A 50,972-nucleotide genomic window follows, 5' to 3' on the forward strand; every position below is an offset into this window, starting at 1 on the left:
GGGCAAACGTTGAAACTGTGAGGGCAAACGTTGAAACTGTCATGGCCCGGTCGAACTGTCATGGCAAATCGCGAAACTGTGAGGGCGAACGTTGAAACTGTCATGGCCCGGTCAAACTGTCATGGCAAATCGCGAAACTGTGAGGGCAATCGAGGAAACTGTCATTGCCCGGCTGAACTGTCATGGCAATCATTTACAATGAAAAAGTTGCCGTTATATATTGTATTTCTGTCAAGAACAGCGTACTATTATTGACACCGATATATTGCATATAGGGTATTACATCAGAGGGGGAACTACAACTATGCAAACTAAGCTACCGTTTTCATCATATCTTGTTATCGGCGTTATGTTATTCGCCTTATTTTTCGGTGCAGGTAACTTAATCTTCCCAGCACAACTTGGTCAATATGCGGGGACAAATCTATGGCCAGCTATTATCGGATTTTTAATTACCGGCGTTGGGCTTCCTTTCCTTGGAATTTTGGCTATGGGTTTCTCGGGAAGCCTTAACTTGCAAGATCTTGCGAGTCGGATTCATCCAGTCTACGCTATTATTTTCACTTCACTGCTGTATTTGACGATTGGACCGTTTTTTGCAGCACCTCGGACAGGGGCAGTTGCGTTTGATGTGGGTATTGCACCATTTGTTTCACAGGGTTTCACACAGGTTGCATTAATTATTTTTACATTGCTGTTCTTCGGGAGTACGTTGTGGCTGTCACTCAATCCAGCAAAAATAGTCGATCGCGTGGGCAAGATACTTTCACCCGTGATTATCGTTCTTCTCCTTGTGTTGCTCGCTATGGTCGTTGTGAAGCCGATAGGAGCGATTCAATCCCCACAAGATGCTTATGCTAGCGGGGCATTTATGAAAGGCTTCACGGAGGGATATAACACGATGGATGCCCTTGCTTCACTTGTGTTCGGTATCATCGTCATCAACGTAATTCGGTCGATGGGCATCACGGATAAGCGTGGGATTCTAGCTGCTTCTGCCAAATCGGGTGCCGTTGCAACTGCATTCCTTGCAGTAATCTATGTTGGTATTGCTTACTTAGGAGCGACGAGCACGCAAGTCTTTGGTTTGTTTGAAAATGGAGGACCCGTTTTAAGTAGTGCATCTGCTTATTATTTCGGAACGTTTGGAACGGTCATGCTTGCAATTATTATCATTCTTGCCTGTTTGACAACGAGTATAGGCCTGATGATTGCCTGTGGAGAGTACTTCCATACACTCCTGCCGAAAGTCAGCTATAAGTTATTCGTCACGATTTTCACGACATTCTGTTTTGTCGTTGCGAATTTCGGTTTGTCGAACATTATTATTTACTCAATCCCAGTCTTAATGTTCCTTTATCCATTAGCAGTCGTATTGATGCTTCTAACGTTTTTGTCACCACTTTTCAAACATGCACGTATTGTATATGTAGCAGCAACGGCTGTTACATTCATGATTAGCATGATTGACGGAGTGAAAATGTTATGTGAACTTCTCAAAATTGATTATTTTATTTGGTTATCGCCGATTGTTTCACTTTATGAACGTATGTTACCGCTTTATAGTGAGGGGCTCGGTTGGTTGTTACCAGTATTTGTAGTAATAGTTGAAATAAGTATTTTATCTCGAATGCAAAGAGGATCTAAAGAATATATATAATGAAATGAAAACCCGGTTCCCTCATGAAAAGGGGCCGGGTTTTGTTAGTTATTCCTCTGTAAGTGAATGGAATTCGTCAATCGCACGTAGCCAGTTTTCTCGCATCACTGCCGAAACTTTTTCCCTGTCCCGTTCTTTCAGCAACTGGATAACTTCGTTATGTTCATCAATCGATTTTTCGGTTAAGATAATCGAGTTATGGAAGAACAATCGTCGAACATGTGCTTGCAGTGAAGCGGTTATTGAAGAAATATGTGGATTATTTGCTATATCGACGATGATTTGATGGAATTCTTCATCGATTTTTAAAGCATAAAAATAGTCTTTACTAAGGACCGCTTTTGCAAATCGTTTATTTGTATTTTCGAGCAGGACAAACGTTTCTTTTGAAAGATGTGGAATTGCCAGCTCGGCGGATAATGCCTGTAAAGCTGCAAGTGGAGGGAGAAGTTCTGTAATCGATTCTTTATCGACTTCCGTCACTTGCGTCGCTTTTCCGGGATACATCTTCACGAATCCCTGTACTTCCAGCAATTGTAATGATTCCCGGACGGGTGTTCTACTGACGCCCAACGCTTCAGCAAGATCAGTATCGTTCAACTTTTCTCCGGGGTACAAAGTCCCGTCGATAATCCATTGTTGAAGTTGGTTAAAGGCGCTTTCTTTTGCAGTTTTACGAATTGGTTTTGAGTGATTGGTGGGAATTGGCATTTTAAATCACATCCTGAATAAGTCATTATTGGTTTAGTATACAGGAAAGGGATTACAGAAGATAGGTATACAATATATCGCTTGCGGAATTATCTTCTTTTGAAAATCAAAGCTAAGTGGGGAACGCACTTCTTTGAGATGAAATAGATATAATACCCAATCATGCTTCCCAATGTATTCAACCAAAGATCATCTATATCGCTACTTCTAGCCTGGGTTAATTGCGTTATTTCAATGAAAAGCGAAATGCTGAGTCCGATAAGGGAGACTTTCCAAAAACGGTTGAACTTGTTCCATAATAATGGAAGCATAAAGCCGATGGGGATGAAAATACAGATATTCCCCAAAAAATTGATGATGAACGGCTGCCAAAAATTGAGTTCCGTAATGGCGTAATAATTATCTTGAAAAACGCGGAACGGTACAATATTTACATTTGAAAATGAGCGTGTAACAACAGGGCCTGTGTATAGAAAGGTCAATATTGTTTGTGAAAATAATGCTGTCATGAATAAAAGGAAAATAACCACACCGATTTCATGATAGTGGTTCACCTTTTCGACGCCCTTGAATTTATTGTAAAAGAGACGAAAGATGAGTATTACTGGTAACGCAATGAGCAAGTATGGGAGCATTGCCCCTATGTAACTTAAGATAGCCGTCATATAATCCACCTATTTTTTTATATTTTTCGTCTATATTTCAATGATATGTCTTGATCATCTTTTGTCGTACCGTATGAAAGCTCTTCGTATTGGAAAACGAATCCTCGTGCTTCGTAGAACGGGATGCCAAAGTCATTCCCTTTAGCAACGGCAACCCATTGTTCACTAGCTCCATACGTATGTTTTTGTATTTTTGTGAAGAAGTTGAGGAGTCTTGTTCCGATACCATTTCCACGTATATTTGGATCTAAATAAAGAACATAAATCTCACCGCATGTTCCATCCGTCATTCCACCACCAATCACTCCGACGACAAGCCCATTCATTTCAGCAATGAAATAACCATGCCATTCCTCGGAGATAGAGACGATTTCCTTCTGGATACGTTCCACATTGTAATAGTTGTCAATCAGGTTTTGTATATAGTCCTTGACAAAGAGCTTTTCGTATGTAAACCATTGACTTCGTTCTAACACGTCAGCAATGGAACTTGCATCATTTTTGTGTGCTCTTCGAATAGATACTGTTTCCATTATAAACCACTCGCTTTCTGTAATATAACGGCTGATTTTGTAATGTGAAAGGAGGATTCTTGTAACATCCCTGTAATATATCATTGATAACCTTAGTATAGACTAAATCGCAAGGAGTAGTGTAGTTGAGGAAATTTTTGGGTACAATCATCATTATAATTGCCTTATTGGTCAGTGGTGGGCATGAAAGCTATGCTACATCTTCAACATATACAGGTAAGAAAGCGACTACATCGAAAGATACTATAAAATCTGTAGCGAAAGCACCTTCAAAACCGGATACTGATAATGTAGTGAAGGAATTTACTGTTTCGGCAAGTGCATATACCGCAAACTGTAATGGATGTTCTGGAATTACAAAAACAGGCATTAACCTGAAACGTAATCCAGATATGAAAGTGATTGCAGTCGATCCGAAAGTCATTAAACTTGGAACAAAGGTATGGGTAGAAGGTTATGGCTATGCGATTGCCGGAGATAAGGGAGGTTCGATTAAAGGAAATGAAATCGAAGTATTTTTCTCGACGAAAGCTGAAGCCTATAAATGGGGCCACAAAAGTGTGAAAATCAAAATACTTGAAGATTAACTCATTGCCAACTTTCCTTCGGGGGAGTTGGTTTTTTTTATGCAAAGATAATGATACACTTAAGGAAGTAGTTAGTAGTTAGTTATTTCAAAATACGGAAGGGGAATGAATGATGAAAATATTTATTGTAACAGGTGCTTCGAAAGGGATTGGCTTGGAATTGTCGAGCCAGCTAAATGCAAAAGGAAATCGAGTAATTGGGATTGCGAGGACAAATCCAAGAAACGAGAAGGACTTTGTCTTAGCTGATTTATCGGCAACCACTCAATTGGATGGGCTGATAACCAAGTTGATTGACGAAAATAGTGTAAATACAACCTCGTTTACCTTGATTAATAATGCAGGAATGGTTGACCCGATTGGATTGATTGGAACTGTAAAATCAGAAGAAATAGAAAGTGCGATGGCGGTCAATCTAACTGCACCTATGATTTTGTCGAATGAATTCATTGCCAGTTTGAAAAGTTTTAAAGGAACGAAGCGAATCATAAATATTTCGTCCGGAGCGGGTCGTAATGCATATGAAGGGTGGGGAGCGTATTGCGCGACAAAAGCGGGAATGGATCATTTTTCGCGAGTCGTTGCGCTCGAACAGGCGAATGCGGAACACCCAGTGTCTATCGTTTCAATTGCGCCGGGAATCATTGATACAGGGATGCAGGAAAAGATACGTGCCAGTGATGGGAATACGTTTCCTTTATTGGATCAATTCATAGATTACAAAGAAAAGGGATTACTTAGCAGCGCGCAGGAAACAGCAAGGAAATTGATTGCATTTATGGAATCAGAACAGTTTTCATCGGCAGGAACAGTAGTGGACATCCGTGATTACTAAAAGCCAAAGATGCTAATGAATGACTAGAGGTGATGTATGATGGATCAACATTTAGTGGTCTTTGTTACGGTAGTGGAAAGACAGAACTTCTCACGAGCTGCAGAAGAACTGCATATGACACAGCCGGCAGTTAGTCAGTACATCCAAACATTGGAGCGGGAAACTGGAACTCGGTTATTGGAGCGGAGCAATAAATATGTGCGTTTGACTAAAGCAGGGGAAATTGTCTACTACCATGCAAAAGAAATCACCGGTCTGTATGACAAGATGCAGATGTTAGTGGATGATTTAACAAATAATGCAAAAGGTGAGTTGGCCATCGGGGCGAGTTATACATTCGGTGAGTACGTTCTACCCCATGTCATTGCTAAAATGCAAGACAGATATCCGCTCATTGATCCCACGATTTCAATTGGGAATACAAAAGAAATTGAAGAGCTTGTGCGTAATCACCAATTAGATGTAGGGATTGTGGAGGGGAAATTCGAAAGCAAAAGTTTAGTAATGGAGCCGTTTGCAGAAGATGCAATGTTTATTGTCCTGTCTTCGAATCACCGCTTCGCAAATCAAGAGAATGAAATCGTCCTTTCTGATTTAGCAGAAGAAACATGGATTGTTCGGGAAAATGGTTCGGGTACAAGGGCAGCGGTGGATGAAATGTTCCGCCTTTTTGAATTTGCCCCGAAAAAAATGATGGAATTCGGTAGTACGCAATTGATCAAAGAATCTGTAGAAGCGGGCCTTGGGATAAGCCTACTTTCGCAGTTGACTATCCGGAAGGAACTAGCATTAGGGACTTTACAAAAAATATGGGTGAAAGGTCTCCCTTTCACCCGTGAATTTTCAATCGTGACACAAACGCCATTTCAAACAAAATCTGTACAAGTTTTCTTGGAGTTAGTGCGTGATAATAACATTTTTTTCAAATAATAAAATAAGTCAACACAGATAGCAGTATGGACGTGATCGTCATCGCAATCAATGGTTTCAGTGCTTTTGTGCGTAAATCACGAAGGCTTACATTCAAACCAAGTCCTACCATCGCGGCAGTTAAACACCAAGTTGTTAAGGTTGAAACCCCATTTAAAAAACCTTCGGAAACAGGAATCGAATGACCAAGGACGTAGCTACCGAATAGGCTTAACGCTAAGAATCCGATTAAAAACCAAGGGAATTCGATTTTTGCATCTCCCTGATCTTTCCCAGCACTTTTCCGTTTCATGAGATACATGAAAATGAAGCATAGCGGGACAAGTAGAAATACTCGGCCTAATTTTGCGAGCAATCCAATTGCTAAGGCATCTTGTCCTGCTGGCGCTGTGGCTAAGGCGACGTGAGCAATTTCATGTAAACTAATTCCGGACCATATCCCATACTCGACAGCTGACATCGGCAGTAAAGGCCTTAAAATCGTATAACCAATTGCGAAAATCGTTCCGACAAGTGCAATGATTCCAACGCTTATCGCGGTATCATCATCTTTGGATTTAACGATGGGTGCAATCGCCGCAATGGCAGCTGCACCACAGATACCCGTTCCAACTCCTAAAAGAAGTGAAATCATTGGGTCGGCTTTCAATAATTTTGCCAGCCAGATTGTCAATAAAATCGCAAATACAATCACGGCAGCATCTCGGACGAGTAATCCAAGTCCGTCACTTAGAACTGTGCCAATATTTAATTTTAGTCCATATAAAATAATAGCGAATCGTAATAAGCGCTTCGATGAAAATGCAATTCCTGACCGTATGATTTCCGGATAGCCTAAAAATTGTCGATAGACGACGGCAATGAGGATCGCACATGCCAATTGTCCGACTTGATCCAATCCAGGCGCTCTACTAAGGAAGTAACCTAGAAGAGCGATGAGAAACGTAAATGCGATGCCGCCTAACCAAACGCTATAAGAGAATGGTTTTTTCTTTTGTGTGGAAGGTTTATGATTCGTTGTTGGTAGTATAATTTCGCTCTCGTTGTTCATATCCACATCTCCATAATGTATCTTTATCTTCAGCATACTGGAACATCCATTATAATAAAAATAAATTATAGTGATGATGACCATAAGTAAAGTTATATAGATGAAATTCTAATCCATATGAAAAAGGTGTCCGCTACATATTTAGCAGACACCTTTTTCATCTAAAATTCACGATGTATTTTTACTTAATCTGCCCAGGAATCTTAAAGTCTTTCAGCTTTTCAAGCAAAATGAGAAACGGAGGGTTATTGCGCTGATTAAACAGTTCGTATCGGACAACATGCACATCAGCTTGATGGAGGGTTTTCACATAAGCAAGCAGTGCATCCCGTTCTTCGTGTCCGCCTTCATGCCCGTCGTAAACGGATACTGCAATGAGTCCACCTTTTTTCAGCAATCCAATCATCGATTGGATTGCTTTAAGAGTGGAGTCAGGGCGTGTGACGATGGATAAATCCTCGCTATGTGGCAAATAACCGAGGTTGAATACAGCACCGCCGATTTCCAACGCTACATATTTTTCTACGTTTTCATGACTATCCAAAATAAGGGTCACTCGCTTATTTAATTCACCAAGTCGAGTAAAAGTGGAATCGAGTGCCGCCTGTTGGATATCAAAGGCATAGACATGTCCATTTTCACCGACTTGTTCAGCTAAAAACTCTGTGTCATTGCCGTTACCCGTAGTCGCATCGATAACAATTTCACCTGGCTGAATTGTTTCACTAAGTAACTTTCTAGCGTAGGGAAGAATACGAAGTAGTTTCATATCGATTCTACGTTTCCGGTATAGTGTTTTCCTTGCCAACTACCACGACGTTCAAGTTCCTTATCTATTCCATTCAATACTTCCCATTTGGTAACACTCCACATCGGCCCAATCATTAGTTCAATCGGTCCGTCGCCCGTAATGCGATGGATGATCATCTCAGGAGGCAGAATTTCAAGCTGATCTGCAACGAGGTTGATGTATTCATCTTTTTCAAGGAATTCAAGCTGTCCTTTTTCATATTGCTTCACCATTGGTGTCCCTTTTAATAGATGAAGAAGATGGATCTTGATGCCTTGGACATCGAGTTTCGACACTTCACGAGCTGTTTCCATCATCATATCGTAATCTTCCATCGGCAATCCATTAATGATATGTGTACAGACGCGTATCCCACGCTTGCGAAGCTTGTTCACACCTTCTACATACATATTGAAATCATGTGCGCGGTTGACGAGGTTTGCTGTCTTCTCATGGACAGTCTGTAGTCCGAGTTCAACCCATAAATAGGTCCGTTCGTTGAGCTCGGCTAAATAATCGACGACGTCATCCGGTAAACAATCTGGGCGTGTCGCAATGGATAAGGCGACAACACCTTCTTGTGCAAGGGCCGCTTCGAATTTCTCTTTTAATTTTGGAAGTGGTGCGTGTGTATTCGTATATGCCTGGAAGTAGGCCATATACTTTCCATCTTTCCATTTGATATGCATCTTGTCGCGGATTTCTGCAAATTGGACATCAATCGGATCGACCCGGTCCCCGGCGAAATCGCCTGATCCTGCAACACTACAAAACGTACAGCCTCCGAATGCGACCGTACCATCACGGTTGGGACAATCAAACCCCGCATCAAGCGCAACTTTAAATACTTTAAATCCGAACTCATCTTTCAAGTGACGTGACCATGTATGATAGCGTTTCCCTTCGGAAGGGAAAGGTAATGTTATTTTTTCCACACTGTTCAACTCCTCTAACAGTAGATTGTATCATGTTTTTAGTTGTTGCATCATCTGAATTGCGGAACTTCTTTCATTCATCTTGTAGAAGTTTAATAAAAAGAATAGACTTTTACTTATGTAATGAATGATCGGAGTGTGTGCTAATGCCTAAAAAAGTATGGCTTCTCGTTATCGGGATGTTCATCAACGTCATGGGAAATTCATTTCTTTGGCCATTAAATACAATCTATATGCATGATTATTTAGGGAAATCTCTATCCGTTGCAGGTCTTGTACTTATGGCGAACGCGGGTGCAGGTGTTGTAGGAAATCTGCTCGGCGGGTATTTGTTTGATCGTATAGGTGGATTTAAGTCAATCATAGGTGGAATCATTATTTCGATTATTGGCCTCATAGGACTCGTGTTCTGGCATGATTGGCCACATTATGTCTGGTTTTTGACACTTCTAGGGTTTAGTGGTGGAATTGTATTCCCGAGTATGTACGCTATGGTTGGAACCCTTTGGCCAGAGGGTGGCAGAAAAGCGTTCAATTCACTCTACTTAGCACAAAATCTCGGCGTTGCGTTTGGTCCAGCTTTAGCTGGGGTCGTTGCTTCCGTTAGTATTGATTATATATTCCCGGCGAATCTTTTCTTTTATGTGGTGTTTTTCTTTATTGCCATTTTTGGGTATAGGAAACTTGAAATTGCGCCGGATCGACATACAAGCGTTCTTAAAGCACAAAAGAAAATCCGTCATAAAGCACCATTTCATGCACTACTTATCATCTCGGGCGGTTATCTCATTATGTGGCTGGTCTATTCGCAGTGGATGTCTACGATATCTACGCATGCCTTGTCACTTGGAATCACATTAAAACAATACAGCCTTTTATGGACGATAAATGGCTTGCTGATTGTTATTGGCCAACCGCTGATTAAACCAATCATTACTCGGTTAGAGAACAATATCAAAACACAAATGCTTATCGGTCTTATTATTTTTAGTGTATCTTATATCGTCGTCGGTTTCGCAAGTTCGTTTACAATGTTCATTGTCTCGATGGTTATCCTGACGTTTGGAGAAATATTTGTTTGGCCGGCAGTTCCGACCATTGCGAGTCAACTTGCGCCAAAAGGAAGAGAAGGATTTTATCAAGGGATTGTCAATTCATTCGCGACGACTGGTCGGATGTTTGGACCGTTTTTCGGTGGCGTACTTGCAGATCAATATGGCATGCAGATAATGATTTTTATACTCACTGCATTTATGATTATCCCGATTATTACAAGTTATTTATATGACCGACCGCTGAAAAAGGCAGGCTATGAACCGGAGGACCATTAACTTGGTTGTCTGGTTTTCTTTTGATTGGAAGTCAATATTGATTGTTTCACTCTTTGTAGAATTCTTCTATCATTGCAACATCCTATGTAGTCTGATTTAATTAAAGAGAAGGATTATTACATACGATTCAAAAGGGGGATGTAGGATGAAACCGATTTATTCATCTGCAAAGGAAGCGGTTGCAAACATTCAAGATGGTGCAACACTAATGGTTGGTGGGTTCGGCTTGGTCGGAATACCAGAGCAACTTATTTTGGCGCTTGTCGAAAAAGGTGTAAAAGAGTTGACGGTCATTTCGAATAACTGCGGAGTCGATGAGTGGGGACTTGGACTGCTGCTAAAAAACAGACAAATTAAGAAAATGATTGGCTCTTATGTGGGAGAAAATAAGGAATTCGAACGTCAAGTATTGTCAGGTGAAATTGAAGTTGAATTGACACCGCAAGGAACACTTGCCGAGAAGATTCGTGCAGGTGGTGCTGGTATCCCAGCGTTTTTCACTCCGGCTGGTGTTGGAACGCTCGTGGCGGAAGGGAAAGAAATTCGCGTATTTGATGGCAAGGAGTATGTACTTGAAGAATCACTACGAGCGGATTTCGCGCTTATACGAGCAGCAAAGGCTGATAAATTCGGCAACCTGGTTTACAACAAGACAGCTCAGAACTTCAATCCAATGATGGCGGCGGCAGGTAGATTCACGATTGCGGAAGTTGAGGAAATCGTTGAAACGGGCGATTTAGATCCCGCGACGGTTCATACACCGAGCATCTATGTGCAAGGTCTAGTACAAGCGGACCAGGAAAAACGGATTGAACGACTGACGGTACAATAAGGGAAGGGGAATGGGTGAAATGGGACAAGTGAATATACGAGAAAGAATCGCAAGACGGGCGGAAAAAGAAATCGAAGACGGTAATTATGTCAATCTTGGTATTGGCATGCCGACACTCGTTGCAAACTATATTTCGGCCGATAAAACAGTCGTCTTGCAATCAGAAAACGGGTTACTTGGAATTGGACCTTATCCGACGAAAGATAAGGTCGATCCAGATCTCATCAATGCTGGAAAAGAAACAGTTACTTCGATTCCAGGATCAGCCTATTTTACTAGCGCGGAGTCGTTTGCGATGATTCGCGGGGGACATGTCGATGTAGCGATACTTGGCGCGATGGAAGTTTCCGAAAAGGGCGATTTGGCCAATTGGATGATTCCAGGCAAGATGATTAAGGGAATGGGCGGTGCGATGGATCTTGTGCATGGAGCGAAGAAAATTATTGTCATCATGGATCATGTCGCAAAAGATGGTTCTGCCAAGATTAAGAAGGAATGCTCGCTTCCGCTTACAGGGAAAGCTGTCGTCCATATGATCATTACGGAACGGGCATTGATTGACGTGACGCCTGAAGGTTTGGAATTAAAAGAAGTGTTCGAAGGATTTACAATCCAAGAAGTCGTTGATTCAACAGAAGCGGTATTGATTGTGAAGGACGTCATCGAAGGTGTAAATTGAAGTTGTAAAACGGACATATTTCGGGTAGACTAGGGTGAATAGCTTTGGCATTGAAGAGGATTAGTAATCTGTACGTTCGTTTATAGAGAGCAGGTGGTTGGTGCAAACCTGTACGACGATGATGAACTCGCCTCCGAGCCTGCATGGGTGAATTCAACTTGATTCAGCAAGGAATTCAAACTCCTTGCTGAATCAAGTTGGCCTCCGGCGGATGTCACAGATTTTGAAGGGAGTCAAGAGGGCAGTCTAATCTCGCGACGTCCTGTCGCAACAAAGAGGGATGTAGCTCAATCCCTCTCCACTGCATGACCTACATCCTGTAGGCCTCAAGCTCGATTCAAAATCTAGACGCAATTACGCCGAGACGCAATTGATTTAGTAACCCGTGCCGTTTTCCGCGTTAAGGAATCAAGTTGGGCGGCTTAGCCGTCAATTTGGGTGGCACCGCGGGAGCATGTATATAACTCTCGTCCCTTAGTTTTTTAAGGGACGAGAGTTTTTTTATGTCTAGCTTAAGCCATCAGCGCTTTTCTACTTACAAGGAGGAATTTCAAATGAGTTATAATCACGGACAAATTGAAAAGAAATGGCGTCAATATTGGAAAGACAACCAAACGTATAAGATGACGGATGATCCATCAAAACCGAAATTTTACGCACTGGATATGTTCCCTTATCCGTCAGGTGTCGGGCTTCACGTAGGGCATCCGCTTGGCTATATCGCGACGGATATTTTGAGTTCATTCAAACGGAAGCAGGGCTATAACGTCCTTCATCCGATGGGCTGGGATGCATTTGGTCTACCTGCAGAGCAATATGCGCTGGATACGGGGAATGATCCCGCTGAATTTACCGCAAAAAATATTGCAACGTTCAAGCGCCAAATGACGGATCTTGGATTTTCATATGACTGGGATCGGGAAATTAACACAACAGATCCGAGTTATTATAAATGGACACAATGGATCTTCATCCAACTGTACAATAAAGGTTTGGCCTACGTTGACGAAGTGGCTGTCAACTGGTGCCCGGCTCTTGGGACAGTGCTTGCCAATGAAGAAGTGATTGATGGCAAGTCCGAACGTGGTGGGCACCCGGTTGAGCGTCGCCCAATGCGTCAATGGGTGCTGCGCATTACAGAGTACGCAGATCGTCTACTTGAAGACCTTGATGACCTTGATTGGCCGGAAAGTTTGAAAGACATGCAACGGAACTGGATTGGCCGTTCAGAAGGGGCGCAACTGTCGTTTGATATCGATGGAACTGATCTATCATTTGAAGCGTTTACGACGCGTCCGGATACAATTTTTGGTGCAACGTATGCAGTGCTTGCGCCGGAACATAAATTAGTTGAACAAATTACAACTGCCGAGCAACAAGAAGCAGTTGCGGACTATCAAGATAAAGTGAAAACGAAAAGTGATCTTGAGCGAACAGACCTTGCGAAAGAAAAGACAGGTGTATTCACTGGTGCTTACGCAATCAACCCAGCAAGTGGCGACAAGATGCCGATTTGGATTGCGGACTACGTTCTAGCAACATATGGAACGGGCGCAATTATGGCTGTTCCTGCGCATGATGCGCGTGACTTTGAATTTGCGACAGAATTTAAATTACCAATCATAGAAGTCCTATCAGGTGGAGATATCTCGAAAGAGGCATTCCTTGGTGACGGAAAACATATCAATTCCGGATTCCTGGATGGCCTTGGCAAAGACGAAGCAATCGATAAAGCAATTGCCTGGTTCGTTGAAAAAGGCAAAGGCGATAAGAAAATCACCTTCCGTCTGCGCGACTGGTTGTTCTCAAGACAACGGTACTGGGGCGAGCCGATTCCAATCATTCATTGGGAAGATGGCACGATGACACCAGTTGATGAAGCTGACCTTCCACTTACATTGCCAGTGACGGATAATATCAAACCGAGTGGAACAGGTGAATCACCGCTTGCGAATATCGCAGAGTGGGTCAATGTTACACATCCTGAAACGGGCATGAAAGGCCGCCGCGAGACGAATACAATGCCACAATGGGCGGGTAGTTGCTGGTATTATTTACGCTATATCGATCCGAATAACGATGACATGATTATCGACCCGGAACTTGCGAAACGTTGGTTGCCGGCAGACATCTATGTAGGTGGGGCAGAGCACGCGGTTCTTCACCTTCTTTACGCAAGGTTCTGGCATAAAGTGCTATATGATATCGGTGTTGTTCATACGAAAGAGCCATTCCAAAAATTGTTCAACCAAGGGATGATCCTTGGTGAAGGCAATGAGAAAATGTCGAAATCGAAGGGCAATGTCGTGAATCCAGATGATATCGTTCATTCGCACGGGGCAGACTCCCTTCGCCTTTATGAAATGTTTATGGGACCGCTTGACGCATCAAAGCCATGGTCGACAAATGGCCTTGATGGTTCACGTCGTTTCCTTGACAGGATTTGGCGTCTATTGGTTAATGAAGATGGGACGCTGAGTTCGAAAATCGGCGGAAAAGCAGGTGGGGAACTTGAAAAAGTCTACCATCAGACTGTTAAAAAGGTGACAGAGGATTATGAGGGAATGCGTAATAATACAGCCATTTCTCAGATGATGGTATTCATTAACGAAGGCTATAAAGTCGATTCAATTCCGAAAGAATATGTCGAAGGATTCGTTAAAATGATTTCACCAATCACGCCGCATCTTGCCGAGGAACTATGGGAGAAACTCGGACATTCGAATACGATTACGTACGAAGCGTGGCCGACTTTTGATGAAGCGAAACTCGTCGATGATACAGTCGAAATGGCTGTTCAAATCAACGGTAAAGTCCGCGCGAAAATCGTCGTTTCAAAAGACGTTACAAAAGACGAACTAGAACTACTAGCACTTGAAGATAGCCATGTAAAAGAGTTTTTAGAAGGAAAAGAAGTGAAGAAAGTCATCGCGATTCCAGGTAGACTTATCAATATCGTTGCTCAATAAGTAGAAACAAATAGGGCTGTTAACTAAGTAGGGGATTTCCCGACTTAGTTAGCAGCCCTTTCATATTTCAGTTATGAACGATATCCTTCCGCATATTCCCCACTATTCATCCCAGCAATTCTGCCAGTAACGAGGGCGGAAGTGATATTATACCCACCCGTGTAGCCATGGATATCCAAGATCTCTCCGCAGAAATAAAGCCCATCTTTCATCCGCGAGGCCATTGTCTTCGGAACAATCTCTTTTACAGAAACACCGCCGCCAGTGACAAACGCCTTTTCAATCGGTTGTGAGCCATTGACTTTCATCGAGAAAGCTTTTAATAGCTTCGCTAACGAACGGATTTTTTCAGCGGACATTGGAGCGCCCGTTTCCGCTGGATCAATTCCTGCTTTATCGAATAAAAACAGAAGCCAGCGTTCAGGAGCGATTCCTTTCAACACATTTTTCACCGCTTTTTTCGGATCGTCTTTTACTAAGTCGTTAAGCAGTTGGAAAGCTTTTTCTTCATTCATAGAAGGAAGGGAATCGATACGCATTTCAACGGGCTGGTTGCCGTTTTTCATACGTTCCTTCACGACGAATTGACTACACCGCAAAATGGCGGGACCACTCAACCCGAAGTGGGTGAAGAGCATGTCCATTTGGTGAGTAACCAGCGTTTTGCCTTTCGCATTCAACACAGATACAGCGACGTCACGTAGGGCAAGCCCTTGTAACTCTTTCGATGCGATAAATGGTTCATTTGACAACAAGGGTACTTCGGTCGGATAAAGCACCGTTACCGTATGTCCTGCTTTCTCTGCCCAAGGGTAACCGTCTCCAGTCGACCCAGTTTGTGGAACCGCCTTACCACCTACCGCAATTACGACGGCGTGCGAAAGGATTTCTTCACCTGAATCCAACCGGACGCCAAGAATTTTTTCATCATCCATCATTAATTTTTTTACACGCGTTTCCAACTTCACTTCAACTTGTAACCGATCCATTTCCGTAAGCAAAGCATTGACAACATCCTTTGCTTTATTTGAAACAGGAAACATTCTGCCATGATCCTCTTCTTTCAACGCTACACCGAGTCCTTCGAAAAATCCGATAATGTCCTCATTATTGAAGACAGAGAAGGGACCGTATAGAAATCGTCCGTTCCCAGGAATGTTTCTAACAATCTCTTCTTGCGGCAGGCGATTCGTGACGTTACACCGTCCACCCCCTGATATGGCTAACTTGGTACCAAGTTTTTTTCCTTTTTCAAGAAGGAGAACTTTCCTTCCATTTTCAGCAGCGGCGATTGAAGCCATCAATCCTGATGGACCCCCGCCGATAACAATGACGTCATACATATATAGAAACCACACTTTCGATTTTTCTCTATTATACACAAATCTTGGTTAAGCATTGTGAAATGGAGGGCTGGAGGGTAAAATGAATGAGTAGATTTATGGAGATTGGAAGGATTAACTTATGTCATCAAATCTGATAAAAGGAACAGCTATCTTAACAATTGGTCTGTTTCTTTCAAAAGCGCTCGGTCTGTTGTATGTCATTCCGTTATATGCCATTGTTGGGAAAGGAAGTATGGAGTTATATCAATACGCATATGTACCCTATAATATTGCGTTGGCAATTGCTATCTCAGGTGCACCACTTGCTATCTCGAAATACGTCTCGAAATATAATGCGCTTGGAGATTATGCGACCGGACGAAAACTACTAAAGTCCGGAATGGTCGTCATGGCTATCTCTGGGGTTGTATCGTTCCTCGCCCTTTATTTTTTAGCTGAGCCGATTGCAAACCTTGTACGTAAAAGTGATGAACAAATTTTTACAGTGGCTCAGATTACAAGTGTAATCCGCTGGGTAAGTTTTTCGTTACTTGTTGTTCCATTAATGAGTATTGTTCGCGGATTTCTTCAAGGGTATAAGAAAATGGAACCGACCGCCGTTTCGCAACTGGTTGAACAGATTGTTCGAATCATCGCGGTTCTAGCAGGCGCTTTCATCGTCGTCAATTATATGAATGAAACCACTGAAAAGGCCGTTAATTTTGCGGTGTTTGCAGCTTTCATTGGCTCGATTGCAGGCCTTGCCGTTCTTTATTGGTATTGGAAGAAGTATAAGCCGGAGTTTGACCATCTTCTTTCCACAAGTACAGCGTCTACGGGTGATGTCTCATTTGGCACAATGTATAAAGAATTATTCTCTTTTCTGTTACCCTTCATTCTCGTAGGTGTTATTAATCCACTTTATCAATTTGTTGATATGATCACGTTTAACGGTGCGATGGAATCGATTGGCTTGGCAAGTGTTACGGATAACTATTTAGGTATGCTGAATTTGTTTACACATAAGGTCGTCATGATTCCTGTTATGGTTGCAACTGGATTTTCAATGGCACTTATCCCAGTCATCACCGCTTACAATGCAAAAAATGACCAAAAAGGAATAACCCATTCATTGGATCAAACCTATCAGATCATGCTATACCTAACGATTCCTATGGTAATTGGAATCATGGTGCTGTCAAAAGAACTCTATCACATGCTTTTTGAAAAAGATTTTATGGGCGCTGAGATACTCGCTAACTATGCACCAGTAGCGATTCTATTTGGATTGTATTCGGTGACAGCGGCGATTTTACAAGGTATTGACCGTCATAAGTGGATTATTTTCACATCATTGCTTGGACTGCTTCTTAAACTAGCACTGAACATTCCACTCATTAAATTATTTGAAACGGATGGAGCGATTCTAGCAACGTCGATTGGGTATATGACCGCAGTTGGCATTAATATTGCAATCATAACGAAGACGCTTAATTATAGATCTCAAATGGTGTTCAGAAGAATTGTTCTTATCGTATTTTTAAATTTGATCATGTTCGTTGTAGTATTCTTTACATTGAAAGGTCTAAATACGGTTAGTCCGGTCGCTGGTAAGATGCATGCATTGCTGTATGTTTTTATCTGTGGAGTAGTTGGCGTAATCGTATATGGCTATCTGTCTCTCAAGACAGGGCTCGCAGAAAAATTGTTTGGCGATCGTTTGACGAGACTGACAAACAAGTTGAAGTTATAGGAGGTTATCACTATGCGGTTAGATAAATTATTATCGAATATGGGATTCGGATCTCGAAAAGAAGTTCGGATTTTATTGAAAAAAGGAACAGTCCGGTTGAATGCAGAACCTATTAAAGATGCCACAGCACATATTAATCTCGAGTATGATGAAGTAACTGTTCTCGGGGAACGCGTTGTCTATAAGGAATTTATCTACCTGATGATGAATAAACCACAAGGCGTACTATCAGCGACGGAAGATAGGAAAGACCGGACTGTCATTGATCTATTGGATGCGGAAAATCGTCGTTTCGAACCGTTTCCTGTGGGTAGGTTGGATAAAGATACTGAGGGTTTCTTATTGCTAACGAATGACGGCAAGCTTACGCATAATCTGTTATCCCCGAAAAAAGGGGTTTCGAAAACGTATTTTGCCCATATTGATGGGATTGTCACAAATGACGATATTGAAAGATTTGCTGAAGGAGTCACGCTGGAAGACGGCTATTTGACGAAACCAGGCAAGTTAGTCATTTTGAAATCGGCGGATGTGTCCGAAATCGAATTGACGATTACAGAAGGAAAGTTCCATCAGGTGAAACGAATGTTTGAAGCAGTTAACAAAAAAGTGATCTATTTGAAGCGCTTGTCGATGGGGCCACTTGCATTGGATGAAAATCTAATCCTTGGCTCTTATCGGGAACTGACCAAAGAGGAACTGAAACTGCTAACAGAAGCTTCTTCACAATAACAAAAGTGCAAGCGCCCGTATAGAGGCGGCAGGCATAAGACGGGCTGGCAAAGCGTCGTTCTTAGCCGAATTAGCCGGATTAGCTTGTGACCTGAGCCTAGGACGTGGAATAACTCCTTTAGCGGGTGATCAATTAGCCTAGAGCTCTATAGTATCCTACACAAAAAAGGGCTGAGCCGTTACGATACGGTTCAGCTCTTTATCGTTTGGGCAAAGCCCCAGCACGGACGAGGCGCTGGGGCTTTGGATGTTACATCTAGCTTTAACGCTTGGATGCTTGCAGGTCAAGAAGATAATTTCACTTTTTTTGCTGTCGTCGTCCATTTGCCGCGAACGGGACTCGTGATAAGCTCGTTGTACTCTAGGACGTTTAGATCCCGTTGGACGGTGCGGTGAGTGATGCCAAATTCTTCGACCAGATTGTCTGTTGTAACGGTACCGTTATCTAGAATGTAAAGATAGACATCCTTGATGCGGGTAAGCATACGATCAGTAGCAGGTTTCAATTGTGGAATCACTCCTTCATCTTCATTTTCCAGAATAGTAATGGTCATGAGACTTATGAATGTTGCCTATAGCTTTTGAAATTATTCCTGACACTGCACATCCTTTCCACTAAAGAAAGTTGTCAGAACAAATCTTCTGACAATACTAGTATAACGTATTTTGAAGTTGTTTGCATAAATTTATTGTAAAGAATCAGGTAAATTATAATCTCCTTTATTTTATTAGCGTAACGTGTGAGAATAGAAGATGTGTTAGAAAAGGTGTTCTAAACGATAGGTTGGAAAAGTGTGGCGTTAGTAATCGGAAATTTAGAAGGAGACGGGGAAGGCATATGACGATTTATTTTATCGACGGACAGTTCACGGAACGTGATGGATTAAAGATTTCGATTGATGACCGAGGTTATTATTTTGGTGATGGTGTGTATGAAGTGATTAAAGTATATGGTGGAAAATTATACACTGCGAAAGAACATATCAATCGATTATTTCAGAGTGCTTCAAAGATAAAAATAGCAATACCTTATGAGGAAACGCAGTTCATGGAAATTGCCAATGAATTGATTAGTACGAATAAAATTTTAGATGGTCATATATATATTCAAGTGACACGCGGGTCATCCCCGAGAACTCATCATTTCCCACAACCGGCTGTTACGCCTGTCGTTTCTGCTTATGCGGTAAGCAATCCACGACCTGTAGCTGCAATAGAAAACGGCGTGTCGGTCAAAACAGTTGAGGACGTCCGCTGGTTACGCTGTGATATCAAGAGTCTAAACTTGCTGGGGAACGTCCTTGCGAAACAAGAGGCACATGAAGCAGGCTGTACCGAGGCACTCCTTCATCGGAATGGACTGGTTATGGAAGGGTCGTCATCGAATATGTTTGGCGTAAAGAATGGCAAAGTCTATACACATCCTGTGACAAATCTAATATTGAATGGGATTACGCGTCAAGTTGTGCTAGCTTTATGTAAAGACCTTGGGATTTCAGTGGATGAAAAACCATTTACACTTGATGAGGCATTTGAAATGGATGAATTTTTCTTGACGTCTACAACTTCAGAAATAACACCGATTACATCAATTGACGGTAGTAAAGTTGGTTCAGGACAGCCGGGGCCACTTACAGTAAAGTTACAAAAGGCATTTGCTTTACAAATTCCATCGTTTATTATGGGTGAATAAATAGTATAAACTGCGTGATTGGAGTGATTTGAGATGGCACAACTTATAAAACTGCTTGATTATATATCCCGTTATGAAAATGACTTGTCCCGCTATCCAACTCAGTATATCCGATTGAAGAGATATCAATGGGAACGTATGAAAACCCAATGGGAAAATGGAATAGATTTATCTGAATGGCAACAGAAGTCTGATGAAGAAGTAGAAGAACCAGAAGAGGGAAATTGGTTTTCCCCTCTTTTTCGGTTGTTCGGTAAACGTAAAATCGATTCGGAATATGAGAATTTTGATGTTGGAAAAGATACAGAAGAACCGCAGGAGGATATTTTTGATTTCAATCCGGATCTCGTCTATACACCTTCGAGTCTCGAACAATTAAGGAAACTTTATCTGGATCAGCTTTTTCATTTTCAAATCAAGTGGGCAAGTTCGACGTTAATGGATAAGTCCAGAGTGGATCCGCGCTATATGCGTGATTCATTGCTGCGTGATTTTGCGCAATTGCTACCGGATAGTTATTTGTTGTTCTACTATCCGATTTTAATGTTGAAGAAAGCGCCAGTTGAGCTTGAAATTGTTATTGTCACTCCAGTAGAGTGCATGTGCATCACAGTACTTGAACGTGAGAATCATGCGGCGTTTATAGGCAGTAGCGATCGATTCTGGGTGAAAAAGTTAGGAGACAACGAGTCGAAAGTGCTTAATCCTATCATTGGACTTAATAGGATGGGGAAAATCGTTTCTGGGATTTTAAAGAAAAATGACATTAACTTTCCTGTTAAAAAATATTTGCTATCCCGTAACGGCTATATCGATTCTCCTGGGACATCATTTGATATCGAAATTATCGATCGAAGAACCTATGATAAATGGTTTGCAATACTTCAGAAATCAGCAGTTCCGATGAAATCAACACAATTTAAAGTGGCACAGTCAATTCTTGATATCGGGCAAACAACGACAATTAGCAGATTGTTTGAACAGGATGAAGAAAATCTAGAAATAGAATAAATTGTAAAAGAAGAGAGTGTATATAATGCGGCTTCGCAATAAACCTTGGGCGAGGGACTTCATGGCAGAACATTCTGATGTCCTCCTTGCAGAACCTGAAAAAATGAATAATGGTTGGCATGGTCTTTTTGGAAATGGAAATCCAATCCATATTGAAGTTGGCACAGGGATGGGTCAATTCATAATCGGTATGGCACTTGCCAACCCGGACGTAAATTATATTGGCATTGAGCATTTTGATAATGTCATCGTATCCGCTCTTGAAAAAGTGATTGATGCGGGTAAACCATCGAATTTACGCCTTTTTAGGGCGAACGGCATGGATCTTGTCGATATTTTCTCAGAAGGGGAAATCGATCGTGTGTACTTGAATTTTTCTGATCCATGGCCGAAAACAAGACATGTTAAACGGAGATTAACGCATGAAACATTTTTAAAACTCTACGAGGCTGTGCTTATACCTGGAGGGGAAATCCACTTCAAGACGGATAACCGATTGTTGTTCGAGTATTCGCTTGTTTCCATATCGAGTTATGGTATGAAGTTACGTGATGTGTCACTCGATCTGCACGCGGCAATGCCCAAAGATAATATCATGACGGAATATGAAGAGAAATTTTCCGCCAAAGGGCAACCGATTTACCGATTGGAGTCACAATTCAATAATTTATAATTAAGAGCCAAAAGGGAAGGGGAGGATATGTAGATGGATACATACACATTTCACGATATGAAATTGACGTGGCTTGACGGGGGAGTCAACTATTTGGATGGCGGGACGATGTTCGGTGTCGTTCCAAAAGCACTTTGGTCACGCCGTTATGAAGTGGATGAAAATAACTTAATCGAGCTGCGTACCGACCCTATCTTCATTCAATACGAAGGTAAAAATATTTTGATAGACACAGGTATCGGAAAAGGGAAGCTCACTGAAAAGATGAGGCGTAACCTGGGGGTGCGAGAAGAAACCAAAGTCGAAGAGGAACTTGCGAAACTTGGCTTAAAACCTGGAGATATTGATATCATACTAATGACACATTTGCATAATGATCATGCGGCCGGTCTGACAGAATGGCAAGGGGACAAGCTCGTCTCGGTTTTCTCGAATGCCGATATCTACGTTTCCAAAATTGAATGGGATGAAATGCGTAATCCGAATATCAGATCCAGGAATACATACTGGAAAGAAAATTGGGAGTCTGTTCAACAACAAATAACAACATTTGATGGACAGCTGACCGTTCACTCTGGTATTGAAATGATTCATACAGGCGGTCACAGTGAAGGTCATAGCATTATCAAATTAACACAAAATGGTGAAACAATCCTCCACATGGGTGACATTATGCCTACACATGCCCATAGTAATCCATTATGGGTACTAGCATATGATGATTACCCAATGACTTCAATTTTTATGAAAGAAAAATTGATGAAAAAAGCTTTACCAGAAGGATATAAGTTCATCTTTTACCACGACGCATTCTACCGGTTGGTGCAATGGGATGAAAGCGGCAAGGAAATAGTGGATTCCGTTAAACGTTCACGTTGAAGTGAAAAACCGTCACACAACTGAAATAATTCGGTTGTGTGACGGTTTTTTCATTGTCCAGACTCTGGCACCAACCGCTCGGGTCGCTTCGGTCTTGCTGATAAAGGAAAAAATCGCCATTATCTTCAAGTCTTCCGGCAGGGAGGGATTTGACTTCATCCCTCTTAGCTATCGCGTCTAGATGGCGCCCTGTGCTTTTTTCTAAATTTTAACCAATTCAACGATGGTACCTGTTTTTGCATCCGCTGTAAATTCGAATTGCTCGAGCTCGCCGTCCTTAATGCGTGAAATACCGCCACGGTAAACGTTCATGGTAATAACATTGTTTTTGTATGGCTCAGTTTTCATGACAATCCATGATCCATCTATCGGACCTTCACTTTTGAAAGCAACTTTAATTGTGTTTAAGACAGAGTCCGCTGCAACATTTGGGTTCACTCGGTCAATAGCTTCATTGACAATGAATCCAGCTGCGACACCTGTTAATACACCTGCTAGGAAATCTTTCAACTTCATAATTGTACAACCCCCTAAATTATTCTTTCAAACAGTGTACCACATTTCGACCAATAGGTCAGATTCAGTAGTCAATGTCATTAATAATTCGGGTTCCTAAATAAAATAATGGAAACAGTTAGAATAACCATCTATAATAGGCAATGTACAAACAATTATAGGAGGCTATATTTGATGAATAAAGAAACTCTTGAAATGTTCAGAACGTTAACCGAGCTACCTGGTGCTCCAGGTAATGAGCGTGAAGTCCGAAAATATATGCGAAGCGAACTTGAAAAGTATTCCGATGAATTGATCCAAGATAATCTCGGAGGCGTGTTCGGCATCAGAAAAGGACCTGAAGACGGTCCAAGGATAATGGTTGCTGGCCATATGGACGAAGTCGGCTTCATGGTAAGTGGAATTACGGATAACGGAATGATTCGATTCCAACCGCTTGGTGGATGGTGGAGCCAAGTACTACTTGCACAGCGTGTCGAAATCATTACAGCTAATGGCCCGGTTATCGGTGTTATCGGTTCAATTCCACCTCATCTACTTAGTGATGAAATGCGGAACAAACCGATGGATATCAAAAATATGCTAATTGACATCGGAGCAGATGATAAGGAAGACGCGAAAAAAATCGGTATTCGCCCTGGTCAACAAATTGTCCCTGTTTGTCCTTTTACACCGATGGCCAATAACAAAAAAATCCTCGCGAAAGCATGGGATAATCGATACGGTTGCGGACTTGCGATTGATCTATTGAAAGAAGTACATGGTGAAAAGCTACCGAATAATTTATATTCCGGTGCAACCGTTATGGAAGAAGTCGGACTTCGTGGAGCGCAGGCCGCTGCAAGGATGATTGATCCAGATCTATTCTTTGCGCTTGATGCCAGTCCTGCAAATGACGCTTCGGGCAATAAAAACGAGTTCGGTCAACTAGGCGAGGGAATATTGCTTCGTATTCTAGACCGTACAATGGTGACACACCGCGGTGTACGTGAGTTTATTTTAGATATGGCTGAAACACATAAAATACCTTATCAGTATTTCATTTCACCAGGCGGTACGGATGCAGGAGCGGTTCATGTATCGAACGAAGGTGTCCCAAGTGCGGTCATCGGTATTTGTTCACGTTACATTCACACGTCAGGATCCATCATCCACACGGACGACTATGCAGCAGCGAAAGAGCTCCTTGTGAAGCTAGTCAAAGCATGTGATAAAACAACAGTTGAAACAATTAAAAGCAATGTATAATTGAAATCACCGCCCCTCACATCTGTAATGGAGTGCAAGGGCGTTTTCTATTGGATGGAATAAAAAATCAGGCTAGCGAACAGACCCTGCTGAAGTGCTCTTTGAAAGCTCGCTAAACCCCAATGGTTGCAACTGACTGCCAACAACATTAAAATGGATATGAAGGCTAATTTATTGATTGGGGGAGATCGATTGTTCCGACAATGGAAATTCATATTCCTATTAGCACTGTCCTTATCACTACTTGTGGGATGTGGACGCTCGCTTGACGAAAGGGCGACTGCTGGCATCGAGGCTACGAGAGAAATATTTGATACGAACGATAAGCATCATACGGATGAAATTGAAGGCGTCAAACTATATAAGCCTGCGGGATTTGAGATTAATGAAAACTCAGACGCTCAAAATATCGTCTTCACAAAAAATGACGAACCATTCATTCTTTTTATCAATCCAAATGAAGCAAGTGATAGTGAACTGTTTTATAACTTACTTCTTGCAGATGAAAATAAAGAAATTATCGAGCAAGCTACTTTCAGTGACAAGGGCATTTTTGGTTTTGCTGCTGTAGTGAAAAGTGAGGATGGTCATATAGAACTTATTACAAGCGTTGGTGGAACTAAAATGACAACAGTAACAAAACAGAACAACATTGAAGAGAACATGGCTAGGATGATGGAAATCGTGCGTTCAATTAAGCAAGGTACCTGAAGTGACGAGGTGCCTTGCTCTTGTCTAAAATGAATGGAGGTATTTTTACATGAATTCAGAACAACTTATTGAAACTTTAAAAAAATATCTTCCGTCCGAACATTTTCAATGGCGTTTTGATCGCAAAACGGATAAAGTCCGGCTCGAACATACAGTTTTAAAAAAAGGGATGGATATTTCCCTTCCAGAAATCCTTGTGAAGTATGAACGTGAAAAAGAAGCGGCAATCGAAGAAGTTGTCTACATAATTGGTGAAACATTTAACGCGATGGAGAAAGAACAATTGGAAGGGTTTTCAGGAAATAATGTGATTTACCCAGTCATCAGGTCAACCTCGTTCCCAGAAGAATCCTCGGCGGGGCACCGTTTTTTGATGAAGGAGCATACGGCCGAAACGCGTATTTACTATGCGCTTGATTTGGAAACGACATACAGATTAATCGATGAAAGTATGCTGGACACTATCGGATTATCTGAAACGGAAATAATGGAATCCGCATTATTTAGGGTAAGGGCGTTACCTACTGCAATGAAACAGGACGTAGTTTCGGATAACATCTATTATTTCATCAATAATAATGACGGTTATGATGCAAGTAGAATTTTAAATAATGCGTTTCTAAAAGACATGGAAGGCAAGATAGAAGGCCATATGACCCTCTCTGTGCCCCATCAAGATGTACTTATCATTGGTGACATCCGAAACGACACAGGCTATGATGTACTTGCACAAATGACGATGCATTTTTTCACGACAGGGGCTGTACCTGTAACATCGTTATCATTCATCTATGAAGATGGAAAAATCGAACCAATTTTCATTATGGCGAAAAATCGTTTGGCAAGAAGGGAAGGAAAGAAAAAATGAACCTATTTTACAACATGAACGGTGTGGGGGATGTGCTACTTATCCAGCTTACGCCAGTACGTCCGAAATCGATTGCTACAAAATCAGCAGGGGATGTCACGCTGATTTACGATGAGGGGACTGATGAGTTGGTTGGTCTTAACCTTTTCAATGCATCCACTTATGTCAATGTCGATACAGTTGGGAAAGTTGAATTGTTAGTAGAAACGGTCAATCAAATTCAAGAGGCGCTTCATAAGAACAATGTAGATGTGGAATTAGACGTGGATTTTTCACCAAAATTCGTGATCGGACATGTGTTGAAGAAAGAAAAACATCCGAATGCAGATAAGTTGAATGTTTGTACAGTTGATATTGGAAGCGGAACTGTGCAGATTGTTTGTGGTGCACCAAACGTCGATGAAAACCAGAAGGTCGTCGTAGCAAAAGTCGGTGCAGTCATGCCCTCTGGAATGGTTATCCGTGACGCAGAACTTCGGGGTGTTCCTTCGGCCGGAATGATTTGTTCAGCCAAGGAACTTGCTTTGCCAGATGCTCCTGAAGAGAAAGGAATTCTCGTCCTAGATGTCAACGCGATAACGGGAGAAGTATTCATGTGAATGTTCAGAAAAACGTACCTAATTGGTACGTTTTTCTTATTTTACAGATAGATTTGATTTAGATAGTTCATACCTGTTAAAATAGAATAATTGACATGAAAAGAGTGATTGTCTTGAGTAGATTTAAAAAAATTATGGACCGATTATTTGGGGCCGATGAAGATAAAGTGGAAATTAATCATGAACAACCTAATCATGAACAATATAATTATGAAAATGATGAAACAACTGCAACGATTGAAAAGTCGTATAGGGAACAAGGACCTTCATTCCGTTTTCCGATTATCTCGGATGCAGAAATTTATGGGTGGGATGACGCGCCGATAGAAGAACAAGAAGAATCGACCTCACATTCATATGTGAAAGATGCAGATGACGATTATGAACCGATTCCATTATATGAAAATGAAAGATGGAAAAAGAAACCTAAGGTAGGAAATGTTTATAGATTTGAATCTACTCAGAAATATGAAACAGAGTCAAAGTTTAAAAAAAGTGATATTCCGCCAGTAGAAAGTACTGTGCAAAAGCGTTCTAGTAGACCATTCATACCAACAGAAGTACCTTCTCCAATTTTTGGATACGCCAATCCGAAAAATGATGTAGCAAAGACTTTAGTCAAGGATAAAGTGGAATTGACAGCACTGGATGAATTGGAAATCATAAATGGGCAATCTATTATGATGGATGAATTGATGGAACAGGATGATAATCTCATTACTGAAGATGTACAACCGCTTAACGTTCCGCCACTAGAACAAATTCCTGTGGATATGGTTGATTCAAGTGGAATTGAAATAGAAGATGTGGAACATCCTATAAAAGAGCTTCCAAAAGTAGATGCGGCGTCGCTTCCTGAATTAATCGAGGTGGAGGAAGAGTCACGCCCAGAGATAAGAAAAGAAAAGATTAGGCCCTTTAATGTTCTGATGTTGAAATCTGACAAAGAAAAAATCAATGCACTAAAGCCGTCGATTTCGCTACAAGACGTAATTAAAAAACATCCAGAGCCAGCTTTGGAACCGGAAAACATCATACTTCCAATCCAGCATCGGGAACAATTGATAGCCACAGAGAAAGAAATTGATAAAAATATGGAAGAAGAGCCGTACTATGCATTTCCATTGTTGGATTATCTAATTCCACCTGAAAAGCAGATTGAAGATACGCAGTGGCTTGAATGGCAGTCAGAAAAACTTGAAGAAGCATTATCCTATTTCGCAGTTCAAGCAACCGTAATTGAGGCTGTTCAAGGACCAACTGTTACTCGTTTTGAAATTACAGTCGGACATGGCACGAAAGTGAGCAAAATTCGAAATTTGACGGATGACTTGAAGCTTGCACTAGCGGCTGAGGATATCCGAATCCAAGCTCCAATTCCAGGGAAAAGTTCAATAGGCATTGAAATCCCTAATCGTAAGACAAGACCTGTGCGTATTTCCGAAGTAATTCAGTCTGAAAAGTTCCTAGGGTCATCATCTCCTATGGAAGCCGTACTTGGTCTTGACTTGACGGGTCTACCTGTAACACTCGATCTGCGTAAAATGCCACACGGAATGATTGCAGGAGCTACAGGTTCTGGTAAATCTGTTTGTATCAATTCCATTTTAGTTAGCTTGCTTTACAAAGCATCTCCAGCAGATTTAAAAATGATGCTAATTGATCCTAAAATGGTGGAATTGGCACCGTTTAATGGCATACCACACCTTATCAGTCCAGTTATTACGGATGTCAAAGCTGCAACCGCTGCGTTGAAATGGGCGGTTTCGGAAATGGAACGTCGATATGAATTGCTCGCCCATGCAGGTGTAAGGGATATTGAGCGTTATAATAAAGCCGTGATTGAGAGTCGTCGATTTTCATTGAAGATGCCCTATCTTTTGATTGTGATTGATGAGCTTGCTGATTTAATGATGATGGCGCCAGCAGATGTAGAAGTATCGATTAGTCGTATTGCGCAAAAGGCTCGTGCCTGTGGTATTCATTTAATCATTGCAACACAGCGCCCTTCTGTCGATGTTATTACAGGTACCATTAAAGCCAATATTCCAACGAGAATTGCGTTTTCAGTATCATCCCAAATCGATTCCAGAACGATTATCGATTCGCCAGGAGCAGAACGACTTCTCGGGAAGGGGGATATGCTGTATATTGGAAATGGGCAATCATCCGGTGTCCGGCTACAAGGTACATTTGTCACGGATAATGAAATAGAACGTATAATAGAACACGTTCAAAACGAGGCGGAACCGAACTACTTATTTGGGCAGGACGAACTTCTGGCAAATAGCGTTGAAGAAGAGGAGACAGATCCGCTTTTTGAACAGGTATGCCACTTCATTTTTGAGCAAGGTAGTGCATCGACCTCACTATTACAACGGAATTTTAGTATTGGGTATAACCGAGCAGCCAAACTTATCGACAGAATGGAGAAAAATGGCTTCGTATCGGGACAGCGTGGAAGTAAAGCGCGGGATGTTTTTTTAACAGAAAGTGATCTTAATCGGCATACGGACTCTATAGAGTAGAAGTAGTGTCATCAAAATGAAGCTGTAATGTAATAAGTATAAGTGGTAAAATAACAGAGAATACATTATTAACAGGGAACAGAAATGGTCCTGGGAGGTTGCAAAATGACATTGTTCCATTTAACTGGCATCAAAGGATCGGGAATGAGTCCGCTCGCTCAAATTCTTCACGACTCTGCCAATGAAGTACAAGGTTCGGATATTGACAAGTATTTCTTTACTGAAGATCCGATTCATGAAAGAAAGATACCGATTTTACCGTTTGATGGAAATAATATTAGGCCGGGAATGACAGTGATTGCTGGAAATGCATTTCCAGATAGTCATCCTGAACTTGTTAAAGCGCGGGAACTTGGACTTGAGGTTATTCGATACCATAATTTCCTAGGTCGTTATATGGAGAAATTCATTTCAGTCGGCATTACAGGAACACATGGAAAAACGTCTACAACTGGATTACTCGCACATGTATTATCAGGCCATGCACCAACCTCATATTTAATAGGGGATGGAACTGGGAGGGGCATTGAAGGGAGTAATTACTTCGTTTTTGAAGCATGTGAATATAAAAGGCATTTTCTTGCATATGAGCCAGACTATGCAATTATGACGAATATCGATTTTGATCATCCAGATTATTTCAAGGACTTATCGGATGTATTGGACGCTTTTGGGGAAATGGCACTACGGGTGAAGAAAGCAATCATTGCTTGTGGAGATGACAAGCATTTACAAGAGATCCAAGCGAATGTTCCCGTCCTCTATTATGGTTTCGAAGAGTCGAATGATTTTTCAGCAAAGAACATAACGAAAACAGAAGAAGGCTCAACCTTCGATGTTTCGGTGCGAAATGAATTCTACTACACGTTCACAATACCATTGGCTGGTGATCACGCAATTTTGAATTCATTAGGTGTAATCGCACTCTGTCATTATGAAGGAGTAGAAGTATCCGTTATTCAAGAAAGATTGTCAACTTTCGGTGGTGTGAAGAGGCGCTTTACTGTAACGGAGTTGGATGGACAGGTCGTTATAGATGACTATGCTCATCATCCCACCGAAATCAAAGCGACGTTGCAATCGGCAAGGCAAAAATACCCTGATCGAGAAATTGTCGCGATATTTCAACCTCATACTTTTACAAGGACTGCCGCACTTTTGGTAGAATTTGCAGAAAGTCTTTCATCTGCGGATCACGTTTATCTATGCGACATATTTGGATCAGCACGTGAAGAGGTGGGGAACTTGACGATTAATGAATTGATTGACAAAATTCCAGGTGCAAAACATCTTGAACTTGGTGACATACAAATCCTTGACACGCATGAATCGGCAGTCTACCTGTTTATGGGTGCGGGGGATATACAGAAGTATATGAATGCATTTAAAACCCATGTTGAAAACGAAAGAACAGCTTGATCCCTCAAGGTCAGCTGTTTTTTTATACGAAATAAGAGGAAATTATCATGTGATTTATCCCACATTTACGTGCAGGTCGACTAAAGTCGTCACGTCCTATGTGTCGAAAAATCCGCTCTGATTGCAGTTTCACTATATCCAATCAATTCTTAATTTTTCGAAGGGAATTGAAGAATAATGTTGAAGATGATATATTAAGCATTGAGTTTAGTTTGTATTATATTAGGGTAAACAATGTTTATGAAGAGCAGTTTAAGGAGGTAGTGTTTGTGGAAAATTTACTGTACATAGCGGCAATTGTCGCTGCAATCGCATTTTTAATTTTATGTATTAGCCTTGCGATGACTCTCTTTTCGTTGAAAAACACTTTGAAAAGTGTCTCCGAGACGATGGGTGGGCTAACCACACAACTTGAAGGGGTGACAACGGAAACGACTGAACTTCTTCACAAGACAAATGATCTTGCGGAAGACATTCTACTGAAGGCAGAGAAATTGAATTCGGTTGTCGATGCAGTGAAAGGGGTCGGTGACTCAGTTACAGGACTCAATTCCTCTGTGCGGCGTGTTAGCGACTCAATTACTACCGGAGCTGAACAGAATGGCGATAAGATTGCTCAAGTCGTTCAGTGGAGCAATGTAGTTATGGGCATAATGAGTAAAGTGAAAGAGCGGAAAACAGGTAATTCTAACGGTTGGACTATTTACAACCCTCAATCTGGGAAGAATAAGTAATCAAGCCAATCTAAGCGTTTCTAGGTATACTAGTATGATATGTAAATGATTCGAAAAATGGGAGGAATTGGACATGAATGAAGACCGCAAAATAACACCAAATTATAACAATCCACAATGCAATCATGAATACAATGCAGGAAATAAACAATATGAGAATTCATATGGGGAACCTTCTTATTTACCTGCAAATTATGATTACCAGGCATACACAGATTCATTCTACGAAGACAACAAAGGTTCTGGAGCGGGTAGCTTTCTTTTCGGCGCACTTGTCGGAGGAGTAATTGGGGCAGCAGCAGCACTTTTTCTAGCCCCTAAATCGGGTAGCGAAATGCGCGAGGATTTAACAGCACAAGCTATACAGCTGAAAGATAAAAGTATTGAACTCAGCACAGTCGCGAAGGAAAAAGCAGTAGAGTTCACTTCGGTAGCGAAAGTGAAAACAGGTGAGTTGTCAAAGTCGATTCAAGAACAATCCGGACAACTTGTCGAAAAAGTGAAATCAATGAAACCGAAAAATTCTGTTCCGATGGATGATGGAACTGCCTCTTCCGAAGGGGAAGAGGCAATGGATTTCATAGAGAGCGCAACATTGAAAATCGGGGATACGCTTGAAAAAGGAACTGAAATGGTGACGTCGACTGCAGAAGCGTTAAAAAAAGCGGTTGTAGAGCAAACTGAAGGCACAGCGAAAAATTCGAATAAAAGCCAGACAACTGGCAATAGCAGTGTAAGTTATGATAACAGTGAAAACATCGGCAAAAACAAAATTACTAATCAAAATTTTGTTTCAAAAATAAATGACGACAAGAAGTGAATTGAATGATTAAAGGCCCGTCTACCTTACTTGGGTAGACGGGCCTTTAATTAAGTGAAAATAATATCCAGAGAGTCTCCGCCGAAAATCGGTTCATTAAATCTGATTTGTGAACCGTTCCGGAGAAGCTGATAGTTACTCGAAGGGTTTTCTGGCAAACTATAATCTGTAAACGCAAAGATGTCGCCAAATGTAATTGGACTGTCGCTAAGTGAAATGAAGTCAAGGCAATCATATTTTTTCACGACTTCAGTCCCCTCGGCAGGTTGTCCATTCAATGTGATGGAGAGCCGTGGTTTCCGAATCGTGACGAGTGACCCGTTAAATGTGACTGATATCACATCGAAGGCTCTTTTCCCTATTTCGGATACAACTTCATCGACTGTAGGAAGAGGCTGTGAATGGATAGTTATATCATCCCCATCTTTGATGACATAAGATGGACTTATAGGAATACTTCCGATAGAAAAATGGGTTGTTCGTCCCTTTAGTGTAATCGTTCTCTGATTTACAGATAATGTGAATGGCATTTCCTTGAGTAACCCACTACGATTTAATTTTTTTAATGCGGCTGCAAGTGTTTTTGCATGAATAACGTTTATTTTATCTTGGTCTTGAACTTTTGTATCAAGCGGTCGGACTTTGCCGTTAATAATGATTTCAGGTTTTAATTCTACTTGAATTCCGCCGACTAATGCAAGAATTGACACAGCCTCCTCTAAGAGATCTTGTACAGTCGCAGATGCGTGATTTCCATCTTTTCCGGGTTTCACTTCAATTGCATCCTCATTCATAATAATGTCTTTTGTACTTGCTATGTTACCATTCAAGAGTATGGTGGAAGGAGTTCCGTGCTCTCCTGGAATCAGGATGTCGCTCTCATTTAGCTTAATCGATATTCCAAGTCCAGGCGTACCATAAAGTTGACGAGCTGTTATGTTTGCGGCAAGTAGAGCGTCTCCAACCGTCATTTCCTTCAATTCAAAGATCCGTATCGTCTTATTGTTTACAGAAACGGACATATAGTGGATGGGTGCCCTCCGTGCTGCGATAGCAATCCCGATAGGAGTGACAAGTTCGGGTGAAGAAGGGATGTTTGGCTCCAATGTGACGCCATTCAATGCCTCCAGTCCCTGTATTCTAACTCTGTTTTCTGGTAATTCAAGGCATTTACTAATCTCTTTTGGAAGTCCAATTGTCAAGCTTCCGCCCCCGACAACCATGACTGCTTGAGGCGAGTTGCCATTATTCAGCCGTTTGATTTCTTGTGAAATTGATTTTGCTAGTCGTTGGACAGCAGGTTTCAAAATGTTGTTTAATTCACTTGATGTAACATTCTGTTCAAAGCCGAGAATGTCAGTTATGACGATTTCCTCTTCGTTCGAGATTTTCCTCTTTGCATTTTCCGCAAGATGGAAATCGAGAAGGAAATGATTGCTGAGCGCTTCAGTGATTTCATCTCCCGCTAACGGGACCATCCCATATGCAACTACGGTGTTGTTAGCTGTGATGGCAATATCAGATGTCCCGGCGCCTATATCGACGAGTGCGACGTTTAGCCGCCTCATTGAAGGGGGAATGAGGACATTGATTGCCGCTATTGGTTCAAGTGTTAAGGCTTCCATTTCGAGTCCTGACCGTTTAAGTGACGATAGCAGTGATTCAACTACCACACGTGGGAGGAACGTCGCTATAACTTCCACTGAAGCCGAGCGACCTGCTTGGTCGATCAAGCTTCCAATTTCTTCACCTTCTAGTTTGTAGTACAGTACGGAATAACCAACACAATAATAGTAGTCGTCCTTTGTCACGGAGTCGGAAGACAACAGTTTTTGCTGGGCTTGTTGAACAGCCGCCAATTCAAGCCGGTTGACATCTTCATTCAAAATAAGGGATTGCTCTGAAATATCGACAGTCATCGAACCTTCAGATGTTTTCAAGGCTCGTCCCGCAGCAGCGACACTAACCCTTTTTAAAGGACCGTGTTTTTCCTCGAGTAGCTCTTTGATTTCGGAGATAACACCAGCGACACTTAGAATATTATGTATTTGTCCATCAATCATTGAGCGTTCCTTATGCTCGATGGAAATAAGATCGGTAACGTGATAGGCACCGTCATTTTCTGTTAGGATGATTCCGACAACAGAGCGAGTTCCGATGTCGAGTGCAAATAATGTACTAGGCAGAATGTTTCATCCTCTCTATAGATAAATGTAACTGAATGAAAAGATTTAAGTAGAAATAACGTGACTTTTCAAATAGTCTTCTTTATACTTAATCTATTATCTAAAAATGTAACATAAATTCCCCTCTGCGGAAAGGGAATGCTATGTGCGGGGAGGAGTCGGACTATGAGACAAAGTGATTTAGATGAATTACGCGGCCGTGTAAACGAGCTAAACATCAAAGTTTTGGATCTGATTAACGAAAGAACAACTGTTGTCCAAGAAATTGGAAAAGTAAAAGAGAAGCAAGGTGTTAATCGATACGATCCGATCCGCGAAAGGGAAATGTTGAACTCTCTGAAAGAAAATAATAATGGTCCGTTATCAAATGGGGTATTGGAACAAATTTTCAAAGGGATATTCATGTCTGGCCTTGAAATACAGGAGGATGAACAACGGAACGCATTGCTTGTGTCCCGTAAACGTAAATCGGAGGATACAATTGTCGACATCAATGGACATAAAATCGGAGATGGAACACCTTCGTTCATCTATGGACCATGCGCAGTTGAATCGTATGAGCAAGTGTTAGCCGTTGCACAATCCATCAAAGCAAAAGGATTGACGATGATTAGGGGTGGGGCATATAAGCCACGCACATCCCCTTATGATTTCCAAGGACTTGGCCTTGAAGGCTTGAAAATCTTGAAACGTGTTGCAGACGAAACAGGTCTTTCAGTTGTAACAGAAATCATTACGCCTTCACATCTTGAAGAAGCATTGGAATATATCGATGTAATCCAGATTGGTGCACGGAATATGCAGAACTTTGAGTTGTTGAAGGAAGCAGGAATGGTCAAAAAACCGGTTTTATTGAAACGTGGTTTAGCGGCGACAATCGATGAATTCATTCACGCAGCAGAATATATCATCTCAAAAGGGAATAGCGAAATCATTCTCTGTGAACGTGGTATCCGTACTTATGAACGGGCAACTCGAAACACATTGGATATATCGGCCGTTCCGATATTGAAACAAGAGACGCATTTACCTGTATTCGTGGACGTAACACACTCTACGGGTAGAAAAGATTTGTTATTACCAACGGCGAAAGCTGCCATAGCTGTAGGTGCTGATGGTGTGATGGCGGAGGTGCATCCAGATCCCGCAGTTGCATTGTCTGATTCTGCACAACAGATGGATTTACAGCAGTTTGATGATTTTTACGATGCAATCCAGAAATTCATGAAAACGTACCAAACGACTTAATAATCGAACGCCGGACCTTTTATGGTTCCGGCGTTTTAATTGAAATAGGAAAGGGGACAGGCCAATGGCTATAACGATTTACGATGTGGCCAGAGAAGCAAACGTTTCGATGGCAACGGTTTCCCGCGTCGTCAATGGTAATCAGAATGTAAAACCTACAACGAGAAAAAAAGTTTTGGATTGCATTGAACGACTTGGCTACCGTCCAAACGCGGTAGCAAGAGGGTTAGCGAGTAAAAAGACAACGACAATAGGGGTAATCGTCCCTGATATCTCAAAAAATTTCTATTCTGAGCTTTCCCGAGGTATAGCAGATGTAGCGACGATGTACGAGTACAACATAATCCTTTCTAATTCTGATGAACGAACAGCAAGAGAAGTGGAATTGATTGAAGATCATCTTGGCAAACAGGTAGATGGGCTTATTTTCATGAGTGATTCGATTTCTGACGAAGTGCGAGCGGAAATGGCAACAGCTAATGTGCCGATTGTATTGGCAGGAACGTTGGATGTTGAAGAACAGTTAGCTACAGTGAATATTGATTTTGAAGAGGCAGCCTATGTAGCTGTCAGTAAACTGATTGAAAATGGTCATCAACGAATTGTTTTTGTTTCCGGACCTTTTACTAAAGATATTAACAGAATCAGTAAAAGGAACGGGTATGTTCGTGCGCTTGAGGATGTCGGACTAGTTGTTGATGAAAGTCTCATCGTCGAAGTGGAGAACACCTATGACAATGCATATGAAGAATGGCAACAGATTCGAGAGTTAGCAGGAAAGCCGACAGCTATATTTGCAGGAAGTGATATAATCGCTGTTGGTTTGCTAAATGGAATTCGGGATGAAGGTCTATCGGTGCCGGAGAATTATGAGCTGATTTGTTTTGAGCATTCTATTTTAGCTAGGGTTGTAAGACCGCAATTAACCTCTATTGTCGTGCCTCTGTATGATTTAGGTGCAGTATCGATGCGACTTTTGACAAAACTTATGAACGGTGAAGAAGTTGAACAGCAGCAAGTCATATTACCATTCAGATTGGAAGAGCGTAATTCTGTGAAATGAAAAGAGTGGCAATCTTGTCAATTGGAGTTTTCCAAATGACGAAGAAGGCCTCTTTTTTTATGGGGTTCGTGTTATTATTTAGTTACTTGTTCATTTCGAATTATATGTAAAGCTCGGCTGAGCATCTGTGCATTTTTCTCGTTTATTTCATCTTTCCTTGGAATCGGTTCGTAGAGTGGATTAGGATCATCCCACGTTGGAATTAAAGGGACGGGTGATTGTTGTTGCCACATAGTAAGCCAGTCTTCTGGAAGACGACCTAAGGGAACGGGATCTTTCTTCATCGCCAACCAAATATGCGCCCAGGCTCTTGGCACGACACGCCAGATGTCGTAACCACCTCCTCCGACCGCAATCCAACGCCCCTCACAATATTGCTCAGCAATTTCACGTGCAACTCGAGGGATTTCTTTGAAGATGTCCATCGTTCCATACAAATGCGTCAAGGGATCAAAGTAATGTGCGTCAGCCCCGTTTTGCGTCAGGATAACATCGGGTTTGAAAAACGCAGTCACTTCTCTCATTGCCGTCCTGTAAATGGAAAGGAATGATTCATCTTCCGTGAAAGCATCGATTGGAAAATTGAATGAAGTTCCATAGCCTGTGCCATTCCCACGTTCCGTTATATTTCCGGTACCTGGGAATAGGTAACGCCCTGTTTCGTGGATTGAAAGTGTACAAACGGTTGGATCATCATAGAAACTCCATTGAACGCCATCGCCATGATGGGCATCAGTATCAATATAAAGAACTCTTGCTCCGTATTTCTCTTGCATGTATTTAATGGCGACTGAACTGTCGTTATAGACGCAAAAACCAGAAGCCCGCCCGCGGAATCCATGATGAAGTCCGCCACCGAGGTTTAACGCATATTTTGAGCGACCTTCCATCACCTCGTCGACTGCAGTCAATGTACCACCAACGAGTATAGCACTTGCCTCGTGCATATTGGGGAAGATGGGAGTATCTTCTGTACCGATTCCATAAATACTCCCAACGTCTTCGCATATTTCACCTCTACCAGCCTTTTTGACGATATCGATAAACTTGGCGTCATGGGCAAGAAGCAATTCATCGTCTGTTGCCATACGGGGTGAAATAATGTCGGTATCTTGAATAGCTCCTGACTTTTTTAATAGGTCAAGGGTCAAAAGAATTCTTTTTTGATTGAAAGGATGTGAATCCGAAAAAGAGTATTCGAGTTGTTCATCGGAAAAGATAAAAACGGCATCCTTTTTCATAGGCCTATCCCCGGGACATTTGGCCATAGAACCTCAAAGCCACTCTCTTTCAATCCTTGGATGACAGTAAGCGGATTCATTGTCTTAATGCGGATGACGAGAATTTTGTTCGCTTCATTCTCTTTATCGGGATAGACAAGGACGCTTAACACATTTGTTTTTTGTTCATAGAACACTTTGGATACTTCAAATAAGATCCCTGGTACGTTTGGAACGCGTACTTCAATCTGTGATCCTGGTTGGTGAGCACCTGTCAATTCGATGTATTTATAAAGTAGATCCGTTTCAGTGATGATGCCGACTAGTTTGTTATTGGAAACAATCGGAAGACAACCGATTTTATTGTCATAAAAAATGACGGCCGCTTCTTCTACAAAATCCATAGGGTGGCCGATAATCGGATTTTTTGTCATCACTTGGGCGATTGCTGTATCGTAAATATGTGTGTCCTTGCTAGTAGAGAATGAGGATGGGACAAACCCTTTTAAATCACGGTCTGTCACGATTCCGACGATCATTCCATTTGCTGATAGTATTGGTAAATGACGGACTTTTTTGTCGCGCATCGCTTGAAGTGCATCTTTCACGGAATGATCTGGAGAAAGTGTTTTGACGTCTTTAATCATGATTTCTTCAATTAGCATTGGAATTTCCCCACTTTCAATACATAAATCGGTTCATGAACCGTAGACTGTCGAACTGTTGGATAGAATTTTGATTTATTCTTTTTCCAATCCGTGCCATCATACAATTGGCGGGGTGAGAACTTATTTCTGGATCATCCGTCGCATAGTATTCTAAACCACCTGCATTCATCATTTTCTCCATCATTTTTCGATATTCCCATACATTTAGCTTCGTTCCTTTCAAATCCCAATGCCAATAGTATTCAGTTGTCAAAATGATGTAATCATCCATTGCATCATCCATCATTGAAACCTGTAACAGTGATTTTCCGACACCGCCGCCCCGAAATTTCGGAATGATTTCGATTGCCCCAAGCTCAATTAGGTTGATCATTTTCCCTTGTGACCACCGTTCTAAGGGATCTGGATACAAAAAGGTGACGTAGCCAACGACTTCATTCATTTCACGTGCGATAATGATTCGACCTTCTGGAAGTGCAGCGATTTCAACGAGTGCCTTTTGCTGTTGGGTAGGAGGTCTGAAGGCAACGAGATTTTCGTGAAAATCCAGATTTGTGAGTGTCTCAGGCGGTATAGGTCCTTCAATAATAAGATTGCCGTTCTTATGCTTGATTTCTTTAGCGTAATACGTTTTTACATGGTCCAATAAATTCACCGCCTTACAAAATATGCAGATACTCTTAGTATACAATGAAAACGATAAAGAGAAGCCAATTAGTTCTAACAAAATAATTATTTTCGAAAAAATGAAATTAATCGACAAATAGAATCGAAAATAATGTAGAATGAAATATGTGAATGTTATGGAAAGGGTGAGAGACATGGTAGTAAGAACGTTACCGGTAGTCCAAGGAGATTATCAATTAGGGGATTATGATTGTACCGTTGCAGAATTTAGTTGGACAGACGTAGAGAAAGAATTCAGTTGGCATGAAAGTGGACTCGTTAATATCGCTCATGAAGCGATAGATCGACATGCTGAATCTTTCCGTAAAAACAAAGTGGCACTTTATTATAAAGATGCACATCGAAAAGAGACATATACCTATAATGAAATGAAGAAGATGACGAACAAAGCTGCAAATGTATTGCGTAATAACTCAACACTTGAAAAGGGAGATCGAGTCTTTATATTCATGCCACGTTCTCCAGAACTCTATTTTGCCCTTCTTGGCTCATTGAAAATCGGTGCAATTGTGGGTCCCCTCTTTGAAGCATTTATGGAAGGTGCCATCTATGATCGGTTAGCCGATAGTGAGGCGAAAGCTATCATCACGACGCCTGAACTTTTTGAACGGGTGCCAGTAGAAAAACTACCTCACTTGGAGACCGTATTCCTTGTTGGGGAAAATGTTGTTGAGAAGGATAAGATTGTTGACTTCAATAGTCGAATGAAGGATGCATCCCAATACTTTCAAGTCGAATGGCTGGATAGGGAAGCTCCAACGCTTCTCCACTACACTTCGGGTTCGACAGGGAAACCAAAAGGTGTGCTGCATGTTCAAGAAGCGATGGTTCAGCAATACCAGACAACAAAATGGGTTCTCGATTTAAAAGAAGATGACATCTTTTGGTGTACGGCAGATCCTGGTTGGGTGACAGGTACAGCATATGGAATATTTGGACCGATGCTTACGGGAGCGACCCTTCTTGTGCTCGGTGGAAGGTTTTCGACAGAAAGTTGGTACGAAGCAATCGAAGAGTATGGTGTGACAGTCTGGTATAGTGCGCCGACGGCTTTCCGCATGTTAATGGGTGCTGGAGAAGGGCCTATCCATCAGTTTGACCTCACCTCACTGCGGCATGTTCTATCAGTCGGGGAGCCACTCAATCCCGAAGTCATCCGTTGGGGAGTGGAAGTATTCAAAAAGCGCATCCATGATACATGGTGGATGACAGAGACGGGCGCACAGACCATCTGCAATTTCGGATGTCTTCCAATCAAGCCAGGGTCTATGGGCAAGCCTGTACCGGGTATTGAGGCGGCAATCGTAGATAACCAAGGGAACGTCCTACCACCGTTGCAAATGGGCAATCTAGCCATTAAAAAAGGATGGCCAGCAATGATGCGTCAAATCTGGAATAACCCTGAACTTTACGCATCCTATTTCATGAATGATGAATGGTATGTATCCGGTGATTCTGCTTATATGGATGAGGAAGGGTATTTCTTTTTCCAAGGCCGTGTTGATGATGTCATAATGACAAGCGGGGAACGAGTAGGTCCATTTGAAGTTGAAAGCAAATTGCTTGAGCATCCTGCTATTGTTGAGGCGGGTGTTATCGGTAAACCAGATCCAGTCCGTGGAGAAATTATCAAAGCATTTGTAGCGCTTCACCAAGGGTATGAACCGACGGATGAATTGAAAGAGGACATTAGACAGTTCGTTAAAAAAGGGCTTGCAGCGCACGCCGCTCCTCGTGAGATTGAATTCAAGGATAAACTACCAAAAACTCGAAGTGGTAAAATTATGCGCCGTGTATTGAAGGCGTGGGAGCTAAATCTTCCTACAGGGGATTTATCGACAATGGAAGATTAATTTTAAAATTTAAAAGGGCATGACCGCCAAGTTTCTAGCGGTCATGCCCTTTTAATTATTCATTTATGTTAGTGTCTTCAGTATCCGGGGGAGGAGGAATGACGGGAATCTCCGGAACAGGATCTATCGGTTCTTCAGGAACCGGTTCGGGCGCAGGTTCCGCCTCTATTGTAACGACATTCGATGATTCGGATAATCTTCCGGTAATATCAACTGCCCTGACAGAATAAGATCCGGTACCGATTGAATAGGAATTTGCTGAAGCGTCATGAACTGTACCGATTTTCCCACCATCTCTATAGATATAGTAACCGATGACGTCATTTGACGATGAGTCACTCCAAGTGATCGTCTTTCCATTTAGTACAACGTTTACAGCTGTAGGAGAGACATCATTTGCAGCAAATACTGCATCAGAAACGACATTTGAAGCAAAAAAGGAATTTGCAGGGAACAATTTAGATGCGTCACCTTTCCATGGTCCAAGAATCCGACTGATGAATGCTGGATTCATACCAGTCCCACCTGATGTTAAGAACGCGGCGGGAGTAGAAGGAAGTGCAAGGTATCTTTTTCCTTTAACTGTTACAAAGGAAGAAGAGGAAGAACCAATACTATCATCCGGTTTAGTCGGTAACATTACTTTTGCATTGAAAAGATCGGATTTCACAAGACCGGCAGACGAACATGCTGCAGACGGTGCAAGACCAGATATGCCACAGAATGATCTAGTGACGACACCATTTGGACGTTGGAATTTCGCAGAGGCACCAATCAATTCTGGACTTACATCATTCGCAGCGTTCATAATGCGAGAAAAAAGTCTACTTGTTCGATCCGAGGGATGTAAGGTTTGCCCTTTTAGTCCGTAGTAAAGACTGCGTGTCCGATCTTTGTAACCGAGCCACACACCCAGTGAAACATTTGGATTGTATCCAACAAGCCATGCATCTCCATACCCTTGTGTTGTTCCGGTTTTAACCGCAAGATCAGGACGGAAATTAAGATGGTTTGTAACTTTGTTGCCTGTCCCACCAGGTTTTAATACATCGCGCATCATGTCCGTGATGATATAGCTTGTTTCCGGACTAAACACGTCAACTGGCTCGACTTCGTGCTTGTAGACTATATTGCCTTCCATGTCTTCAATTTTCTCTATAAGATAAGCGTCAATGAATTGTCCTCCATTTGCAAACGTTGCAAATGCATTCGTGTTTTCTTCGACACTTACTCCTTTTGCCATTCCACCAAGTGATGTTGAATAATCGACATAGTCTCCTGGAACAAGCTCTGAGAAGCCCATTTTCTCGAGAAATTCAGCGGGCCGCCGATCAATGATATCACGATATAATCTTGCTGTAGCTAAGTTCAATGATTTGGCTAGAGCTTCTCTTGCGGGTATGATTCCGAGTTCCATCGTACTGAGATAGTTATTCGGTGACCACATGGAGCCATTTCCTTGTTTCACATCAAACTTCACATCGACAACAGGACTACCTGCACCTATGACGCCATATTCGATAGCAGGCGCGTAAACAAGTAGCGGTTTCATTGCAGAACCATTTTGTCTATAAGCTTGTGTTGCATGGTTCGTCGCTTCGTGTTTATGATCACGTCCGCCTATGAAAGATAGAATTTTACCTGTGTTATTTTCAATCATAATTGCACCAACCTGAACGGGGTCATCTTTTAATACAGCTTCTCCTGTATCGGGATCTTTCTCCTCCCTTGTATAGGTAAAGCCGTAATGTTCAAATGCATCACCAACTTCATTCATCTTGTCATACAATTTCTTATCTACCGTAGAATAAATTCTATACCCATCGTTCTGCATGGAGCGTGTTGCAAGAATCTTATATTTTTCGCGAACTTTCTTTTCCTTTTCAAGACGTTCCGGATCAATTCCATCCTTCTCCGCAATGGTTTTCGCGAGAATGTCTACGGTACGATTCTGAATTTCTTGCGTTAGGTATGGATAGCGTTCATTTGCGCGCATGATTGAATCACGGAAATCCTTTGTAATATCATAGTTGATTGCTTCATTGTATTGTTGTTCAGTAATATGATGGGTCTCTTTCATTCTGAACAGGACCGTTTTCATCCGATCTATTCCTGGTTTTAAATATTTTTCTTCTTTCCGCCCGCCACCACTTTTGAAAGGGGTGTAGGCAAAAGGTGCCTGAGGAAGTCCTGCTATGAATGCGGCTTGTGGCAAGTTTAAATCCTTTGCTTTTTTGGCGAAAATACCACCGGCTGCCGTTTCGACTCCCGCAATGTTTTGCCCATTGGCATTCCGTCCATAGGGGATAATATTTAAGTAAGCTTCAAGTATCTCCTCTTTTTCCATGAAATTCTCAAGCCGCATGGCGAGTAAGATTTCCTTCGCTTTTCGTTCATACGAAACTTCATTTGTTAAAACTTGGTTTTTTATAAGCTGTTGTGTCAGTGTAGATCCACCTGTTTGACTGGCGGAGTTCGTTACATCCTGGAAAAGTCCGCGAAAGATTGCTTTAGGTACAATGCCATTATGGTCCACAAAATATTCGTCTTCTGTAGCAAATACAGCATCAATGATAAAAGGAGACACACGTTCAAGCTTTGTCTCTTTTCTCTCGATATCAGAGTTGACTTTTCCAATATATACGTTACCAGCGAGATAGATTTCAGACGTTTCTTCATAGTTGAAAATCGCATCACGCATCACCTGTTTGGAACGTAGCGGTTCTTTTGCAACAAGAGATGCGAAATAGCCTGCACCAACCGAGGCGGCAAAAACGGAAATTGTCAGTCCGAAAATGATGAACAGGAGAAAAAGGTTCCAGACGACACCTGTTGAGATACGAAGACCTTTTGCTAACTTCGTTTTTGTCATCGTTTCCAATTTTTCTTCTATAAGATCAATACGATTTTTTCTTTTTTTGGTCAAGCCAATCACCCTCCTAAAATCTTTCCCATTATAGCACATTTTTATATTAGCGAATCAAAAATGTTTGACAACCTCTGAATTTCAGTTAAAATAGTTGTTATATCTTTTTTTACATGTTGAAGAAGTCAGAGTAGTGGCGATGGAACCGTTTAGAGAGGCAGCGGCTGGTGGAAGCTGTTCGGTACACCGTTCATGAATTACAGCTTTGGAGTGTGACGCTTTCGTGGCGATAGTACGTTTTGAGCGGAGAATTTATTCTCAAGCTGGGTGGTACCGCGTTAATTGAGTGATTAGCGTCCCTGCATGATTTTTTTAATCGTGCAGGGCTTTTTTATGTCTAGCTTCGGGCGTCTATGCCGGCGCCCTCCGCTTTTCTTTATTATTTCAAGGAGGTATTTTGATGAAGAACGCATTGATGGATGATTTAAGGTGGAGAGGTTTACTGTACCAACAGACAGACGAAGAAGGTCTGGAGGATCTGTTGAATAAAGAGGAGATTTCGCTATACTGTGGAGTTGATCCGACAGCGGACAGTATGCATATTGGTCATATCGTTCCTTTATTGACTTTGCGTCGTTTCCAAATGCATGGGCACCGTCCGATTCTACTTGTAGGCGGGGCGACGGGGATGATTGGGGATCCATCTGGACGGTCGGAGGAGAGAGTGCTTCAGACGACGGAACAGATTGGGGTAAACGTTGCGGGTATTAAGAAACAAATGGAACAGATATTTGATTTTAATTCTGAAAATGGCGCACAAATGGTGAATAATAATGATTGGATTAGTTCGATGAGTATGATCGAATTTTTCCGGGACTACGGTAAATTACTTAGTGTCAACTATATGTTGGCAAAAGATAATGTCGCATCACGTCTTGAGAATGGTATCTCATTCACGGAGTTTTCATATATGCTAATCCAAGGAATCGATTTTAATCACTTGTTCAACAATTATGGCTGTCGTGTACAAATCGGTGGTTCTGATCAGTGGGGCAATATTACGACAGGGCTTGAAGTTATTCGTAAAACACATGAGGAAGAGACGAAAGCATTTGGAATTACAATCCCACTTGTTACAAAAGCTGATGGAACAAAGTTTGGGAAAAGTGCGGGCGGCGCAGTATGGTTAGATGCTAAAAAAACATCTCCTTACGAGTTTTACCAGTTCTGGATCAATACAGCCGATGCTGATGCCATTAAATATTTGAAAATTTTCACGTTCATGGAGCGGGAGGAAATTGAGGCACTTGAAGCTGCTGTCCAGGATGAGCCACATCTACGGAAAGCCCAATTGACACTTGCTGAAGAAATGACACGCCTCGTTCACAGTCAAGATGCACTTAATCAGGCAATCCGTATTTCACAAGCATTATTCAGCGGAGATTTAAAAGCACTTGCTGTCGATGAAATGAAGGATGCATTCAAAGATGTTCCTTCATTTGAAATGGCAAAAGTGGATAAAAACATCGTCGACTTTATCGTAGAAGCGGGCGTGTCACCTTCAAAACGGCAAGCACGTGAAGATGTAACGAACGGTGCGATTTCGTTGAACGGAGAACGGGTGACAGAAACGACTTATGAAGTGGGTGCAACGGATCGTTTAGAAGATGCGTTTACAATCGTTCGTCGTGGGAAGAAGAATTATAAAATGGTTAAGTTTGTTTAACTGTTCCTATTGAAAGAGAGGTATCTGAAATGACAAAAGGCTATCTTTATTGGAAGATAGCCTTTTGTGTTGTTGGTTTGAATGGTTTGCTCAATACAGCAAATAAATTAAAAGAAACCGGTGCTGCAAAGGTCGAGATTTTACTACCATATTTCGAATATAACGACTTTTATTCGAAATATAATATTTTCACTATCATTAGCCTGAATTATTCACAGGCTTCGCTAAAAGTTGCCTAAACGTCTGTAATACCAAGGTATTTGATGGAAACCGCTTGTCACTTAAAAAGTGAATGCCCTAAAACATGAAAAAGAGCCCCTAATCTGGTAATGTCATAGGTGACTAAACCAAAAACATGCCAGGAGGGCTCCCTATGACTAGTGTAAACGAACTTTCTTTTGGATTCAACAAACGAATAAAGATTAATTTTGATGGCGATGATCTCACCAGTGATGCAGGACTTTTATTTTTCAAAAGCGTGGTCAAAAACCACCGTCTTTAGACGGTATACGCTTTAGCCTTATCTTTTAGTTTTTGAGCTTTGTTTTTGATTTTTATCTTTAGTGGGCTTTAGCCCGAATAGATTCCACCTACTTTAGTAGGTGGTTGTTCAATGTATAAAGAATTTGATGACTAAATAGGTTTCACTGAGATGAATCATTCATCGGTTACCCTAAATGATTCCATGGAACATACCGTGCACACGAATGACAGTGTGCTTGTGCAAAAAGTCTACCAACATATAGCCGGCTATCACGCGGATGATCATGCAGACAGTCTAAGATATGACCCTGCATTAACGACTATTTTAGAAAAAGAACGTCTAGCTTCTCAACCTACGATGTCCAGGGTTAATCAGCTTTTCGACAAGGCAGCCATGAAACAATTACAACAGGTAAACAATCAACTTATTGAACGTTTTCATACGTTGGAAGCCCCTGAAAATATCGTTCTTGATTTGGATTCCACGAATGCGGCTACTTATGGTCGCCAACAGGGATCTGCCTACAATACGCATTATGGGGAAAATGGCTATCATCCCATGCTTATGTTTGATGGGTTGACTGGTGATTGCCTCAAAGCCGAACTCCGTGGTGGATCCGTTTACACATCGAGGCAGGTAGTACGCTTTGTCGGCCCCACCCTCAAACGCTTAAAGTCCCTCTACCCTTGGATAGATCCCCTCATTCGTGGGGATAGTGGATTCGCAGTTCCTGAGCTTTTTGAGCTAGCCGAGGCAAAAGAAAGTCACTATGTGATTCGCTTAAAATCAAATAAGCGCCTAACGGCTCAAGCTGAAGAACTGTTGAAACAGATTCCCGATGATGTCCTAGGGAAGAAAACCGTCCTTTATCGCGAATTCAATTATCAGGCAAAGAGTTGGACCAAATCCAGACGGGTTATTGTAAAAATGGAAAAACCAATGGATGAACTTCTGTTTCGGTTCACTTTTATTGTGACAAGCATGCATTTGGCTCCGGAAAACAGTGCGAAAATCTATTTTAACCGTGGTACGATGGAAAACTTCATTAAAGAAGGAAAACTGGGATTCGCTTTTGGTAAAATGACAAGCTCCGAATTTGATCGAAATGCCTGCAAGTTACAAATTGCGGTACTGGCTTACAACCTTCATAATGGCTGTAGCCGTATCTGTTTTCCAAGAGGAATGGATCACAAACTGATTGATACCATCCGACTACAATTCATAAAAGTAGCAGGGAGAGTCATACGTTCTGGACGCTATCTACCTTTCAAATTATCCAGCCACTGTGTCTATCAAAAGGAATTTTTTGAAGCGCTCAGTAGAATACAAGCACTTCCCCGATTTGGCTAACTCTAATTTAAAGAAACCTATCCAAAAAAGGCGGGATTATAGTCCCTCGGTTTAGTGCGCACTTTTTTAAAACAAAAAGTAATATAATGGACATTATCCTTATGTGTGAACGTAAAATCCCCATAAAAAGACTCGAATATCTTAATAACAAAAACCGAAAGGTGTTTCGTATTGATTTCCCATAAAAAATCAGTTGATTTAAGTTTCTATGAATAATTCAGGTTCATATTGAATACCCCTCTTAACTCCTCGTTAAATAGAATTTCGGCGAACGTTAGTTCCTTTTGCGTGTACAAAATAGTGGTTAAAAAAACAGCACTTAATTGAAGATGTACATACTTTCATGTCTTTCTTTTTGGACAAGAAAGTATGTACATTACACGCCAGAAAAAAACTTATAGGTATTACTGGTAAAGTATTAGAGATTGAAGCTTTCCAAGATTGATAAATGTCATTTATGCGATTGTTGTACATACTTTCTTGTCTTCGGACAGCACTGTAGGGCTGTAAGAATACCATTAACTTCAGCGATACTAAAAAGAGTAGGGGTCTTCCTTATTGCTTTCAGCGTCCAGACCTTCTATACGGAGCCAATCGAAGATTCGCTTGAATTAATAGTAGAAGCTATTATACAGTGATAGTCCTAACTTTGGTGTCCTTAGTTTGAAGACGTTAAAGTTAGGACTACTCTGAAGTAGGGACAAGCAAGTTAGAACAGCTTGTGAGAAAGTTTGGGGATTCATATCCTATTCTTAAACACAAAACGGCTGTAGAGGCAGATGGAAAGTCATATTGAATAAAAGTCCTAACTTTTGTGTCCAAATCGTCCTAACTCTGATGTCCTTGTACAACATTTCACTACAAAAATTATATCATATTTACTAAATGAAAACAAAATTCGTACTAAATTATGATTTAGCGTAAAATGGTTTTCCCTTCAACGTCCCCCTCTCACTCATTGTAAACCAACAAAATAAGGTGTACAAAAAATCATGTACACCATATTCATCATCTGATTCTTTTTAACTTAACTTCGATTCTTTAGTGATTATGTTTAATGGGTACTTTCTTAAAATCAGCTTTTGTAAATGCGTCCCAATACCAAAAGTTATATTTAGGACGTAACGAGGAAAAATGGTCTACTTTAATAGAACGAACAATGTGATAGGCTTCCATGTTTTCTGACATGCCGAATACTTCAAGTATCGTACATGGTTTCGTATCTAATAATAAACCGTCCGGATGCAATTTATTCCATGCAGGATGCTCATTTGCATTATGTCGGACAACTGCTCGTTCATTCTCACATAAATGATTATATAATGTTCGTTCGAAAGAGCTTTCAACGGGTGCACCACCTTGTAAAAATATGGTCCGCACGATGATTCATGTGTATGTACATATGTCCAACTAAAGTCTTTGTCAATAATATATATATCCTGCTGATCGTCAAAATCAGCTGCTACGATTTCGTTTACTTTGCTGTATTGTATAATATATTGTAAACCTTGATACAGCTGTTTAATAAGTTAGACTTTCTAAGTAATTCGGATTTAGAGAAATATCTCTTAGAAGGGAGATAAAATAAAGGAAGCCCGTTACCTTAAATGATAACGGGCTTGTTGCGTTTATTCACCTTGCAACCCTTCCTCATGTTCAGCAATCAATTGTTTAATCACATTCAAGTCGTCCACTTTCTCGCGAATTTCTAAGAAGAAGTTACCCAAACTTTATATCTTCTATCACTATCCATTGTGATTTCTGTTTCTGTAAGGACGCTCAATTCCTTCAGCTCAGCAAGTCTAAAAGCTAAGGAATAAGCTATTTTGTAATCTGGTGTGTCATAACCATCATACAGTCTTGCATAAATTTCATTTACTATTGATTCGGCCCATACATCCGCTTCGTATAAACTATCGAATATAATATTTTCTCGCTTCCATTTTGGCATCTTTTAACCTTCTATCTGGGAATTTTATCTTACTACACATTCAATTCCAACATATGTGTTATTTGTAACACCGTTAATCGAGGTTGTGGCAATTCCATTATATACAAGGTTAAGTATATCACCGGATTTAAGATTATTAGAATTACTACCTCCTATTATCTGATAAACTTTTATACTACCATGAAAAAGATAGTTAGGACTTTCATCGCGCATCGGGTATGGTGAATTAATTCGCTGATCATTTATTCTAGTTCCACTCATTGATACCGTTAGTTTAGGTTTGTATAGATGGTAAGCACTTGGTTTTATGAAATATCCCCATTGGATTGAACGATCAGTTGAACTAGTGTTTGTTTGTAAGGTCACATAAGACTCTCCATCATCACTATTGTAGGTTCCATTTTTGCAGTAAGGAATCTCATCATCATACCCAAAGGGTTCTATTAAATCACTAGGATTCTCTAAACTAAGAGTCGAATTAGATTCTAGACTAATAGCCGAAGCAGATTTTAGCTGGAAAGAAGAAATTGATAATAATAATACGAGTAAAAGAGTAGAAACAGACATTAAAAGTTTTTTCATAAAAAATCCCTCCTAAGTTTTGTTGTTACCATCATATACTGAATTCTCTAAATAAGCAAGTGATATCAGTAAATTTAAACAATAAGGTTATATGAGATAAGCGTCTTAAGTTTCGCACCTCGCTAATCCAATAAAAAAACCCCTTTGAAAGAAACAAAAGGGCAAGAAAAACCCGCATGAACACTGGATTTTTGGTATAATTAAGATACCATTCCAAATCAACCAAAAAGGACGTGTTATCATGCGGAAAAATGTAAAAGAAATCGAAAACGTATTTCATTCACATCGTTTTTCTATTGATTCTATTATACAAAATGTAATGAAGAAGTTCAAATTTCGTTCCATTTGTCATCAGGTAGGATTTAAAAAGCAACAAGGTCATTCCGTCACTGACATTATGACGTTATTGCTGTTGCTCCCACTCATACTAATCAACAGTGTGAACGCCCTCTACAAAAGCAGGTATCAAAACATGACAAGCATGAAAAAAGACACCCTTTACCGCTTGAAAAATAACGAGTGCATGCCTTGGCGTAATCTACTTTTAACTATCGCAAAACAATTTCAAAAACTAGTAAATCCGAACAAGGAAGTTGACGCAAAAGCCGCCTTTATTTTAGATGACACGATTGATATCCGTACGGGTCGAAAAATCGAAAAAATCTCCTACGTTCATGATCACGTTGCAGGTCGAAAAAAGAGTACACTTGGATTTAAGAACTTAACGTTGGGGCTGTTTGACGGGACAAGTTTTATTCCTCTTGACTTTAGCTTGCATGCGGAAAGGGCACTGAAACAGAAACATCGCAAAGAACAATATACCAAAGAAAGAGACCCCCGTTCCAATGGCGCCAAGCGCAAGAAGGAATGCGGAGTGGACAAGATTACTAGCGCCCTTACGATGCTTAAAAGAGCAGTGAAACACGGATTTCAAGCGAAGTATGTTTTAGTAGATAGCTGGTTCCCGAGTAAGGGCTTTATTTTCTAAAAGAGTGGTCAAAAACCACCGTCTTTAGACGGTATACGCTTTTAGCCTTGCACTTACCTGTCCATACTTGAACACGAGGTGAA

The 50,972-nt window shown here is 41.3% G+C and carries 46 protein-coding genes, 2 pseudogenes and 2 other annotated features; of the genes and pseudogenes, 30 read left to right on the forward strand and 18 right to left on the reverse strand.

What is annotated here, in order from left to right; translation table 11 throughout:
* The first annotated feature begins 304 nt into the window (after positions 1-304).
* Positions 305-1,660 (forward strand): branched-chain amino acid transport system II carrier protein, encoded by a 1,356-nt coding sequence (brnQ, locus tag H4683_RS06945; RefSeq protein WP_192598111.1) that lies wholly within the window; start codon positions 305-307, stop codon positions 1,658-1,660.
* Between the two features lie 48 nt (positions 1,661-1,708).
* On the opposite strand, the gene H4683_RS06950 is transcribed toward brnQ, so the two are convergent.
* The 3 genes from H4683_RS06950 to H4683_RS06960 form a co-directional block, all read right to left on the reverse strand.
* Positions 1,709-2,371, reverse strand: coding sequence for a GntR family transcriptional regulator (locus H4683_RS06950; protein WP_192598112.1), 663 nt, complete (start codon positions 2,369-2,371; stop codon positions 1,709-1,711).
* Between the two features lie 89 nt (positions 2,372-2,460).
* Positions 2,461-3,036, reverse strand: coding sequence for a VanZ family protein (locus H4683_RS06955; protein WP_192598113.1), 576 nt, complete (start codon positions 3,034-3,036; stop codon positions 2,461-2,463).
* A gap of 17 nt (positions 3,037-3,053) precedes the next feature.
* Entirely contained in the window at positions 3,054-3,569 is a 516-nt protein-coding gene (locus tag H4683_RS06960) for a GNAT family N-acetyltransferase (protein WP_192598114.1), read from the reverse strand.
* Positions 3,570-3,694: 125 nt separating this feature from the next.
* On the opposite strand from H4683_RS06960, the gene H4683_RS21880 reads away from it, so the two are divergent.
* The 3 genes from H4683_RS21880 (at position 3,695) to H4683_RS06975 (ending at position 5,921) form a co-directional block, all read left to right on the forward strand.
* Positions 3,695-4,156, forward strand: a complete 462-nt coding sequence (locus H4683_RS21880; protein WP_275403067.1) for a 3D domain-containing protein — start codon at positions 3,695-3,697, stop codon at positions 4,154-4,156.
* A 112-nt stretch (positions 4,157-4,268) separates the two neighbouring features.
* Positions 4,269-4,991 carry an SDR family NAD(P)-dependent oxidoreductase gene (locus tag H4683_RS06970; RefSeq protein ID WP_192598115.1) on the forward strand — a complete coding sequence of 241 codons (723 nt, stop codon included), beginning with the start codon at positions 4,269-4,271 and terminating at the stop codon, positions 4,989-4,991.
* Between the two features lie 39 nt (positions 4,992-5,030).
* The gene (locus H4683_RS06975; protein WP_192598168.1) at positions 5,031-5,921 is read left to right on the forward strand and encodes a LysR family transcriptional regulator; all 891 of its coding nucleotides are present in this window, start codon (positions 5,031-5,033) and stop codon (positions 5,919-5,921) included.
* Here H4683_RS06975 and H4683_RS06980 read toward each other — a convergent pair.
* The 3 genes from H4683_RS06980 to mnmL form a co-directional block, all read right to left on the reverse strand.
* Positions 5,914-6,972, reverse strand: coding sequence for a YeiH family protein (locus tag H4683_RS06980; protein WP_192598169.1), 1,059 nt, complete (start codon positions 6,970-6,972; stop codon positions 5,914-5,916). The two genes, H4683_RS06975 and H4683_RS06980, sit on opposite strands and share 8 nt — an antisense overlap.
* A gap of 181 nt (positions 6,973-7,153) precedes the next feature.
* Positions 7,154-7,741 (reverse strand): tRNA 5-(aminomethyl)-2-thiouridylate-methyltransferase MnmM, encoded by a 588-nt coding sequence (gene mnmM / locus H4683_RS06985; protein WP_192598116.1) that lies wholly within the window; start codon positions 7,739-7,741, stop codon positions 7,154-7,156.
* A complete protein-coding gene (mnmL, locus tag H4683_RS06990) occupies positions 7,738-8,688 on the reverse strand; it encodes a tRNA modification radical SAM protein MnmL/YtqA (RefSeq protein WP_420826547.1) in 951 nt (316 codons plus the stop codon). The genes mnmM and mnmL overlap by 4 nt, the downstream gene beginning before the upstream one ends.
* 155 nt (positions 8,689-8,843) lie before the next feature.
* Between mnmL and H4683_RS06995 the strand changes: the two genes are divergently transcribed.
* From H4683_RS06995 to leuS, 4 genes are all read left to right on the forward strand, one after another.
* Complete coding sequence (locus H4683_RS06995; RefSeq protein ID WP_192598118.1) at positions 8,844-10,028, forward strand: MDR family MFS transporter; 1,185 nt, start codon at positions 8,844-8,846, stop codon at positions 10,026-10,028.
* 145 nt (positions 10,029-10,173) lie between these two features.
* Entirely contained in the window at positions 10,174-10,860 is a 687-nt protein-coding gene (locus tag H4683_RS07000; protein ID WP_192598119.1) for a CoA transferase subunit A, read from the forward strand.
* Between the two features lie 19 nt (positions 10,861-10,879).
* Entirely contained in the window at positions 10,880-11,539 is a 660-nt protein-coding gene (locus tag H4683_RS07005) for a 3-oxoacid CoA-transferase subunit B (protein WP_192598120.1), read from the forward strand.
* A 41-nt stretch (positions 11,540-11,580) separates the two neighbouring features.
* Positions 11,581-12,017: a binding site (T-box leader), on the forward strand.
* 76 nt (positions 12,018-12,093) lie between these two features.
* Positions 12,094-14,508 carry a leucine--tRNA ligase gene (gene leuS / locus H4683_RS07010; protein ID WP_192598121.1) on the forward strand — a complete coding sequence of 805 codons (2,415 nt, stop codon included), beginning with the start codon at positions 12,094-12,096 and terminating at the stop codon, positions 14,506-14,508.
* Between the two features lie 71 nt (positions 14,509-14,579).
* Here leuS and H4683_RS07015 read toward each other — a convergent pair whose 3' ends face one another.
* On the reverse strand, positions 14,580-15,851 hold the full coding sequence (locus tag H4683_RS07015; protein ID WP_192598122.1) for a BaiN/RdsA family NAD(P)/FAD-dependent oxidoreductase: 1,272 nt from the start codon (positions 15,849-15,851) through the stop codon (positions 14,580-14,582).
* 121 nt (positions 15,852-15,972) lie between these two features.
* Here H4683_RS07015 and H4683_RS07020 point away from each other — a divergent pair, with 121 nt between their 5' ends.
* Together H4683_RS07020 and H4683_RS07025 are read left to right on the forward strand one after the other, a co-directional pair.
* The gene (locus tag H4683_RS07020; RefSeq protein WP_192598123.1) at positions 15,973-17,586 is read left to right on the forward strand and encodes a putative polysaccharide biosynthesis protein; all 1,614 of its coding nucleotides are present in this window, start codon (positions 15,973-15,975) and stop codon (positions 17,584-17,586) included.
* A 12-nt stretch (positions 17,587-17,598) separates the two neighbouring features.
* Positions 17,599-18,318, forward strand: a complete 720-nt coding sequence (locus tag H4683_RS07025; protein WP_192598124.1) for a pseudouridine synthase — start codon at positions 17,599-17,601, stop codon at positions 18,316-18,318.
* A 284-nt stretch (positions 18,319-18,602) separates the two neighbouring features.
* Here H4683_RS07025 and H4683_RS07030 read toward each other — a convergent pair whose 3' ends face one another.
* A complete protein-coding gene (locus H4683_RS07030; RefSeq protein ID WP_192598170.1) occupies positions 18,603-18,824 on the reverse strand; it encodes a DeoR family transcriptional regulator in 222 nt (73 codons plus the stop codon).
* Between the two features lie 332 nt (positions 18,825-19,156).
* On the opposite strand from H4683_RS07030, the gene dat reads away from it, so the two are divergent.
* The 4 genes from dat to H4683_RS07050 are packed head-to-tail and all read left to right on the forward strand — an operon-like array spanning position 19,157 to position 22,574.
* Positions 19,157-20,011, forward strand: a complete 855-nt coding sequence (dat, locus tag H4683_RS07035; RefSeq protein WP_192598125.1) for a D-amino-acid transaminase — start codon at positions 19,157-19,159, stop codon at positions 20,009-20,011.
* A 33-nt stretch (positions 20,012-20,044) separates the two neighbouring features.
* Positions 20,045-21,022 (forward strand): NERD domain-containing protein, encoded by a 978-nt coding sequence (locus tag H4683_RS07040; protein ID WP_192598126.1) that lies wholly within the window; start codon positions 20,045-20,047, stop codon positions 21,020-21,022.
* A gap of 25 nt (positions 21,023-21,047) precedes the next feature.
* The gene (trmB, locus tag H4683_RS07045) at positions 21,048-21,695 is read left to right on the forward strand and encodes a tRNA (guanosine(46)-N7)-methyltransferase TrmB (protein ID WP_192598127.1); all 648 of its coding nucleotides are present in this window, start codon (positions 21,048-21,050) and stop codon (positions 21,693-21,695) included.
* 33 nt (positions 21,696-21,728) lie between these two features.
* Entirely contained in the window at positions 21,729-22,574 is an 846-nt protein-coding gene (locus tag H4683_RS07050) for a YtnP family quorum-quenching lactonase (protein ID WP_192598128.1), read from the forward strand.
* Positions 22,575-22,775: 201 nt separating this feature from the next.
* Here H4683_RS07050 and H4683_RS07055 read toward each other — a convergent pair whose 3' ends face one another.
* The gene (locus H4683_RS07055; protein ID WP_192598129.1) at positions 22,776-23,090 is read right to left on the reverse strand and encodes a hypothetical protein; all 315 of its coding nucleotides are present in this window, start codon (positions 23,088-23,090) and stop codon (positions 22,776-22,778) included.
* A 174-nt stretch (positions 23,091-23,264) separates the two neighbouring features.
* Between H4683_RS07055 and H4683_RS07060 the strand changes: the two genes are divergently transcribed.
* From H4683_RS07060 to H4683_RS07095, 8 genes are all read left to right on the forward strand, one after another.
* Positions 23,265-24,338, forward strand: coding sequence for a M42 family metallopeptidase (locus tag H4683_RS07060; protein ID WP_192598130.1), 1,074 nt, complete (start codon positions 23,265-23,267; stop codon positions 24,336-24,338).
* 192 nt (positions 24,339-24,530) lie between these two features.
* Positions 24,531-25,049, forward strand: coding sequence for a hypothetical protein (locus H4683_RS07065; RefSeq protein WP_192598131.1), 519 nt, complete (start codon positions 24,531-24,533; stop codon positions 25,047-25,049).
* A gap of 49 nt (positions 25,050-25,098) precedes the next feature.
* Positions 25,099-25,917 (forward strand): DUF1444 family protein, encoded by an 819-nt coding sequence (locus tag H4683_RS07070; RefSeq protein ID WP_192598132.1) that lies wholly within the window; start codon positions 25,099-25,101, stop codon positions 25,915-25,917.
* Complete coding sequence (ytpR, locus tag H4683_RS07075) at positions 25,914-26,516, forward strand: YtpR family tRNA-binding protein (protein WP_192598133.1); 603 nt, start codon at positions 25,914-25,916, stop codon at positions 26,514-26,516. Before H4683_RS07070 ends, ytpR begins: the two co-directional genes overlap by 4 nt.
* A gap of 113 nt (positions 26,517-26,629) precedes the next feature.
* Positions 26,630-29,044, forward strand: coding sequence for a DNA translocase FtsK (locus H4683_RS21885; protein ID WP_275403068.1), 2,415 nt, complete (start codon positions 26,630-26,632; stop codon positions 29,042-29,044).
* Positions 29,045-29,149: 105 nt separating this feature from the next.
* A complete protein-coding gene (gene murC / locus H4683_RS07085; RefSeq protein WP_192598134.1) occupies positions 29,150-30,463 on the forward strand; it encodes a UDP-N-acetylmuramate--L-alanine ligase in 1,314 nt (437 codons plus the stop codon).
* A 269-nt stretch (positions 30,464-30,732) separates the two neighbouring features.
* Complete coding sequence (locus H4683_RS07090; protein ID WP_192598135.1) at positions 30,733-31,197, forward strand: DUF948 domain-containing protein; 465 nt, start codon at positions 30,733-30,735, stop codon at positions 31,195-31,197.
* A gap of 73 nt (positions 31,198-31,270) precedes the next feature.
* Positions 31,271-32,017 carry a YtxH domain-containing protein gene (locus tag H4683_RS07095; RefSeq protein ID WP_192598136.1) on the forward strand — a complete coding sequence of 249 codons (747 nt, stop codon included), beginning with the start codon at positions 31,271-31,273 and terminating at the stop codon, positions 32,015-32,017.
* A 50-nt stretch (positions 32,018-32,067) separates the two neighbouring features.
* On the opposite strand, the gene H4683_RS07100 is transcribed toward H4683_RS07095, so the two are convergent.
* A complete protein-coding gene (locus tag H4683_RS07100) occupies positions 32,068-34,080 on the reverse strand; it encodes a cell division protein FtsA (RefSeq protein ID WP_225941944.1) in 2,013 nt (670 codons plus the stop codon).
* A 288-nt stretch (positions 34,081-34,368) separates the two neighbouring features.
* Between H4683_RS07100 and H4683_RS07105 the strand changes: the two genes are divergently transcribed.
* Both H4683_RS07105 and ccpA read left to right on the forward strand, forming a co-directional pair.
* Positions 34,369-35,451, forward strand: coding sequence for a bifunctional 3-deoxy-7-phosphoheptulonate synthase/chorismate mutase (locus H4683_RS07105; protein WP_192598137.1), 1,083 nt, complete (start codon positions 34,369-34,371; stop codon positions 35,449-35,451).
* Between the two features lie 64 nt (positions 35,452-35,515).
* The gene (gene ccpA / locus H4683_RS07110) at positions 35,516-36,514 is read left to right on the forward strand and encodes a catabolite control protein A (RefSeq protein WP_192598138.1); all 999 of its coding nucleotides are present in this window, start codon (positions 35,516-35,518) and stop codon (positions 36,512-36,514) included.
* Positions 36,515-36,588: 74 nt separating this feature from the next.
* Here ccpA and H4683_RS07115 read toward each other — a convergent pair whose 3' ends face one another.
* Genes H4683_RS07115 through H4683_RS07125 form a run of 3 tightly spaced genes read right to left on the reverse strand, consistent with a single transcriptional unit; the run spans position 36,589 to position 39,048 of the window.
* Positions 36,589-37,755 carry an acetoin utilization protein AcuC gene (locus tag H4683_RS07115; protein WP_192598139.1) on the reverse strand — a complete coding sequence of 389 codons (1,167 nt, stop codon included), beginning with the start codon at positions 37,753-37,755 and terminating at the stop codon, positions 36,589-36,591.
* On the reverse strand, positions 37,752-38,399 hold the full coding sequence (locus tag H4683_RS07120; protein WP_192598140.1) for an acetoin utilization AcuB family protein: 648 nt from the start codon (positions 38,397-38,399) through the stop codon (positions 37,752-37,754). The genes H4683_RS07115 and H4683_RS07120 overlap by 4 nt, the downstream gene beginning before the upstream one ends.
* 16 nt (positions 38,400-38,415) lie before the next feature.
* Entirely contained in the window at positions 38,416-39,048 is a 633-nt protein-coding gene (locus H4683_RS07125; protein WP_192598141.1) for a GNAT family N-acetyltransferase, read from the reverse strand.
* Between the two features lie 175 nt (positions 39,049-39,223).
* Here H4683_RS07125 and acsA point away from each other — a divergent pair, with 175 nt between their 5' ends.
* Positions 39,224-40,942: an acetate--CoA ligase gene (acsA, locus tag H4683_RS07130; RefSeq protein WP_192598142.1), complete on the forward strand. Its 1,719-nt coding sequence runs from the start codon at positions 39,224-39,226 to the stop codon at positions 40,940-40,942.
* Between the two features lie 55 nt (positions 40,943-40,997).
* Here acsA and H4683_RS07135 read toward each other — a convergent pair whose 3' ends face one another.
* Positions 40,998-43,814, reverse strand: a complete 2,817-nt coding sequence (locus H4683_RS07135) for a transglycosylase domain-containing protein (protein ID WP_225941955.1) — start codon at positions 43,812-43,814, stop codon at positions 40,998-41,000.
* A gap of 161 nt (positions 43,815-43,975) precedes the next feature.
* Positions 43,976-44,172, forward strand: a binding site (T-box leader).
* A gap of 96 nt (positions 44,173-44,268) precedes the next feature.
* Between H4683_RS07135 and tyrS the strand changes: the two genes are divergently transcribed.
* From tyrS to H4683_RS07150, 4 genes are all read left to right on the forward strand, one after another.
* Positions 44,269-45,534 carry a tyrosine--tRNA ligase gene (tyrS, locus tag H4683_RS07140; protein ID WP_192598144.1) on the forward strand — a complete coding sequence of 422 codons (1,266 nt, stop codon included), beginning with the start codon at positions 44,269-44,271 and terminating at the stop codon, positions 45,532-45,534.
* 29 nt (positions 45,535-45,563) lie between these two features.
* Positions 45,564-45,773 (forward strand): hypothetical protein, encoded by a 210-nt coding sequence (locus H4683_RS07145; protein WP_192598145.1) that lies wholly within the window; start codon positions 45,564-45,566, stop codon positions 45,771-45,773.
* A 134-nt stretch (positions 45,774-45,907) separates the two neighbouring features.
* Positions 45,908-46,036 (forward strand): transposase, encoded by a 129-nt coding sequence (locus tag H4683_RS21290; RefSeq protein WP_225941945.1) that lies wholly within the window; start codon positions 45,908-45,910, stop codon positions 46,034-46,036.
* Positions 46,037-46,186: 150 nt separating this feature from the next.
* Positions 46,187-47,368, forward strand: a complete 1,182-nt coding sequence (locus H4683_RS07150) for an IS1380 family transposase (protein WP_192598146.1) — start codon at positions 46,187-46,189, stop codon at positions 47,366-47,368.
* Between the two features lie 1,041 nt (positions 47,369-48,409).
* Here H4683_RS07150 and H4683_RS22115 read toward each other — a convergent pair.
* From H4683_RS22115 to H4683_RS07165, 4 genes and pseudogenes are all read right to left on the reverse strand, one after another.
* Entirely contained in the window at positions 48,410-48,748 is a 339-nt protein-coding gene (locus H4683_RS22115) for a hypothetical protein (protein WP_338062416.1), read from the reverse strand.
* Between the two features lie 44 nt (positions 48,749-48,792).
* Positions 48,793-48,894 (reverse strand): annotated as a pseudogene (locus H4683_RS22120) (hypothetical protein); the annotation flags it as partial.
* A 182-nt stretch (positions 48,895-49,076) separates the two neighbouring features.
* Positions 49,077-49,319 carry a hypothetical protein gene (locus H4683_RS07160; protein ID WP_192598147.1) on the reverse strand — a complete coding sequence of 81 codons (243 nt, stop codon included), beginning with the start codon at positions 49,317-49,319 and terminating at the stop codon, positions 49,077-49,079.
* Positions 49,320-49,343: 24 nt separating this feature from the next.
* Positions 49,344-49,901 (reverse strand): hypothetical protein, encoded by a 558-nt coding sequence (locus H4683_RS07165; RefSeq protein ID WP_192598148.1) that lies wholly within the window; start codon positions 49,899-49,901, stop codon positions 49,344-49,346.
* Positions 49,902-50,142: 241 nt separating this feature from the next.
* Between H4683_RS07165 and H4683_RS07170 the strand changes: the two are divergent.
* Positions 50,143-50,883: pseudogene (locus H4683_RS07170) on the forward strand (transposase); the annotation flags it as partial.
* Between the last annotated feature and the right edge of the window lie 89 nt (positions 50,884-50,972).

It is taken from the genome of Sporosarcina limicola (assembly GCF_014873855.1).
Classification (GTDB): domain Bacteria; phylum Bacillota; class Bacilli; order Bacillales_A; family Planococcaceae; genus Sporosarcina; species Sporosarcina limicola.

Excerpts from the sequence above, each read along its gene's own strand:
- H4683_RS07000 (WP_192598119.1), top strand. The coding sequence starts at position 10,174 with ATGAAACCGATTTATTCATCTGCAAAGGAAGCGGTTGCAAACATTCAA.
- ccpA (WP_192598138.1), top strand. The coding sequence starts at position 35,516 with ATGGCTATAACGATTTACGATGTGGCCAGAGAAGCAAACGTTTCGATG.
- murC (WP_192598134.1), top strand. The coding sequence starts at position 29,150 with ATGACATTGTTCCATTTAACTGGCATCAAAGGATCGGGAATGAGTCCG.
- H4683_RS07120 (WP_192598140.1), bottom strand. The coding sequence starts at position 38,399 with ATGCTAATTGAAGAAATCATGATTAAAGACGTCAAAACACTTTCTCCA.
- tyrS (WP_192598144.1), top strand. The coding sequence starts at position 44,269 with ATGAAGAACGCATTGATGGATGATTTAAGGTGGAGAGGTTTACTGTAC.
- H4683_RS06955 (WP_192598113.1), bottom strand. The coding sequence starts at position 3,036 with ATGACGGCTATCTTAAGTTACATAGGGGCAATGCTCCCATACTTGCTC.
- H4683_RS07100 (WP_225941944.1), bottom strand. The coding sequence starts at position 34,080 with ATGATTGATGGACAAATACATAATATTCTAAGTGTCGCTGGTGTTATC.
- ytpR (WP_192598133.1), top strand. The coding sequence starts at position 25,914 with ATGAACCTATTTTACAACATGAACGGTGTGGGGGATGTGCTACTTATC.
- H4683_RS07135 (WP_225941955.1), bottom strand. The coding sequence starts at position 43,814 with ATGACAAAAACGAAGTTAGCAAAAGGTCTTCGTATCTCAACAGGTGTC.
- H4683_RS07005 (WP_192598120.1), top strand. The coding sequence starts at position 10,880 with ATGGGACAAGTGAATATACGAGAAAGAATCGCAAGACGGGCGGAAAAA.
- H4683_RS07145 (WP_192598145.1), top strand. The coding sequence starts at position 45,564 with ATGACAAAAGGCTATCTTTATTGGAAGATAGCCTTTTGTGTTGTTGGT.
- H4683_RS21290 (WP_225941945.1), top strand. The coding sequence starts at position 45,908 with ATGACTAGTGTAAACGAACTTTCTTTTGGATTCAACAAACGAATAAAG.
- H4683_RS07050 (WP_192598128.1), top strand. The coding sequence starts at position 21,729 with ATGGATACATACACATTTCACGATATGAAATTGACGTGGCTTGACGGG.
- H4683_RS06995 (WP_192598118.1), top strand. The coding sequence starts at position 8,844 with ATGCCTAAAAAAGTATGGCTTCTCGTTATCGGGATGTTCATCAACGTC.
- H4683_RS07055 (WP_192598129.1), bottom strand. The coding sequence starts at position 23,090 with ATGAAGTTGAAAGATTTCCTAGCAGGTGTATTAACAGGTGTCGCAGCT.
- H4683_RS07015 (WP_192598122.1), bottom strand. The coding sequence starts at position 15,851 with ATGTATGACGTCATTGTTATCGGCGGGGGTCCATCAGGATTGATGGCT.
- H4683_RS07165 (WP_192598148.1), bottom strand. The coding sequence starts at position 49,901 with ATGAAAAAACTTTTAATGTCTGTTTCTACTCTTTTACTCGTATTATTA.
- trmB (WP_192598127.1), top strand. The coding sequence starts at position 21,048 with ATGCGGCTTCGCAATAAACCTTGGGCGAGGGACTTCATGGCAGAACAT.
- acsA (WP_192598142.1), top strand. The coding sequence starts at position 39,224 with ATGGTAGTAAGAACGTTACCGGTAGTCCAAGGAGATTATCAATTAGGG.
- H4683_RS07020 (WP_192598123.1), top strand. The coding sequence starts at position 15,973 with ATGTCATCAAATCTGATAAAAGGAACAGCTATCTTAACAATTGGTCTG.
- H4683_RS06970 (WP_192598115.1), top strand. The coding sequence starts at position 4,269 with ATGAAAATATTTATTGTAACAGGTGCTTCGAAAGGGATTGGCTTGGAA.
- dat (WP_192598125.1), top strand. The coding sequence starts at position 19,157 with ATGACGATTTATTTTATCGACGGACAGTTCACGGAACGTGATGGATTA.
- H4683_RS07115 (WP_192598139.1), bottom strand. The coding sequence starts at position 37,755 with ATGAAAAAGGATGCCGTTTTTATCTTTTCCGATGAACAACTCGAATAC.
- H4683_RS07040 (WP_192598126.1), top strand. The coding sequence starts at position 20,045 with ATGGCACAACTTATAAAACTGCTTGATTATATATCCCGTTATGAAAAT.
- brnQ (WP_192598111.1), top strand. The coding sequence starts at position 305 with ATGCAAACTAAGCTACCGTTTTCATCATATCTTGTTATCGGCGTTATG.
- H4683_RS07160 (WP_192598147.1), bottom strand. The coding sequence starts at position 49,319 with ATGCCAAAATGGAAGCGAGAAAATATTATATTCGATAGTTTATACGAA.
- H4683_RS07025 (WP_192598124.1), top strand. The coding sequence starts at position 17,599 with ATGCGGTTAGATAAATTATTATCGAATATGGGATTCGGATCTCGAAAA.
- H4683_RS07060 (WP_192598130.1), top strand. The coding sequence starts at position 23,265 with ATGAATAAAGAAACTCTTGAAATGTTCAGAACGTTAACCGAGCTACCT.
- H4683_RS06980 (WP_192598169.1), bottom strand. The coding sequence starts at position 6,972 with ATGAACAACGAGAGCGAAATTATACTACCAACAACGAATCATAAACCT.
- H4683_RS07070 (WP_192598132.1), top strand. The coding sequence starts at position 25,099 with ATGAATTCAGAACAACTTATTGAAACTTTAAAAAAATATCTTCCGTCC.
- leuS (WP_192598121.1), top strand. The coding sequence starts at position 12,094 with ATGAGTTATAATCACGGACAAATTGAAAAGAAATGGCGTCAATATTGG.
- H4683_RS06960 (WP_192598114.1), bottom strand. The coding sequence starts at position 3,569 with ATGGAAACAGTATCTATTCGAAGAGCACACAAAAATGATGCAAGTTCC.
- H4683_RS07105 (WP_192598137.1), top strand. The coding sequence starts at position 34,369 with ATGAGACAAAGTGATTTAGATGAATTACGCGGCCGTGTAAACGAGCTA.
- H4683_RS07150 (WP_192598146.1), top strand. The coding sequence starts at position 46,187 with ATGAATCATTCATCGGTTACCCTAAATGATTCCATGGAACATACCGTG.
- H4683_RS06975 (WP_192598168.1), top strand. The coding sequence starts at position 5,031 with ATGGATCAACATTTAGTGGTCTTTGTTACGGTAGTGGAAAGACAGAAC.
- H4683_RS06950 (WP_192598112.1), bottom strand. The coding sequence starts at position 2,371 with ATGCCAATTCCCACCAATCACTCAAAACCAATTCGTAAAACTGCAAAA.
- H4683_RS07095 (WP_192598136.1), top strand. The coding sequence starts at position 31,271 with ATGAATGAAGACCGCAAAATAACACCAAATTATAACAATCCACAATGC.
- mnmM (WP_192598116.1), bottom strand. The coding sequence starts at position 7,741 with ATGAAACTACTTCGTATTCTTCCCTACGCTAGAAAGTTACTTAGTGAA.